Source organism: Acetobacter senegalensis, assembly GCF_001499615.1.
Classification (GTDB): domain Bacteria; phylum Pseudomonadota; class Alphaproteobacteria; order Acetobacterales; family Acetobacteraceae; genus Acetobacter; species Acetobacter senegalensis.
This window is the reverse complement of record NZ_LN606600.1, coordinates 2,782,143-2,839,813: the sequence shown is the minus strand read 5'-3', so window position 1 is coordinate 2,839,813 and position 57,671 is coordinate 2,782,143. Positions and strand designations below refer to the sequence as shown.

The following is a 57,671-nucleotide window of genomic DNA, read 5'->3' as shown; positions in this document are numbered from 1 at the left end:
GTGTTTCAACATCTTTTGCTGCGGCAAGAAACGCATCCAGACTTTCATAAATCGAAACACGAGGATCCGTTCCAAACAAGCCGGTCAAGGATGCACGAAGGAAAAAATCCGGCTCGACCACATAAACAGAAGCTTCCGGAGCGTAATGAAGGTGAAGCAGACATTCCAACCCGGATCGACCACCAACAAACAATCCGACACCATTACGTTTCTGAGAACAGAAACGTGGACCGAACCATGAATGTTCCAAGCGCCCGACATCCTCGTCTCTAATATGCGCAGGAACAGAAAGTGGTATTTGACGAATATGACTATGAAAATTGGAAAAACGGATCATCAGCCTGTTCTCGCTATCAGGAGCCGGAAATGTTGGACATTTTGTTCATCAGATTGCCCAATCGCCTTTTGGCCGCTCCCACCAATCGCTTGGGATGTATGACTGGACGCGCGTCCCCGTTGGCAAGCAGACTGGACTGGGCTTCAGAAGAGGCATCATCTTCTTTTTCGTGCACAGCAAGCGTGTCTTTAACCAGAGCAAGACGGTCATTATTTTTCAGGAAAAGAGACTGCCTGATTTCCCATGGGTTTTCAGAAAAAACTCTATGATACGTTGCAAACCAGTCTTCCGGGATGGTCGCGTATAGTTCACAGGCCTGCGTGAAAAATTCCTGCCTTTGCGGGAGGAGCACATTTTCTCCGCACCAAATAATCATACGTGTCATCAAACTGACAAGTGCGGCACCTGCTTCATTATCGATCGAATATTGCTTCCCATATTGAATAGCAAGCTCAACACTTTTGAAAATATGGAACCTGCGCTGACTGCGTTCCTGTGTGATTTTACCAGGCCTGTTAATTCGATAATGATAGCCAGTTTCATTCAAAAGACCGATGCGCCTGGCGGCTGCCATTTCGTGAGTATGAGGGGGCAGATCTTCAAAAATCAGCCCTTGTTCAAAACAAATTCCCTCTGCAACCATGAATGCACGACTCATAACCCGTGTATTGGCGTTAGGCTCCAACCGAAGCAACATGGGAGAGTCTTTCAGCGATGTTGTTTTTGATGGAGCATTCTGCAACAGATCATTCCACAGCCAGTCATCATAAAAGTCACTCAGATGGCTATTACTGTCATCAAAAACCGCGCTTCGGCAGATCACAAGCTCACACTGCTCCTCTGCGGCATAACGCGCCATGCGGGTGTATAGACCCGGTGTCACCACATCATCACTGTCGAGAAAGGCAATATAATCGCCACGTGCATGTGACAGACCCGACATTCGGGCTTGAGAAAGACCCGCGTTGGCTTGGTCAATAATGGCAACAGGGTTTTCAACAGTCTTTGCCCACTCAATAGCAAGATTTAAACTGTTGTCAGTTCCGCCATCATGTACAACCAGAATTTCGTGGCGGCCCTGTTCTTCGCCCATAAGGCTGTTCAGAGTTTCAATAACATAATTTTCTGTATTATATACTGGAACGATAATACTGACGCTCCCCGCCTGAAGAGGAGAAGAGAATTGTTCGTTCTTGAAAACAATCTCGTTTTTCTTCATTTTATCTATCTCTCTTTTTCAAACGTCTTTGTTCGTATCAAACGTAATCTTGTTGGCGTTTCACGTCAGCTCAGGACATTACATCTGGAAGGATGAAAAGAATTTTCCCACGCTCAAGAATGCATAAACGTGCCACTAAAAGGCTGCACTCGTCATCTCATCGCGTTGAAATCCTCTTTCATCAGAATCATAATTCTTCCTAAAATCATAAAACATTCTGAGGACTCTTCTCTCTTTCTGGACAACACATTTTATAGCACGTTGCACAGCGTAGTGTTCCTGTATGGGAGCATCATGGTGGGAAATATTTTCGTATCCAAATCTCTTACGGATATAGCCCCAGAAGCTCTTTGGACGCAAGAACCGCCCTGCTTTTGCAAGCGAGACATACGACCGAGCTGAAGCTTCTTTTCAAACAGGATGCAGCACACCAAGTCTCGCAGAAACCCTCCCGAGACAGTCCCCTGTGCGCACCTTAGATACGGTTGAAGAGCGGGAGTGCTCAGAAAAACGTCCTGAACGGGGATACTAAAGCGCTGCAATGAACAGAAATATGAACTACTCCCCGCATTTCTGTCCTCCTTGATACGCTCACTCACGCTTCCCCCTCCTCTTACGCAGATAACACTGTTACCAGTGTGGAACTAAGAACACCTTATTTCCAATAAAGCGCTGCCTCTATATGTTTGCTCTTTTCTCTCCAAAAAACGATATCTAAACTAGACTGTTGCTTTTTCTCAATTCTTTCAAATATTAACTTAATGCAATATGATTGTGGAAAAATATTTCGTCACTTTTAACTGATTAGACAATATATTAACCGCGTTTGTTAAAATAATGACACTATCATTTTTTGCAGCGAACCGAAGACCGGTCTTCGGTTCATTATGCTTCTGTTCCGGTTGGCTTTGTTGCAGGAACATAGTCTTGCCTGGATCCATGATTTGAATAGGCAACTTATAATTGCTCACGATAAGCAAGCATCTTGGTCAGCTTAACCTTACCGGGATCACAAACTCACGAGGAAAGGGACACACTGGCACAGTGGCCCCTACAGTCACAAAGGTCACAAAACAAAGCCATAAAAACTCGATTTATGGCATCAGCTTTAACGTTTCGTTAACGGCTTCTGTGGGTGCTTCCCTAAAAGCCTTTACTTGGTCAGGTGTACCCAGCATCCCGACATCCTCAACAGGAATGTCGGAAATCGTTACACGCTGGCGCGCTTCGATCAGACGGTTATACATGGGGGCAATGTAGCGCTCTCCCTTTTCCATACCGTCGGGCCGAGCAAAGTGCTGGTGATAAAGATCACAATACATCTGTGCATTGCGGAACCAGTAAAGGCCCAGCGTAGCAAAATCTGAAATACGCACCTTTTCACGAACTTCAACCACTTTCTGGTCGTCATCCAGCCTGACAAAAGACCACCCATCCCCTGGCGCCCGGAAGCAAGGAATCCAGCCGTCACAGAGGGCCGGATCGGGGGGAGCCATCAAGCCAGGCCTCACAAACGTATCGATATTATATACGGCAAACGGCGCGTCAGACGGCGCTTTCTGCGCTAACAGCAATGCTGTTGTCGCCTGACCATCTGTCACATGATCCAGTTCAATCACGTCATCAATAATAATGCCCAATGCCTTGCATCGCGCAGCGATATACGGTTTTGCCTGCATGTCCTTGCTCGTTGCAAAACAAAAACGCCACCCTGCATCGCGGAAGGCTGTCAGGCTCAGCATGGACCAGTCGAAGAGGGGATGACCTAGAACCTCAATTTCATATTTTGGCTGATGGTATCCGGCTTTTTTAAAGCGTGATCCCATACCCGCCATCGTAATCGCCATTACTCCGCTCATATTCATCCCTTTGCTATACGATCACGAGCTATCAAGGCTTCCACACCTGCCAGATCATTTTCAATAAACTCTCTGGGCCTGACAGACCTATCGTCAATATAAAAACCCTCTTTACCGGGCCACGGTTTTCCAAAATAAATCTCGTCAAAAGGAATCTTGTGACGCTCCAGCCATTCCAGAACCACTGGCCCAACGATTTTATTGATCTGCCCGAGATTACCATCATTTGAACGCATGCCGCGAGAAGAGCTCAGAACAATACGCCAGCCTTCAGCGTGCATTTTCTGTAGCCGCGCCACTATTTGCGGCTCTGGTGCAACATCGATGTAGTTTTCTTCCTGTGCCTTGATATCACACAGCGTTCCGTCAATATCGACAACCAGCACCTTGTCTTTACCAATCATGCCCTACTCTCCAAATCATCAAGTATCGTCGCCGCTGTTAGCGCAAAACCCATTAGCTTGTTGGGTCTATCTGAATGAAGTGGCAACATGGACAGGAAAAGTGACAGCTCGACAGCACGTACAGCCCCCACATCTAACCCGGTTTTTTCAAGACGGTGACGGAAGGCATCCTGAGCCCATGTGGGCGGGCCTCCTTCATCCAGATGACATTCCATTACCAGTTGATCGTTCAAACTACAGTTGAACAAGGCATTATTGATGAAATCATATCCACCCAGCACGGAATGGCTGAACTTGGCGACATCATACAAGGGATGCATCAAACCTGCTTCAAAACTGGTCGCTCCCTTGGGGTCGATCAACCGCATCAAACCAAGACGTTTGTCAAACAGGATATTCGAGAAGCATGGATCTCCATGACCAAAAACCAGATGTGTGCCAGAAAACTGCTCAAGAGCTTTTTCTATAAACGGTCGCGCCGCAGCCTGCATGGCACGCAGGTTACCTCGGGGTCCGGCTGATGTTAGAATGGCGTCCAGCTTCTGCCCTTCTTTCGTGTCCAAGCAGCGTTCAATGCGGGCATCGAACTTTTCAAGAATATGACGCCGCCCTTCAGCAAGTGTATGCGCTGCGTTATCACTTCCTTTTCGACGCGACGCCAGAAACGCAAAAAAAATTGTCCAGTAGAAGGTCAAAATCCGCAGGTTTCAGAGCACCATGAATAAATTGGAGCGCCACATCCGGAACAGGCAAATGCTCCATGGAGTATCCGCCTTTACCGCCCTTTGCCCAAAAATGAAAAGTCGGCATAAGAAACCGCTTCATCTCTTCCGGCGCAACGTGGAAATAACGATACTCCGCCTCCATCTTGGCGACGTCGGATGAACTTTTATGAAATACGCCGTCTTCTGCTAACGTATCATTAAAGTGGCGTGCTTCGGTCGATCCTACCAGGAACTTGAATAGGCTTCGTGGTTTTCGGATATCAACCAGACTGACCCGATCAACCATCTCGGGTGCAGCCTCGGACAGTCTGAGCAAAATATTGCGTCGGTCTTCTGTATCTTCAGCACGCAGAAACGCAATGGCATCCTTTTCTTTCAGAATAACAGCCGCTGCGTCCCCGCTGATCGGCGCAAGAAAAGTGCTTTCCAACGCAAAAGCCGATTTCTTCATGACGAGTGTTAGCTGCTCCATATAGAGCGGAGCAATACAAGACGGCAGAAGAAGATAGAGAAAACCGGGGCCACGCGTTTCTATATGATGTGCCAGCGCACTTGCAGCCTCATCCGTTTCGATGATCTGAAACGCACAATGTGCGCTTTCTGCCGCAGCCTGTATTTCAGTTCCAAAACGCTTACGTCGCCGCACAATTCTGGAGAATGGCACTTTTCCGATGATGGCGACAACCTCAGGGGGAGGTGGAATGCGATCATCGAAGATAACAGTAACATGATGTGGCACGCGAATTCCTACCGACTTCACTATTTAAGACGCTGACTACGCGAACTGGGTGTTATGATGCGCGTAAGATACCCGTAAACCGAAGGCGGCCAGACAATAAATATCGCCAGAATACTGCTTGCCGCGGACGTGGCTAAAGCTGGATCAATGAAGGAGGAAAAGGCGGCATGCCATTCCTGTACAGTCCGGTTGATCAGTAAGACACCCGCATTATGGAACTCTGGAAAGATCGCCACGGGGGTAAACAAAGCTGCGGCCACCAGTTCCAGCCCCCAGATAAGAACCGTAATCATCATGAGCAAAGGCCCCTGTTGGCGGAGCAATCCTTCACCAGACGTTGTGCCTTTGCGCAAAACATCAATCAGGCGCAGGCTTACCAGCACATTGCGCCCTGAATGATGAATCATGACATAACGTTGCAGACTGCTTAATGCACGGGGGCCGATCAGGAAACATACGCCGGCGCTTATGGTTACCGCCAGGATCATCCACTGCACGGTACGTGTGCTTTCATCCATAACACTATCGATATGGTCGTTAATGACCAGCCACGCCAGTAGGAGGGACAGGATGATCGCGTCAAAGAGGCGATCCAGCAGAACGGTTACTATAGTTTCAGACAGTTTCCGGCTGATTGTCCAGAGGGTGTAGAAGCGGACAATTTCCCCCAATTTGAAAGGGGGAATGATCGCAAACGGTGCCGTTGCAAAATGGAGCAGAAAAATGGTCCGCGCTGGCATTTTCAGTAGTGGGCCGGAAATTATACACAGCCGCATTGCCCTGAAACAATGAGCCAAAAAATAGACAAGCATTGTGACAATAATTGTTATGGACAACGACGGACGTAGAAGTTTGGGGCCGATATACCAACCCGCCGCCAACACACATAGGGTTGCCAATGCGGTCAGCAGGAACCGTCCCCGAAAAAGCCCTATACGAACGCCATTCTGAAAAAGAGAAACTTTTCTTATCCAGTTGTCAGAAACAAAGATCATCAAAAGTATTCTTCAGGTAGGGCTGGTGACAGAAGCACCTGCCCCATCACGTTGCCATGATCCTATCACGGTAGAGGGATAGGCATCACGTGCAATAGCCCGATGATCATCCTTTTCAAATGCAGAGAGCGATTTAACCCGATGCATCAGCAAAGCCAGAATTTGGAACCCCATGCGCGACAGCTTTGCATTTGAGACCTGATCCTGTTCCCGCCAAGTCAGCGGGAAAAACCGCAACCGGAAGGACCGTGCGGCAACCACTAGAATCAGATAATAGTTGAACGTCAGGTCGTCAGCAAAACGTTTCTGAAAATCGTCATCAAATGCGGAAAGCCGGAACAGATTCAAACCGGAACCAAGGTCATATAGACGACGGCGGGAAATTGCTGAAAAAATCAGATTGAAGGCTCGGTTGGCATTCGTGCGCAGTAGAGAATATCCCTGCAAGCGAGACCCCTTCATGAAACGGGCCCCCATGAGAAAGTCTTCGCGCAGATAGGTACCGTTTTCCAGATAGGGCAGCAGATCCTCTATGTTCCCTTGATCATCACCATGCAGCACGATCAGAAAATCATAACCATGCTGACGTCCAAACTCTATGGCAACCTTGTGCGATCCGCCCAGTCCGTAATTATCATCATTACGGAGCAAAGTGCGGTGTGAAATCTGATGCAGGGCTTCAAGTCCGGCTGCAGCGGCTGCAGCGGTCTGGTCCGTGGAGCGATTATCAATGCAGACAAGACCGTCAATCAGTTTTGCGACACGCGGGTTGGTTAATTGCTTTATAACGCGCGGAATTTGTAATGCACAATTATACATTGGAACAAATACAAGTATGCGCGGAGAATTTGACACCATCCGGCTTGACCTCCTTTTCACTTACTTATCATTCAAATTCAGTCATGGCTCTTGGGGATAAAGCGCAATCTCTACCTGACGCCATATCTCAGCGATCACGAGAAGGAAAGGTATAATGCGCCACAAGACGCGATACAAAGAAATTACAGATGAGCTGAGGAGGAGTTATAATAATTTTGGCCAGCAAGAGAAGTCTTCCACCGGTTAGATTTAGCCCGCCAAGCTGCACAAGATAGCCCATCAGAACAGGCAACACTGTAGATGCAACGATAATAAGCAGAAGTGTATAGGCAATATAGAAACCAGACCGTTTTAACAGACCATCACCAGACGCCCCATGAATATGGCGACAGGAAACCAGAAAAACGATTGATGCTGCCAGGCAGGAACTGATCATATTAGCCAACATCGGGGGGAGATGGGCTGCATGGTTCAGCACAAGCAGAGTGACGGCATCCAGCGCCCAGCATCCCCCAGAAAGCGCGGCAAACCGAACAAACCGCTGCATATGCAGAAAACCTGAAGCCAGCCATCCTCGCGGCGCGTAATTTTTGAAATATCTTTGTGTAACAAGAATTTCACAAACTGCGAGTGGTACCGAAAAAGAAGCCCATACTGGAATAAATGCGAGATAAGCCCAATTAACGGTAGGGGCCACCAAGACAATAGGAATAACCATGGCGACGAACAACAGACTGAACAAAGGCGTAAGCCAACTCCATCCAGTCGCCAGAGCCACAATGGAAACCACTGCTATAACGACAAGCCCCTTGATATTGACCGCCTGACTGGCCCGCACGTACAATGAAATAATGTCCCTGTTCAGTCCTCGCGTTGCAGGATGATCATTGATAAGACCAAAAACATCTGGGATCGTTGTATTGATATCGACCGGAACACCCGTCGCCCTGGCAATATCCCGCCGTCTATAGCGGCTATCCATTTGCCAGATATCACCGAAGAATAGCTGAAGGCCGGTCTCCCACCGATAGTGAAGAAAAGGCCGCCAGTTATTTTTAATATCCCAAACGACCCGCTGTTGCAGATTTCGCATTGTGGGAACCGCATTGAGACCGGCCTTTCCTGACATCATTCCCCACCAGAATGATTCTGGCCCGACCTCACAGACCTTCTGGGCTGGAGCAAAATATCCGATTATCCCAGCAAGCTCCTGATCCACCTGCCCCTGACAAATATAAGGGTAGCTCATGGAAATATCTGAAACTGTCAAATACTTCCATTTGGCCAGGTCTTTATTATAATCGTACAATATTGGCATGGCATGATCTATAAACATCTTCATAAATATGATGAAACAGACAGAACCCGCCACAACAAGCAGCCGACTACGGCCAGCCGCCACTTTACTGAACACAAAAAAGAGTATGGAAACAGCAAAGACCGCCAAATACTCTGCTCTTAATAGCCATGACAATCCGCAAAGAACCAAAACCGCCACCGCCAATGACCGAGAAAAGGGGCGGTTTTCGGAAAGTGATTTAAAATAACCATAAAACCAGAGACTTATGGCTAAAAACACTACGGTAATGACAACAAAATATCTCTGTTGAGAGAACATTGAGATGATGATTGCCGGATTGCAAACGAACAGCCCTACAGTCGCAGCGGAGAGAAGCCGTTTTTGCCAGATCGGACGACCAGCCATGGCCAGAGACCCACATCTCAACAAAAGCAAAACACTCAGGAGACCAGCAAGCGCCGGGACAAGCTGTATCCACTCAAACCCTATAATTCGGACGCAGGAATTATATATAAAGTATAATCCTGAATACCATTCTGTATAGATTTGAGCATTTGCATTATGAATAATCGTGTCATGACAAAACATCGACGGAAAAACACATATATAAAATAGCAACCACAAGACGCAGACAAACAAAGATGAAAATTTATTCTGTTCATAAAGCTCTCTGAAAAACCTCATGGAGCCAGGAGAGAGTAAAATATAAATGGAAAATACAATTAACGCCGAAGAAACAAAAGAATATATGAGAAATTTGTACGAAAATTCTTCAAAATCACGAAGGTTTATAGAAAAATCGCTACCAGAATTCTGCAACTCCTTTACGGACTTCACTCTCCCATTCAAAGAAACAACAAACAATCTTTGAGATGGACTGCTTTTATTCACCAGATGACGCAAATGAGACAGAGAAGTATCTACCTCCGTGAGAACTGCGTAAGAAGATGAAAAGACAGGACCCTTTTCATTCTGGCCGGATAAAACAATCACCCCTTCCCGTCCTGGAACACAAAACTTCGGTGTGGCGTGACAGAAAGGAGACGTGGAAGGCACACGATAAATGGAGAGGCCGTTCGACTGCACAATGGGGGCGCTATCAGGATGGACCGATACCGCTGAAACGGCTCCGTCACTGAATTTCAGACGCGCTGTATCTGTTGGCGGATAAAATGTTGGAACATAAATATCGCCGACAGATTCGGATCGAAAGATCAGAACATTCGGCACAGTCCAGCATCTGAATGCTGCAAACACGCAAAACAAAGCCAAGAATAAAAAAAGGAAATATCTTATTTTTATCATTATGAAATCCCACGGCATAAAATATACCTAACAAACACATATCATAAAAAATTATCAGTTATGTCTACATCGAAATAGTGACAACACAGGATCTATCGGGTTTGTGCATGCTGCACTTTTGTCCTGTTCCCTCTGCCGAATACCCCTCCTTAAAACATATATTCCGCCTAACGGCAGGCGCTCCGCTCACACTTCCTGCCCTCCTTCCAATTTCCAACCCTTCCTTCGAGCCCCCGTAATGTCACGTTTCCGAGCAGCAAAGAGTTCAGAGAGCTGACGCTAAACGGGTCAGGATCATTATCCTGACCCGCTCCCATCTTCGGCATCCGTGACCCACGGCACTCTACCTCGTGTAATTGCAATTGATACTCAGAAAAATAATCCACACCTGCCATATGACGCACAAAAAAACCCTGCCTTTTTATAAAAAAGCAGGGTTTTTCCTGTTTTCCTCGCGCCAGAACCTACTGGAGGCTGGCCGGGATCATATCGTGGTGGAGAATGATTCCCCATGCCGTTTCCATATCATCCACCACGGCCAGAGGGGAACCGTCGGCGGCATGAATGGCGCATCCTTCCTCGCCATCTTCTGTCAGGGCGGGACGAATGTAAGCAACATTTTCCAGCCCTAGAGACCGGAACTGATTTTCAGAAAGCTGGTGGACATCAACCGGGGTTTCCGACTGATCTGGCACAAGCTCAACACGTCCATTCTGAGTCGTGACTCTCATAGTGCCCTCCTCAATCCTTGCCAAAACCAATACTGCAACCACCTTCCATCCCCTTTTCCTTTCACAAAAAGGGCGAGCAAGGCCTTCAGTTGCCCTCTCTTTCATCCACCGTATGCAGCACACGGGCCGAACGCGGTTTCAGGGCGGCTGCGCCATTAACAGGATGCGCCTTCTGGCCAGCCTGCATGATCTCGATCCGCTTTACACGCACTTCCGGTTGCGGACGGAACAGATCAATATGCAAAAGTCCGTTATCAAGCCATGCACCGCCTATCTCTATGCCTTCAGCCAGCACGAAAGCCTTTTGAAACTGGCGGGATGCAATCCCCCGATGCAGAAAAATACGCTCTTCCGCGTCTTCCACCTGCCGACCACGGATAACAAGCTGGTTGTCTTCCTGCGTGATTTGCAGATCATCCATCCGGAAGCCGGCAACCGCCAGCGTGATCCGCAGCTTGTTGGGGGCCATCTGCTCAATATTGTAGGGCGGATAACCGTCACTTGCCCCTTTGCTGGCGCGCTCAAGCATCTGTTCAAGATGATCAAACCCCAGAAACATGGGCGAGCCAAATACTCTGCCTGACATAGAGCCTCCTCCTTTCTGAGCGAGACAGGACCGGACCCTGATGGCATCCGGTTTCTTCACGATATGGGAGACCGCAGCCGCAACGCAAGACAGGGTGCCGCATCCTGCATGGTCATACGGCCTGCTTTGGCACAGTTTGTGAACATTCCGCGCCACAGTGCGGCATATTTCACACGTTTTCTGCCTTCATTCCGCTGGTTGCCTCTGGCATCCTGAAGCCTGGGGCGCTAAATCGGGCGTATGACAAACGCAGCTCTGACAGACGCAGCCATTGCCGCTGCAGCGGCCGAGGCCGCGCCCATGCCGATCCTCGTTGCCCCGCATGCCGTGCTGCGGCGCAAGACCCGTGAGGTCAAACCCGAAGATGTGGCAGAAATCCGCCGTATTCTCCCCAGCATGTTCTCGGCCATGTATGAAGCACCAGGTATTGGCCTTGCCGCCCCGCAGGTTGGCCTTAGCCTGCGCTTTGCATTGGTGGATCTGGGCGAGAAAGACGCGCGTGAGCCTATTATCATGATCAACCCGGAAGTTGTGGCGGAATCAGAAACGCTGGCCGCCCGGGAAGAAGGCTGCCTTTCCCTGCCCAACCAGTATGCGGAAGTCACCCGGCCAGAGCAGGTGCGTGTCAAATGGCGCAGCCTTGAAGGTGATCTGATTGAGCGGGAAGTGGACGGCCTGCTGGCCACCTGCATGCAGCATGAAATCGACCATCTTGAAGGCGTATTGTTTGTGGACCACCTTTCCACGCTGCGCCGTAACATGATCCTGCGGCGTCTGGCCAAGGAACAGAAGCAGAAACGCTCCTAAGGCCGGAGGCCACGTGTATGCGCATCATTTTCATGGGTACGCCAGATTTTGCCGTGCCTGCCCTGCACGCTCTCCATGCGGCAGGGCATGAGATTGCTGCCGTTTACACGCAGCCACCCCGCCCCGCTGGCCGAGGCAAGGCGCTCCGGGCGTCTCCCGTTCATCAGGCGGCTGAGACGCTCGGCCTGCCAGTAAGGCATCCGGTCTCCCTGCGGAAAAATACTGATGAATGGGCCGCATTTGCAGCCTTTCAGGCAGATGTGGCCGTGGTAGCGGCCTATGGTCTCATTCTGCCGCAGAGCATGCTGGACATACCACGGCTCGGCTGCCTGAACATTCATGCAAGCCTTTTACCACGCTGGCGGGGAGCCTCTCCTATCCAGAGCGCCATTCTGGCTGGTGATACGGAAAGTGGAGTGACCATCATGCAGATGGAAGCGGGTCTGGACACCGGCCCCATGCTGTTGCGCGGCTCCGTTCCCATTAACGGGCAGACAACCGCCTCATCACTGCATGATGCTCTCAGCGCTCTGGGCGGCACCCTGATTGTTCAGGCCCTGGCGGATCAACCTCCGGCTACGCCACAGCCGGAAGATGGCGTCACCTACGCCCAGAAACTCACCCGTGAGGATGGACGTATCAACTGGCAGGAAAGCGCCATCGCCATAGACCGGCGTATTCGGGCTCTTACGCCATGGCCTGGTACCTTTACTCTGCTGGAGGATGGAATGGTGCTTAAAATCGGCGCTGCCGTTCCTCTTCCTCAGCACAAACACTCTGCAAAAGCTGGCACTGTGCTGGATGACAAACTGACTGTGGCGTGTGGCGAAGGTGCTGTGCAGTTGACGCGCCTGCAAAAGCCGGGGCGTGGAATGATGGAGGCAGAAGCTTTTCTGCGTGGGCATCCGCTCCCGCCGGGCACGGTTCTGCTCAGCCCGCAGGATGATTCTGCTTCAGCCCCGCAGCCAGAATGATCTCTCTTTCTTCTGTGACCGTTCCATAATGTCTGATCTGCCAATGGAGCCGCTCCCCCTTCTGCAAGACCTTCCCCCTTGTCAGCGATGGGCCGTCAAGCTGGAATATGATGGAACAGGGCTTGTCGGCTGGCAGCGCCAAGCTTCCGGCTTGTCCGTGCAGGCACTTCTTGAGGAAGCCGCCACACGCATGGCGGGCGGGCGCCGGGTTTCCAGCATTACTGCTGGCCGGACGGATTCCGGTGTGCATGCAACAGGACAAGTGGCGCATCTGGATTTTCCGGCCGACATGCCGCTGCTGCCTTACCGGGTAAGAGACGGACTAAGCTATCACCTCAAGCCGCACGCCGTTGCCGTGCTGGAAGCCGCTCCCGTAGGGCTGGACTGGAGCGCCCGTTTTTCTGCCACATGGCGTTCCTACCGTTACCGTATTCTCAATCGCCCCACCCGGCCCGCTTTGGCGACCAATCACGTATGGCATCTGCGCTCGCCGCTGGATATTGACCTCATGCAGGAGGGAGCCAATCACCTGATCGGCTCGCATGATTTCACCTCCTTCCGGGCCGTGGCCTGTCAGGCAAGAAGCCCTTTCCGCACGCTGGATATCCTGACCGTGGAACGGCACGGCGATGAAGTCTGGATTATTGCCAAAGCGCGCTCATTTCTGCACCATCAGGTGCGCAACATGGTGGGTACGCTTAGCCTGGTAGGCCAGAAACGCTGGAAGCCAGAACGCATTGCGCAGGCGCTTGAGGCAAAATCCCGCTGTGCTGCAGGCCCCACGGCCCCGCCTGAAGGCCTGTATCTTACAGGCGTGGGGTATGAACCTGATCCTTTCTCCTGAGGGCGTCGTGACGGGACGTTTCCCAACAGCTCAGAAATCCTGTGCTACACTGGCTGCATGATTCGTATTTTTATAGATGCCGATGCCTGTCCGGTGCGGGACGAAACCTACCGCGTGGCCGCACGCTATGGGCTGCACACGTATGTGGTGTCCAACAAGATGATCGCCATTCCGGCATCACCTCTCATTGACCGTATTGTTGTTTCAGAAGGTATGGATGTTGCGGATAACTGGATTGCCGACAATGTGTTGGCCCATGATATCGTAATTTCTGCGGATATTCCGCTTGCTGCGCGGTGCGTTGCAAGCCGAGCCTGTGTGCTGGACCCGCGTGGCCGTATTCTTGATGAAAATGCCATAGGTATGGCGCTCGCCATGCGGAACCTGATGGATGATCTGCGCAATACAGGCGTCATCACACAGGGGGGGCGAAGCTTTGCCCGCTCAGACCGCTCCACTTTCCTCTCCGCATTGGATACCGCGGTCGTCAAAGCTAAAAAGCGGAAAGCTCTGGGGCAACCCTGAGGGGAAGCCCTTAGCCAGCCTTCACGTTGATCATCGGCTGAAGCAGATCTTTCAGCACGATGTAATGAGGCGGCAACAGCGCGGCCAGTGCATACAGCACCAATGTGGAAGCCAGTATGGAAACATACAGCAGCAACGCGCGGCCACGGCTAAGCCCCAGCCCAACACGCGCCACATACCATTGCAGCCACATTTCATACACAGCCACGCTCAGCACCAGAGCGCCCATAAACCCAGGCTGTGTGAGAATGGCCGGGAACAGCAACCCTGCCAGAATGGTTGCCCCCAGAGAAATGAGCAGCACCACCCAGTTGCACCACGTGGCGGCCGTTATATAGCGCAACCATAGAACATCCCGCCCCCAGCGATGCGCATAGAACTGTGACACCACCGCAGGCAGCAGAACAACGCAGAGAGAAAGCAGGATTTTGGTCAGGCCCAGCAGTTTGTCCGACACCAGAAAAACCTGCAACAGCCCCACAATCAGCATAGCCAACTGCGGAGCAATGGCCGCCCCAAATGCGTCCGGCGTGCCCTCAAAGCAGGTTATGCCTTCGCGCCGTCCACTGGCCAGAAGCAGCATGCCTTGCAGGATTTTCCGCCCACTTCCCATTTTTCCCGAATTAGAAATCACGCCATGACCCCTTCCAGAAAGGTCTCATATATTTGGGTAAGTGTTTCCAGATCTGCCACCGAGGTGTGCTCATCCACCTTATGAATGCTGGCCCCCACCAACCCGAACTCGGATACCGGGCAGTATTGCGCAATAAAGCGGGCATCAGATGTGCCGCCCCCCGTATCCAGCTTGGGTGTGCGCTTCGTTACATGCTCAATGGCTTTCACCAGAGCATCTGTTGCCGCGCCGGGTGCAGTGAGAAACGACTCTCCACTGATCTTCACCTCAACACGAGCGTTGGGAGCATGCTGGCGACAAAGTGTCCGTAGCCAGCCGGTCAGGCCTGCGCCGGTATGTAGATCATTGAACCGGATATTCAGCCGTGCTTCCGCCCGTGCCGGGATCACGTTGGTAGAAGGATTGCCTACATCCACACTGGTGACCTGCAAGCTGGAAGGCTCAAACCAGTCAGACCCATTATCTAAAGGGTGAGCCTGCAGGGCAGCCAGAATGGTCAGCAGACGATGCACCGGATTATCCGCCCGGTGAGGATAGGCCACGTGCCCCTGCACACCTTCCACAACAATATGAGCGTTCAGACTGCCACGGCGGCCAATTTTGACCATATCGCCCATGGCTATGGGGTTGGTTGGTTCACCCACAATGCAATAATCCGGGATCTGGCCTTCCTGCGCCATCCATTCCAGCACTTTTTTGGTACCGTAGGTGGCAGGACCTTCCTCGTCTCCCGTAATCAGAAAACTGATGGAGCCTGAATGCGGACCTTTACGCATAAACCGGGCAACAGCGGCCACAAACGCGGCAATGCCGCCTTTCATGTCACAGGCACCCCGGCCATACAGAACACCGCCGTCAATCTCGGCAGCATAAGGCGGATGGGTCCACGCAGCTTCATTGCCGGGCGGCACAACATCAGTATGCCCGGCGAAACAGATATGCGGACCCGTTTTACCCCGCCGGGCAAAAAAATTAGGCGTGCGCTCTGCCCCTTCCCCATAAGGAAGATGCCAGACATCAAATCCCAGTTCCGCCAGCATGACGGCCAGCATCTGCTGCGCCGGGCCGGGGTCTGGACAAACTGAGGGATGGCGGATCAACGCCTGCGCAACAGCAACCGGATCGGTGGGCACAGGCAACGCCTGCACACCAGCCGTATCGGCGCTTGCTGCCCCAACGGGCGGGATATGCTCGGGGCTTGATCCGCTCATGCTGCCTCTATCCTGCGGCTTAGTCGCGCAGGAGATCGTTGATAGACGTTTTTGAACGGGTGCGTTCATCAACGCGCTTTACAATCACGGCGCAGGCCAACTGCGGGTTGGGCTTGCCATCTGCGCCAATGGGGTTGGAAGACGGCAGCGTGCCCGGCACCACAACGGAATAGGCGGGAACGCGGCCCATGAAGATTTCACCCGTGGCGCGGTCCACAATTTTGGTGGAAGCCCCGAGGAATACACCCATGGACAGAACGGACCCACGTTCAACAATCACGCCTTCCGCCACTTCTGAACGGGCACCAATGAAGCAGTTATCTTCAATAATGACCGGAGCAGCCTGAAGCGGTTCAAGCACACCGCCAATACCGGCACCGCCACTGATATGACAGTTCTTGCCAATCTGTGCGCAGCTTCCCACTGTAGCCCAGGTATCCACCATGGTGCCGCTGCCAACGTTGGCACCCACATTCACAAAGCTGGGCATCAGCACCGCACCGGGGGCAATGTGGGCGGAATAACGTACCACGGCACCCGGCACCACGCGGAAACCGGCTTTTTCAAAACGGGCCTGGTCCCACCCCTGAAACTTGACGGGCACTTTGTCATAAGCCGGAGCACCTGCCGCAGCACCCGGAATGACAACACTGTCATTCAGCCGGAAGGACAGCAGAACCGCCTTTTTCAGCCATTCATGCACCACCCAGCCATCTTCACTGGGGGCAGCAACACGCAGACGACCGGAATCCAGAGCTTCCAGAGCGTCTTCAATGGCTTTGCGGTCTTCACCGACGGTAGCGGAAGACACACGATCACGTGCTTCCCACAGAGTTTCAATATGAGCGCGGAGAGTAGCTTCAGTCATAAGACACCGTCAGACATGATGGAACCAATCGGGGCAGGCCGACCCGATACGAAAAATACGGATGGACCATGCGGACAGGGCCGATGCCTGTCAACGCATCATGACACACGGACAGCCATCCGGCAGTGCCTCAGGCACTACCGTCAGCCGCCGCGCATGGGGCTTAGTCCGCCCGGATGAGTGTGCCGGAGCCGGAAGCGGTGAACAGTTCCAGCAGGCACGCGTGCGGAATACGGCCATTGATGATCACCGCAGCCCGCGCACCGGCCTGCACGGCCTGAATACAGGTTTCAACCTTGGGAATCATGCCGCCGGTAATCACACCGTCTGCAATGGCCTGACGCGCCTGCTCGGCTGTCAATTCAGGAATCAACTTGCCGTTTGCATCCAGCACGCCGGGAACGTCTGTCAGCATCAGCAGACGGGTAGCATGCACAGCCCCGGCAATAGCGCCAGCCGCCGTATCGGCATTGATATTGTAGGTTGCGCCATCTTCCCCCAGCCCAACAGGAGCAATAACCGGAATCAGGCCCGAACCGGAAAGCGCATAGATGACACGAGGGTCCACCTTCACGGGCTCGCCCACAAAGCCCAGATCAAGCACCCGTTCAATCTGGCTGTCATTATCCCGCACTGTGCGTTGCAACTTGCGGGCCGTAATCAGCTTGCCATCCTTGCCGGAGATACCTACCGCCAGCGCGCCAGCCTGACTGATCAGTTCTGCCACTTCCTTGTTGACGGAACCGGCCAGCACCATTTCGATCACATCCACCATGTTGGCGTCTGTCACCCGCAGGCCATCCACAAAGGTGGATTTGATATCCAGCCGCTTGAGCATGCTGTTGATCTGGGGACCGCCGCCATGCACCACCACGGGGTTGATGCCAACCAGCTTCAGCAAGGCGATATCCCGCCCGAAGGTCTGCGCCAGTTCCGGGTCACCCATGGCATGACCGCCGTATTTCACCACAATGGTGTCACCGGCATAGCGGCGCAGATAGGGCAGCGCACCGGCCAGAATGGCCGCTTCCTGATGCGGCTCCATAATGGGAGGCTTGGCGATGGTCATGGTGTAATTTCCTGCTCTCAAACCTGCCGAAACTAGGAGGACTGCGACGGCAGCGCGAATTCCGCCAGTTCCGCTCTCAACTGTTCAATACCCTGCCCGGTCTCACTGCTGGAGAGGGAGAGAAACGGACATGCCGCGGCATGACGGCGTGCCACAGCCAGTATGGCTTCTTCCTTGCGGGCCAGAGGGGCTGGCTTCACGGCATCGCACTTGGTCAGAACGATCTGAAAGCTGACCGCAGCGCGATCCAGCAGTTTCATGACCTCTTCATCATGCGGCTTGAGTTCAATCCGCGCATCCAGCAGCAACATCACCCGCTTCAGGCCAGGACGGCCCCGCAGGTAATCAAACATCATTTCCTGCCAGTCTTCCTTCACGGATTTCGCAGCCTTGGCGTATCCATACCCCGGCATATCCACCAGCATCAGCCGATCCGCCAGATTGAAGAAGTTCAACTGTTTGGTACGGCCCGGTTCGGAAGAAGCGCGAGCCAGTGTCTTGCGCCCCGTCAACGCATTCACAAGGCTGGACTTACCCACATTGGAACGCCCGGCAAACGCAATTTCCGGCAGAGTCTGCGGAGGAAGCTGCCCCAGCTTCTGTGCCCCGAAAATAAAGTCACAGGAGCCTGCAAAAAGGAGCCGCCCTTCTTCAAGGGCGGCGTCAATCTGCGCCTGACTATCCAGTTCGCGGAAGGAGCGGGTTGTATCCGCCATCAGCTTTTGCTCGGCACGGATTTTTTATCCGCAGCTTTGAACCGCCCCAGAATAAGCACCTGCTGCAATGCCGTCAGCAGGTTGCTCCAGCAATAATAGATCACCAAACCCACGGGCTGATGCGCCATGAAGAAGGTGAACAGCAACGGAATGAACGCCATCACCTTCTGCTGGGCCGGGTCCATGTTGGTGGAACTGGCGCTGATCTTCTGCATCAGGAACATGGTAGCGCCATACAGGATCGGCCACGCGCCCAGCGCCAGCAACGGCAACACATGCGCCGGGTTGAACGGAATCAGACCAAACAGGTTGAAAATATTCGTGGGGTCTGGCGCGGAAAGGTCCTTGATCCAGCCAAAGAACGGCGCGTGACGCATTTCAATGGTGACATACAGATCCTTATACAGACACCAGAACACGGGAGCCTGAATGAACAGGGGCAGGAAGCCACCAAACAGGTTCACGTTCTCTTCCCGATACAGCCCCATAATATGCTGCTGCATGGCCATGGGATCATCTTTGTAACGCGCGCGGATCTGGTCCACCTTCGGCTTCAGGCGGCTGGTTTTCCACGTCATGCGCATCTGCTTGATGGTCAGCGGCAGGAAGGCCAGCTTCACGATAACCGTAAAGGTTAGCAGAGCCAGACCAAAATTGCCCATCATGGAATACAGCCAGTCCAGCACGAAGAAGACCGGACGTGTCAGGAAGGAAAGCCAGCCGAAATCCACAGCCTTCCAGAACATGGGGATATGCAGGTCGTGCTCATACTGGTCGAGCAGACGCACTTCCTTGGCACCGGCAAAAACATGGGCTTCGGTGCTGGCTGTCTGGCCGGCTGCAATCTGAATGGGGGCCGTGCTGGTAAAGCCGACCTGATACATGTTTTTCTGCGGCAGGTACGTATAAGCGCCCACCACCTGCGCGGACTGATCAGGCACAACGGCCATCAGCCAGTATTTGTCCGTAATACCAGCCCAGCCACCGGTGCCCTGATGGCTCCAGGACACGTTATCCGGCGGAACCCCATCCTTGCGCAGGGATTTGTAAGACCCTTCGTTCAGACGACCATCAATGACGGAAATAGGACCTTCATGCACCAGCATGCCGCCGTTTGTTTCAGGCGTGTAGCCCCGGTTCACACGGTAGAAGGGATACAGGGCCACAGCCTGACCACTGGTGTTGTGCACACGCTGGGTCACCGTGAACATGAAGTTCTTGTCAACCGCCATGGCGATCTCAAACGTCAGCCCCTGACCGTTATCCCATGTAAGATTTACGGGATGGGTCGCATCCAGATGTGTGTTGTCTGCTTTCCACAGCGTGTTGGCATCTGGCAGATGAACGGTTGCGTCAGACGCGGCACGCCAGCCAAAATCCACATAGTCAGGCTTGGCCTGCGTTGCGTGGCTGAGCACCCTTACATCCGGGCTGTTGGCATCCGTTGTTTCACGGTACGCCTTGAGCACCAGATCATCCAGTTTGGCACCGCGCAGGCTCAGGCTGCCCTGCACAGCCGGAGCATCAATCACCACACGCGTCTCAGGGCCATCCGGCTGAGCCGCGGGCTCCGCTACGCTCGGCGCTGCGGGCACATTTGCTGACGGAGCACCGCCAGAAGCCGGAGCAGAAACAGTTTGTTGAGTGGATGTGGGAACAGGGGCCTTTGGCCCCTGCGGGAAGAAATAATCAAACCCGATGAGAACCACAGCTGACAGCAGCGTTGCCAGTATCAGACGTCTTGTATCCATTGGCTGGCCCGCTGGCCCCCCTGCACGAAACGGAACATAAAATCAGACCGCAAAACCCGGAGTCTTCACGGCACTCTGGTTCCAGCGCAGGATGAGCAGGAATGCAAGCCGAGAAAGTTACACCCCCAAGCTACCTCGTCATGAAGCAGCATTTATTTTCTGAGGGAGTGAGCCTTTCGGTCGGCCTCGGCAAGGCATATCGCAAGGGCCTTGCGGAAATCCGCCACCAGGTCCGTAAAAAGACGTTTCCCCGTAGCAGCACGACCTATCAGAACAAGATCAAGCCCGTTAAGCGGCGTATCAGCTTCAACTAATCGCACCACTTCCCGCAACCGGCGGCGAGCCCTGTTGCGCACTACGGCGTTCCCGACCTTTTTGGTAACAGTAAACCCAACACGAGCGGCATCCGAATCCTGACGCCGGAAGAGCTGAAGGACAAGGCCCGGCACAGGCGCTTTACGCCCCCGCGCAGCCAGAAAGAGAAACTCTTTCCGATTCTTCAGACGCTGGGACCGGACAAACACCGTTCCCGCTTCTGCCTGACCTTCACTCCGGTCCATTCTGCCGGACTGCCGGTAAAGACTTAAGCGGAAAGACGCTTACGGCCTTTGGAACGACGGTTGGCAATAATGCGGCGACCGCCAACAGTTGCCATACGGGCGCGGAAACCATGGCGGCGCTTGCGGACCAGCCGGGACGGTTGATAAGTGCGCTTCATTGCTGCACTCCCTTCATTAAAATGTCATACAGGCAGCACAGAACCACCTGCCCAGATCAGGGGCGGCTTATACTGTTCAGATGTGTGTCCGTCAATCACAACCACAGAGTCTTCCGGCCGGTTTTACGCCACAAACGCAAAGGTTGATCCGTAGTGAACCAGATTCGTCCTTCAACCAGCCCTCTGATTGCCCTGTTCTGCCTGCCGATCCTGGGGGCTCTTGTTTCAGGCGTACTGGGTCTCTCCTTCCCAGCTGGCCTGCTGCCGGTGATATTGGCCGCTGCCATCGGCGCGTGGCTGGGGTGCCGGTTGCATGCTGCGGCTCTCGGCCATCAGACTTCTTCTGAGAGCACTCTCGCGCGGCCCGAGCAGGCCGCTGCCGCCACACAACCCGCCACGCCGCCTGCCCCTTTTTCTGCAACCGGGTCAGAGCTAACGCCCAAGCTGCGGCATGATATTCGCGGTATTATCTCTCCCGCCATGCTGGCGGCCGATCAGCTTGATGAAAATCCCGACCCGCTTGTTCAGAAAGCCGCCCAGACCATTACCGAGTCTCTTGAGCGGCTGTTACTCCGCCTAAAACAGCAACCTCCTGCCTGATATCCATTTTATTCCAATCATTCAGACATCACTCAGCTTTCAGCGCCTATAAAAAATGCCGCCATGAGAGTGGCGGCATTTCCCCATCAACGGCTCTCCGAAGACTGTGGCTTTATTGTCAGTCAGGCCGCTGGATCAGTTCAATCTTGTAGCCGTCCGGGTCTTCAACAAACGCGATAACACTCGTGCCGAATTTCACGGGTCCGGCCTCACGCGTCACCTTGCCGCCACCAGCCCGCACCTTTTCTACGGCGGCGGCAACATCTGGCACGCCTACGGCAAAATGTCCGAATCCTGTGCCCACGTCGTAGCCGTCATCCTTGCCCCAGTTATAGGTCAGTTCAATTTCGGCTTCTCCCGCAGCGTTATCCGCGTATCCTATAAAAACCAGCGTATACTGGCCTTCCGGCACTTCCCGACGGCGCAGTTCATGCATCCCCAGCAATTTGTAGAAAGCGATGCTGGCATCCAGATTTTTTACGCGAACCATGGTGTGCAAATAACGGGGCATAGGTTGTCCTCTCTTCAGTGCTCTGCGGTCTAAAAGAATTCTACACAGTATGGTTCACACAAAAAACCGTATGAGCTTTTTGAAAACAGAGGCTCCAAAACCCTCATGGACACGCGACGGTCCGGGTTTCAGTCAGCAAATGTCTATGGCGTAATGGCTATCAGGAACAAGCCGGCCTGATCAGCGGCGGCAATGCAGGCTTCACGATCAGTCATCAATGTGTGGCCGGCTTCAAAGGCAATCCCTTTCAAGCCGGCAGCATGAGCATTCCTGACGGTAGCTGGCCCGATCGTCGGCATATCGGCGCGCTTTTCCTGCCCAGGTTTCAACATTTTGACCAGCACACCGCCGTCACCCGGCTGACGGCATTCACCTGCGCGCGCTAACATGCGGTCCGTGCCCTCCATGGCCTCCACAGCCAATACAAGGCCATTCTGCACCACGCAGCCTTGCCCGATGTCCATGCGCCCCAAAGCCTGCACAACTTGTATACCGCGCTGGATATCAGCCTTCGCCTGTTCATCCGGAACGATACGCCCCAGCACCCCGGGCCGCGCCACAGACTGCGCAAGAAATTCATGCGCACCACGAACGGTAAACCCTTCTTCCCCCAACAGACGCACAAGGGCCGCCAACAAGCCGTCATCCCCCGCGAACAAGGCGCGTCCCAACCTTGCGAGAATACGTGCGCCTTCTGCATCAGGGTACAAACTACGGAGAGAAGGACGACGAATTGGGCCTATCAGCACCAGATCCGTGCACCCGTGGGCGCGCAGAAGAGAGAGCATCCGTCCGGCTGCACCCAGCCGAACAGTTTCATGAGGCCAAGGCGCAATGACCTCTGGCTCAGCAAATCCTTCAAAGCCTAGAATAAAAACCGGACGCCCCGCAGCGGCAGCCGCCTCGGCAACACGGGCTGGCAGAGGGCCTCCCCCTGCCAGAATACCGACAGCGCCCGTTTGTGCGCTCACGCGCCCTCGGTTTCTGCCGTGCTGAAGTCACCCCGCGCCACACGCACCAATCCGCGTTTGCTGGGGCCATCTATGAAGTCGAGAATTTCACGCACACGCACATCATCGCCAAATTCACGACGCACCACATCCAGACGCGATGCGAATGTACCGTCCTCGTCCGTCTTTGGATAAAGCGTGAAAAACGCCTTGCGCATCCTATGAATTTCAGCCGACTGCACCCCATTCCGGCGCAACCAGATCCAATGCAGCCCCACCAGACGCGCCCGGTTACCCAGTACGCTGCCATAGGGAATCACATCAGCTTCCACACCGGCCACGCCGCCTACAAGGGCCGCATGGCCAATACGCACAAATTGATGAATAGCAGCAGAGCCCATGACTCTGGCATCATCTTCAATCGTGACATGACCGCCCATGACCACGTTGTTGACAATAATAACGCGGTCACCCAGCCAGCAATCATGCGCAACATGAGCATTGGCCATGATCAGCACATCATTACCCACGTGCGTCAGACCGCTGCCCGTTGCCGTGCCACGATGAATGGTAACGTGCTCACGCACTACAGTCCCGGCACCAACCTCACACCGGGTTGGTTCGCCTTTATATTTCAGATCCTGCGGTGCCATACCAACGGTGCAGAAGGGAAAATAACGTGATCCCTCCCCCAACCGCGTATGGCCATCAATAACAACGTGGGAAATCAGTTCCACATTGTCTTCAATCACCACATTCGGGCCAACCGAACACCAAGGCCCAATCACCACACCACGTCCAAGCCGGGCTTCCGGTGCAACAATGGCAGACGGATGAATAACCGCTACCCTGTCTTTTCCTACAGCGTGCACCACCTCAGCTCCTCTCTTGCTTGCGCCACGCCTGCGCCTGTTTACGCATGAACCGTGAGCAGCCTTGCCTCAGAAAGCGGGCGTTTTCCGGGCAAAAATCGTCTCTTTCAAAAATTAAAGCGTTAAAAGGCCTCATTCAGCCCATGATCATTGCGCTGAACGTGGCTTCTGCCACAATCACATCATCCACTTTGGCCACACCACGGAATTTCCACACATTGGAACGGTTCCGTTCCTTCTTGACGTGGATGCGCAACTGATCGCCTGGCTCTACAGGACGACGGAACTTTGCGCCTTCAATGGTCATGAAATAGACCAGCTTGCCTTCAAAGGCCTTACCCAGCGTCAGAACCACAAGAGTGGCTGCCGTCTGAGCCATAGCTTCCACAATCAAGACACCCGGCATGACAGGCCGCTCGGGGAAATGTCCCTGAAAAAACGGCTCGTTGACGGAAACATTCTTGATACCTGTTGCCTCTTCTCCCAGGACGATTTCCACCATCCGGTCGATCAGAAGAAAAGGATATCTGTGCGGAATCGCCTGCATAATGCGGTTGACGTCAATCTTATCGATTGTCTGAACGTCCTGCTGCGACTCTTGTTTCGTCTCCACGTCCCCTAGACCACCCTGCTCGGCCGGACAGCGCCCGGCATGTGTTCACTGTTTACCCGAACCGCCTTCAGCCGATCCGGACGCTTTCTTGGCCAGTTTGCGCAACACTGCAACATTCCGGAAAAACTCCCGGAAGGGCATGGCCGGACTGCCAATAACATCCGCGCCACTTTCCACATCGGACATCACGCCGCACTGTGCGCCAATACGTGCCTTGGCACCAATACGGATATGCCCGATCAGCCCCGCCTGCGCCGCCACAGTCACAAAATCTTCCAGCACGGTAGAACCGGAAATTCCTGCCTGAGACACCACAATGCAGCACCGTCCAAGACGGGCGTTGTGGCCGATCTGAACAAGATTGTCGAGACGCGAGCCCGCACCAATAACCGTATCATTCACTGATCCGCGGTCTATGGTGGTGTTGGCTCCTATTTCCACATCATGCTCAAGCACCACGCGGCCCAGTTGCGGCACGCTTTCAAACCCGTTCGGGCCGACAGCGAAACCAAACCCGTCCTGCCCGATCCGTGCACCCGGCAGAATAATCACGCGTTCGCCAAGAACCGCATGGGAGACCGTAACATGATTGCCGATCCGGCAGTCCTGCCCAATCTGCACTCCCTGCCCCACAACTGCGTGCGAACCGATAATGCAACCGGCACCGATTTCAGCGCCTGCTTCAACAACCACAAAGGGGCCGATCTCGCAGGTAGCGTCTACCTTTGCCGTAGCATCAATACAGGCTGACGGATGAATACCGGGTTTTACAGGCTTTTTGGGATGAAACAGCCGCGCCACCCGTGACCACGCCAGATAAGGCTTGCTTGACACAAGAGCAGCGCAGTGAGGGGGCACCTTATCAGCAAAAGCAGGTGCAACAATCACCAATCCCGCTTTTGTTTCTTCCAGCAGCGGGGCATAGCGCCGGTTGTCCAGAAAGCTGACCTCCTGCGGTCCAGCCACCTGAAGCGGCGCTATACCGGTATAGCCGGTAGCAGACAGCGCTCCCTCCCGAGGAGGAAGCAAAGAGGCCTCAGCCGCATCTGCCAGAACCTGAGCCTCAAACGGACCAGACCGATTGAAAAACCGGGGATCAGCTGGCCCGGAAGAAGATGTCTGCCGCCCTGTCATGCTTATTTTTTCGGAGCTGCGGCAGGAACAGGAGCAGGCTCAGATGAACCAGCCTGCTGCTGGTCTGCGTCTGCCGTTGTCGGCATCTTGCCAGATTTTGCCAGCTCTTCCGGGTCCACATTAGCTTCCGGAATAAACACGCCCGGCAGAATACCGTTCAGCTGCTTCGCAACTTCGTTGGTAATATCCTGGCCGTCCACATGCAGAGCAACCTGCTCGCTGTGCAGAACCAGATTCATACCGTGAGATGCCGCAACTTTCTGAATGACCTGCACCAGTTCACGCTCAATCTGGCCCAAAGAAACCTGAGCGGCTTCCTGAATGATCCGGTTACGGTTACGGAAATCACGCTGCGCCTTCATGACGCGTGCCTGAAGGCTGCGTTCACGCGTCTGGATCTGATCAGACGTCATGGTTTTTGCCTGCGCCTGAAGCTTCTGCTGCTCATCACGCCAGCCAGCCTGCTCTTTCTGCAGATCCTGTGCCAAAGCATCCCGGCGGCTACCAAGAACACGTTCCACCTGCATGGCGGCAGAGGACTGACGCATTACGCCAGAGACGCTGATAACCCCGATAATGGTGGTTGGCGGTGCAGCACCTTTTGGAAGATCCGGTGCGGAAGGAATGGGTGGAAGGGGCAATACAGGCGGAGCCTGATCTGCTTCTCCACTGTCAGACGGCGGTGCAGGCAACTGAACGGGAGCCGGTGCTGCACGGTGAGGAGCATGAGCCGCTGGAGGAGGAGCAGGCTGCTGCGCGGCCTTCGGCACGAACCAGCCGCCACCACCAGAACTCTGCGCCATGGCCATGGGAGCCAGCGCAACAGAAAATGACAGGAGAGCCGCACCAAAAACGGCTTTTCTGCAGAAATAGGGCATCATTACCTCAGAATTGCTGGCCGAAGCCAAAGCGAAGAAGCTGCGTGCGGTCATTGTGGCTACGCATAACGGGAACACCCAGATCGATGTTCAGCAAACCAAAAGGACTCTTCCAGGAGAACCCGGCACCAGCACTCACACGCGGCCGCAACGTATCACCACTCACACGCGTATAGTAAGGCGCATCTGTGACAGGGTTTGTCAGATTTCGACGGACGCGCAGTCCGGCCACACTACCCGAATCAACAAATGCACGCCCCTTGACCCCCATGTCACTCAAGAACGGGATGGGGAAGTTCAACTGAGCCGAGGCGTTATACATGAACCGGCCGCCCAGCAGATCTTCAGACGAATGTCCGGCATACCCCACACTACGCGGCCCCGCACCACCATCAAGGAAGCCGCGCAGGTTGTTACCACCCAGATAGAAGTTATCAATAATATCGTGGCGACCGCCGCCCCAGTCCGTCATGTACCCCATGCCGGCCCGGAAAGACGCAGTCCATTCATGGCTGTTGGTCAGATCATCAAGCGGGATGTAATAGGCCCCGTTGATCTTGCCACGCACATAGCGTTCATCCCCGCCCAGCCCGGCAAAATCACCACCGACAGACACCATGTAACCGCTATGCGGCGCCATGTGATTATCGCGGGTATCATACACCAGATTGGTGCTGAGCTGAGAAAGGAGCGACTTACCGGACTGATCCAGAATGTACCAGGAGGACTCACTCCACGTATCACCCACGCTACGGCGAATAAGGCTGTAGTTCCAGGACTGAGACAGATAGCGGTTATAGGCATACCCCATACGGAGCGTGATCCCATACCGGCTTTCTGAGTAGTTCTGGTAGGTCTGATACTTGTTCTGGATGCCGAAAATATCCACACCGGCAACCAGGTTACGCCCAAGGAAGGCCGGATTAGTCAGAGAGAAATCCGCCTGCTTTTCCCAAAGCGACATCGTGCCGGACAGACCGGCATCAACCCCGGTCCCCAGCAGGTTATGCTGCTTCAGACCGATGTTACCAATCACGCCCACGTCTGTTGAATACCCACCACCAAGCGAGAATTCACCCGTGGGTTTTTCGACCACGCTAACGGCGACGTTTGTGCGATCCTGCGCTGACCCAGGTGTTTCATCAATGGAAACACTCTTGAAGAAGCCCAGATCCTGCAACGCGGCCTTGGCATACTTCTTGTAGCTGGGTGTGTACGGATCGCTTTCCGCAAACGGAAGCTGGCGACGGATAACATTATCCTGCGTCACCGTGTTTCCGTTCACGTCAATCCGTTCAATATAACGACGCGGCCCTTCGCTGACATCAAACAGAAGATTCACCACCCCTTTTTCAGGGTTTCGGGCAATTTCAGGATGCACCATGGCAAAGGGATGCCCCTGCGCCTGAAGGGTTTCTTCCATATCGGTCGCGTTATCCTGCACCGCCTTGCCATCGTACCACTGGTGCGCAAACAGTTCGATGTATTTACGCAGGGACTTGGCAGGAACGTGGCGCAGGCTGGAGCGAATATCCACTTTACCCAAACGGTACCGTGGCCCCTCATCCATCGTGAACGTCACATAGAACGATTTTCTATCCGGTGAGAGTTCACCAGTGGCGTTCTTGATCTGGAAGTCCACATACCCGTTGCTGAGGTAGAAACGACGCAGCAGTTCCGCGTCATATTTCAGACGGTCAGGGTTGTATTCATCAGAGGACGAGAAAAAGCGGTACCAGGCTGTTTCTTTTGAAGACACAACACCGGACAGCCGCGCTTCCCCAAACGCTTTATTCCCCACAAAAGCGATTTTGCGGATAAGCGTCTGCGGCCCTTCGTTGATCTGGAACACCACATCAACGCGATTATGCGCAAGACGGATAACCTGAGGCGTCACCACAGCGGCATAGCGTGCCTTCTGGGCATAGACCTCAAGAATTTTCTGGCGATCATCAGCCGTATTTTCTGCCGAGAACACAGCACGCGGACGCAGGGAGATAACCTTCCGCAGGTCCTCATCCTTGGCGGCGTGATTGCCCTCAAACACAATGCGATTGACGATGGGATTTTCCACCAGCCGCACGTGCAGGATGTTTCCCTCGCGCCGCAGGGTCACATCCCGGAACAAACCAGTGGCGTAGAGGGTCTTCAGCGAACGGTCCAGATCATCCTGACTGAAAGAATCTCCGGGCCGTACCACCATGTAAGACAGCACGGTATTCGTCTCAATCCGGGTATTGCCCGTGACCTGAATATCCTCAATCACCCCCCCGGAACGCACCGGAGTAGATGTGGAGGCAGTGAACCGACCCTGGCGCTCTGCCGTTACGGCTGCAGGTGGGTCCGCCTGGACAGCCGGTGCCCTACCGGCCGCTGATGCGCTACTGCTTCCCTGAACAAGGAAAGGAAGAAGGCAGACAGAAACAAAAAGGGCTGAACGCTTACCCGTCAAGATATGCCACCCTCCATCCGGGTCGTTCTGTAGTCAGGAGCCGATCTCCCACCGTTGTGCCGCCCGCAGGGGGACGTATCCGATATAACCCTTGTCACGCAAGTTCTTCCGATCCAACCCTGCTGTAATTCAGCCAACAAGAGACGCAATCCATTTGAACAATCCAAAACTGGAAAGATCATTAAACGTCGAAAACAAGAACAGACCCGCAAGAACGGCAAACCCAGCCTGAAAACTGATTTCCTGAATCCGCTTCGAGACCGGACGTCCCCTGAGTGCTTCTATGGCATAAAAAACCAGTCTGCCACCATCAAGAAGCGGCACGGGGAATAAATTTATTAGACCGAGGTTTACAGAAAGCAAAGCCATGAAAGACAGCAGACTGGCAAAACCATACTGCGCCACCTGCCCGGAAAGCTGAGCAATCTTGAGCGGACCGCCCAGATCCTTGGCCGTATGCTGGCCTGTCAGGATCTGCCAAACGCCCTGCAGCGTCTGAACGGAAACTTTCCAGGTTTCCTCCACACCCGCCACAACGGCATGGAGCACGGACATGGGTTTACCAACCTCTGTTGCAAACATCACACCCAACTGACCATGCGGCTTGCTGCTGGCCGAGTCCGTAACACTTCCGATGGTGATGGGAAGGTCCATGTCCTGCCCATTGCGGCGTACGGTCAGCGTTGTCTGTGCGCCTGGCTCCGCCATAACGGTGCCCTGCACATCTTCCACGCCGGTTACCTGATGCGTGCCGATTCTACGAATGACGTCTCCAGGCTGTACCCCGGCTGCCGCCGCTGCACCATTAGAGACAACAGAGGCGATCTCGTTCCGCACTGAGGGCTGCCCTGCCGTAGAAAACAGCAGGGTAAACAGCACAATAGCCAGCAGGAAGTTGAAAACCGGCCCTGCCAGAATGACGATAGCGCGTGACGCAACGGATTTATCATGAAATGTGCGGCCCGGAATCCAGGCTGCTTTCTGTTCCGGCGTAGCGTCCTCTGGGTCCTCAAACCCGTGAGGGCGCACATAGCCGCCCAGCGGAATGGGGCAGATACGCCATTCCGTTCCACTGCGATCATGCCAGCGGAACAGTGCCGGTCCGAAGCCGAGAGAGAACACCTCCACATGCACCCCCCGCCAGCGGGCTGCCAGATAGTGCCCCAGTTCGTGAATAGTCACGAGCACGCCCAGGACAAAGGCGAAGGAAACAAGTGTACGCAGGTATTCGTGTATCATGATAATCCGAGTATCGGCTCAAACGTGCGTGAACTCAACCCGCGTAGGCAGGAGTCAGAGCCAGCGCCTCCCGTCGGGCCTGTTCATCCCAATGCAGAACGGCCTCCAGCGTATCGGCAGGCGGTGCCCCCAGCTTGGTCATCACGCGTTCCACAACACGGGCAATGTCCAGAAAGCCAATCTGTTCGTTCAGGAAAGCCTCTACCGCCACCTCGTTGGCGGCGGACAGAATGGCGGATGCAGCCCCGCCCGCACGCAATGCCTCACGAGCCAGCCGCAGCGCCGGGAAACGCTGCTCATCAGGCGCTGAAAACTCCAATGTGGCATAAGCCGCCAGATCGAGACGAGGAGAGGTGGTGGCCATCCGCTTGGGCCATGCCAGCGTATGCGCGATGGGAATCCGCATGTCGGCTGATCCGATCTGGGCGATCAGACTACCATCCGTATATTGCACCATGCCGTGCACGACGGACTGAGGGTGCACCAGCACATCAATCCGGTCTTCTGTCAGATCGAAAATACGGGCTGCCTCAATCACTTCCAGCCCCTTGTTGAACATGGTGGCGGAATCGATGCTGATTTTTGCCCCCATGCTCCAGGTCGGGTGCTTGAGGGCTTGTGCGGGCGTTGCGGCTTCCATCTCAGCCACAGACGCCTTGCGGAACGGGCCGCCAGATGCGGTGAGGATGATTTTTTCCACCTGATCAAGCTGGCGGTCCGCCATGGCCTGAAACACAGCGTTATGTTCGGAATCCACCGGAAGCAGGGTTGCGCCCGCCTCCTTGACGGCGCGGAGCATGACATCTCCGGCACAGACCAGCGCTTCCTTGTTGGCCAAGGCAACAGCCTTGCCGTGCCGCACAGAAGCAAGGGTAGGCTCAAGCCCGGCTGCGCCGGTAATGGCCGCCATTGTCCAGTCTGCCGGAAGCGCTGCCGCATCAATTACTGCCTGACGCCCGCACGCCACTTTTGTGCTGCTGCCCTTTAGCAGGGCAGAAAGCTGTTCAAATGCGCTTTCATCCGCAACCACAGCCAGTTCCGCATTCAGGCTGCGCGCCTGCTCTGCCAGACGGGTTGCGTTCTTGCCACCCACAAGCGCCCGTACCTGGTACTGCCCCCGCGCCTGCTCAAGCAGATCAACAGTGGAGCAGCCAATACTGCCAGTGCTTCCCAGAACGGTTACGGTTCTCATGGTCTTTATTTCCAACCCAGACAATGGCGGCACCGAGCAGCACGGCTTCAGCCACCTGATCCACCCTTAACCCGGCAGTTTCCCTGCCAGAGCCGCGAATACGGCATGGAGCCCCGCCTGCCAGAACGGCACGCCAGCCCCCACGCACAAGGACGCCACCGCAGCCAGAGGCGCAGCAGCCACCAGACCGTCAAAACGGTCCAACAAACCACCATGCCCCGGCAACAGGGTTCCTGAATCCTTTACACCCAACGCGCGCTTCATGGCGCTTTCAGCCAGATCACCCGTCTGTGCCGCCACACCCAGTAGCGCAGCCCAGACCGCAGCCGTAGCAATACCGCCCTGCCCGGAAATCTGCGTAATCAGGCTGCCAGCCAGAACAGCGCCAACCAGACCACCGACCGCACCCGACCGTGTTTTACCGGGAGAAATACGTGGTGCCAGCTTCGGGCCACCAACAAGCCGCCCGGTCAGGTAAGCGCAGCTATCACTTGCCACCACCACACAGACAACAAACAGAACCGGCATCACGCCGCCCAGCCGCAACCATTGCAACGCAGTGCCAGACAGAACAATGACACACATGACGGCGCACAAAGGCGCGCCGAAAACCAGAGATGTGACGCAGAAAATGGGGAAGGTATCCCACCGCCCGGTTGCCGCTGCCAGCCCGGCACCCAGCGCCCAGAGCACGTAAACGATACCCCGCCAGGACTTTACGGAAACACCCAGCAGCGTAGCGGCTTCCGCCGCCATACCCGCCATGACACCAATAATAAGAATTTGATACAGCAGGCCGCCCGCGCCAATGCCAATACCGGCCACAGCCACCAGCACAATAGCGGACAAAAGCCGAACCCGCAGATCCCGCCAGGCGCTTTTATTGCCTGCGTCACTCATACGGAAGGCCGCGCGCCAAAACGGCGCTCGCGCCGGGCATATGTATCCAGCACGGTTGCAAAATGCCCTTCATTGAAGTCGGGCCAGAACACATCCAGAAAAACCAGCTCCGCATAGGCGCTCTGCCAGAGCAGAAAGTTTGACAACCGGAACTCGCCACTTGTCCGCACCACCACATCCGGGTCCGGCACGCCTGCCGTCCAGAGTTTGTCTGCAAAAAGGGTTTCCGTAATCTGGTCGGGTTTCAGGTCGCCCTGCTGCACGGCCTGCGCCAATCGCCGCGCAGCCTGCACAATATCCCCCCGCCCGCCGTAGGAGAGCGCAAGCAACAGGGTGATCCGGCCATTGTTGCGCGTCAGGGTTTCCGCACGCGCCAGTTCCTCGCGCAGGGAAACATCAAAGCGCGCCAGATCGCCAATAAAGCAGATCCGCACACCTTCACTGTGCAATTCCGCAACCTTGTGCCGGAGATAAAAGCGCAGCAGACTTGTGAGGTCAGCAACTTCCGTCGGCTCACGCTGCCAGTTTTCCGAGGAAAACGCATACAGCGTCAGGTATTTCACGCCACGATGGATGGCTGCCCGCAAACAGCGGGAAACGGCCTCTGCCCCGGCCTTATGGCCAGCAAGGCGCGGCAGCCCTCTTTCAGCCGCCCAACGCCCGTTACCATCCATGATTACGGCAACATGCGCAGGGATAATCGCTTTACTGTCCGTTTTCCCTGCTGACATTGCCGGCACTGATCCACCACGAGGAGGCTGAGAAAAAAAACCTGACGCCACAGACCTCAGACCTGCTTGATCTCGCGGTCTTTTTCAGCCAGCAGATCATCAATTTTTTTCACATACTGGTCAGTCAGTTTCTGAATGGCGTCAGACCATGTCTTCACGTCATCCTGGCTGATTTCGCTTTTCTTTTCAAAACCTTTGGTTTTGTCCATGCCATCACGCCGCACACCGCGCACGGCCACCTTGGCACCTTCAGCGTAGCGGGCTGCGGCACGCGCCAGTTCATGGCGGCGTTCTTCCGTCAACTGCGGAATGGGCACGCGGATGATCTGACCATCAGCTGCGGGGTTAAGCCCCAGGCCCGAATCACGGATGGCACGTTCAACCGCCCCTACCAACCCACGGTCCCACACCTGTACGGTCAGCATACGGGCTTCCGGTACAGCAATGGAACCGACCTGCGTCAGCGGCACTTCCCCACCATAGGCTTCCACACGCACCGGTTCGAGCAGTGCCGGGCTGGCACGGCCAGAACGCAGGCCCGCAAAATCACGGCGGAGACTGTCCAGCGCGCCATCCATACGGCGCGTCAGGTCATCCATCAGAGCATTCAGATCAGACACGGTTTATTTCTCCCGTTTCTCTGGGCGGCATTTATCCCACCCCTTAGACAAGCAAGCAGCATGCACGCCGCCTGAATGATATCAGGCAGCTTCAATAATCTGCGTAAAGGCCCCTTCTCCGCGCATCACGCGCCCGAAAGACCCCGGCTCACCAATGTTGAAGACAATAATAGGCAGCTTGTTTTCACGCGCCAGACTAATGGCGGCAGCATCCATAACATTCAGCTGATTGGCCAGCACATCCATATAGGTCAGTTGCTCATAGCGCACCGCAGCGGCATCCTGCTTGGGATCAGCCGAATAGACACCATCAACCTGCGTGCCTTTCAGCAGCACGTCACATTCCATTTCCGCAGCCCGCAAGGCGGCTGCTGTATCGGTTGTAAAGAACGGGTTTCCGGTACCAGCCGCAAAAATAACTACCCGCCCTTTTTCCATATGCCTGACAGCTCGCCGCCGGATATAGGGCTCAGCGATGGATGACATATGAATGGCGGACATCACACGGGTTGTAATCTGTTCGCGTTCCAACGCATTCTGCAAAAGCAGCGCGTTGATGACAGTCGCCAGCATCCCGGCATAGTCACCCTGGGCGCGGTCCATGCCCTTTGCGGCTGCGGCCAGACCGCGGAAAATATTTCCGCCACCCACCACAAGGCAGACTTCCACGCCACCCCGAACAACATCCGCCACATCGTTGGCAATCCGTTCGACCGTTTTCTGATCAACCCCGAAGGCACCGTCACCCATCAGAGCCTCACCAGACACCTTGAGCAACACCCGTTTGCGGCTTGGCGTTTCGCCTGTGGAAGCAGTCATTGGCCCTCGATCACGCAGTACAAGTCTGAAATTAGGCCCTGCTCAGCTAGGGGGCAGGGCAAGCTGCCTTCTCTTATCCTTCATACGCCGAGGCCACAAGCCGGGAGCACTGCCTTATGGCACATCATCCAGTCCGATCGCGCGCAAACGGGCGCGTTCTTCATCCCATCCGGAGCGTTCTTTCACGTTCAGAAACAGATGGCAGGGCCGTTCCAGCAAAGCCGAAAGCTGCTTGCGGGCGCGCTCACCAATCTGGCGGATTTTCTGCCCGCGTTCACCAATCAGGATTGCCTTGTGCCCTGCACGGGAGACATAGATGGTCGCGTCAATCCGCACTGAACCATCCGGTCGTTCCTTGTAACTTTCCGTCTCGACCGTTGCGCCGTAGGGCACTTCCTCATGCGTCTGCATGAAAATCTGCTCCCGCACCAGTTCCGCCGCCAGCAGGCGGTCCGGCAGGTCTGTCAGATCATCTTCCGGGTAAAGATACGGCCCTTCCGGCAGATTTTCTGCCAGACGATCAAGCAGATCATCCACCCCGCTGCCAGACCGTGCACTGACCATGAACACATGTTCAACAGTCAGTTTTTCGGTAATGGCCGCAGTAAGCGGAAGCAGAACCTCCGGTGTGACCAGATCCGTCTTGTTCAGCACCAGCCAGATCTTGCGTCCGGCCTTGGCCAGCCGATCAATGATTTCTGCCACCGCCTCCGTCAGGCCCGATTTGGCGTCCACCAGCAATAATGTGATGTCTGCATCATCCGAACCAGTCCAGGCTGCCGCCACCATGGCGCGATCCAGCTTGCGGCGCGGACGGAAGATACCGGGGGTATCCACCAGCAGAATCTGCGTATGCTCGCGCATGAGAATACCCAGCACCCGAAAGCGCGTGGTCTGAGCTTTGGGGCTGACAATGGAGAGCTTTGCTCCAGTCATGCGGTTCAGCAAGGTGGATTTGCCCGCATTGGGGGCTCCCACCAACGCTGCAAACCCGCACCGTGTTGTTTCAGCCATGACGTGTGCCTTCCAATTTTTCAAGCAGACTGGCGGCTGCGGCGCTTTCCGCCGCACGCTTGCTTCCAGCACGCCCTTCTCCGCTCTGCCCACCCGCGCGAACTTCCACCACAAACAGGGGGGCATGTGAGGGACCATCTGCCCCTATTGTTTCATAAACCGGCAGAACCTGCCCCCGCGCCAGAACCCATTCCTGCAACGCAGTTTTAGGGTCCTTCGGGGGCGCGCCTGCGCATCAAGCATAGGTTTCCAGGCCTGACGCACAATTTTGCGGGCAGGATCAAGGCCGCCATCCAGAAACACGGCTCCCAGAACGGCCTCTAACGCGTCCGCCACCACGCTGGCTGTTGCCTGCACGCCAACACGCGCTTCATGCGCCGCAACCGTCAGATAACCCGCCAGCTCAAAACGATCGGCAATTTCCGCCAACGTATTTCTGGAGACCAGATGCGCCAATCGGGAACCCAACGCCCCTTCCTGCTCATCAGGGTAACGCTCCAGCAGCCATTCCGCCATCAGGAGCCCCAGAACGCGGTCTCCCATAAACTCCAGCCGCTCGTTGGAGCCTGCACCTTTGGTTTTCTGTGAGCGCCGCCGCCCACCCGCGTTCTGATAAGCAGCAGAACGATGGGTCAGCGCCTCATGCAACAAGGCAGGTTTTACAAAACGATATCCAAGCCGTTGCTGCAGGGCTTCCGCCGCAGGATGCAGATCTACACCGGCACGGTCGCGGCTCACGTCACACTCCGAAGCAGGCGCGCCCACCGGATTTCAACCGGCCAGTACCAGAACTGCCATCCCGGATGGGCGGAATCGATCGAGAAAAACACCCGCTGCGCTTTTCCCACCAGATTTTCCATAGGCACAAAGCCCAGATCCTTCGGTCCGTCTCCCATGAAGCGGCTATCCGCACTGTCATCACGGTTGTCGCCCATGGCAAAGAAATAACCCGGCGGCACGACATAATCCGGCGTATTGTTCTGCGTGCCATCATCCATCAGCTTGAGCACCTGATGCGCGACCACCCCAGCCCCATCGCTGGCAGGAAGCTGCTCCTCACAGGCCTCCCCTTCCATGGAAACCTGAGATTCATCCACGGCTGTATAGGGATGCGGATCAGCACAGGGCACAGGCTTGTCATTCAGATACAAATGCCCCGCCGTTACCCGAATATGATCACCCGGCAGACCAACAATCCGTTTAACGTAATCAACCGATGTATCTTTGGTGAAACGGAACACAGCGACATCGCCCCGATGCGGGGTGCCGGGCCAGATACGCCCCTCAAACAGATTAGGGGAAAACGGCAGGGAATATTTTGAATAGCCGTAGCTGTATTTGGAGACCCAGATGTAATCACCCACCTGAAGAGTGGGAATCATGGAGCCTGAGGGAATCACGAAGGATTCAAACAGGAAAGTCCGTACCACGGTAACAATCAGAACCACCACAATGATGGTTCGTGCATATTCCAGAATAACCTGCCCAGTTGATGCGGGACGATCCACGCCTGCCTCTGAGGGAGGATGTTCCAGTTTGGTCATGTCCTGCATCGCCTGTTTTGCATTCGTTCTAATAAAGAGAAATCGTGAGGGATGAAGCCGTGCCCCCTCCCCGATGTCAAGCCGAAGTCACCGAGATAATGACCTCCGCAAAAGCGTAAGGAGGTTCATCCGTCATGCTCAACACTAGATGAGAGCGACATCCTGCTGGTATCAGCGCGGCAAACCGCATCTGCGCCGCACCTGTCAGCACCAAAGTAGGCTGCCCTGACGGCAGATTGTCCACCCCGATCAGACTATGCGCCACCCCTTGAGCAAATCCTGTCCCCAAGGCCTTGGCGCAGGCCTCCTTGGCGGCCCAGCGCTTGGCGTAGGCACCTATACGCGCCTGCCCGGAACGACGCTCCGCCCGCGCCCTTTCAACAGGTGTAAAAACACGCTCAAGAAAACGGGAGCCAAACCGCTCTATCGCTTTCTCAATCCGGCGCATGTCGCACAGGTCCACCCCGGCGGCAATCACCGTCATACCCTTACACTCCCGCCAAAGGATATCATGGTTTTCATGAGCGCGCCCTGTCGGCCTGCGCAATGCCCGGCGCAGCCCTCAATCCCGCGATAACAGACGAGAGATGCCGAAGATCGCGCACTTCCACATCTACCAGAATCTCCATGAAATCAAGCTGCCGGTGAACAATCTTGAGGTTCACCATGGAGGCGTCGCTCTTGGAGAGGGCGTTGGTAATGGTAGCCAGAACTGAAGGCTCGTTTTCCGCCACGATTGAAATACGCCCCACCCGCATTTCCGCCGCACCCACGCGGGCCATGGCGTCATAATCCCAGTCCACATCCAGAAAGCGTTCTGGCGTGGCGGCAAAGCTTTCCAGCGTCTGGCAGGTACGAGTGTGAATGGTTACGCCCTTGCCGGTTGCAACCACCCCAACAATCCGGTCTCCCGGCAAAGGATGGCAGCAGGCGGCAAAATGGACGGCAACTCCCGGGCCGAGTCCGACCAGAGGGATGCTTCCGCCCGAACGCCGCCCACCACCAGATGCTGGCGCAGGAGCGCGTGGACGGGGGCCAGCCGTGCCCAGCACACCCGGAAGACCCGGCACCATACGCGGTGCGCGTGACGCCCGACGCAACTCCGGATAGGCCGCATACACCACATCCCGCGCGCTCAGATTGTTGTTGCCAACCGCAACATACAGATCCTGCAGGGAGCTTTGTTTCAGGCCTTTCAGGGTTGGTTCAATAACCTTTTCAGACCCATCAACCCCTTCCTGCCGGAAGGCCTTGGCCAGAGCCGCGCGCCCGTTATCCAGATAGGTCTGCCGCTGCTGGGCCGCCACATAACGGCGGATGCGTGCGCGCGCCTTGCCGGTGACCACAAACCGCTCCCACGAAGGGGACGGAGCCCCCCCGCGTGCGGTCATGATTTCAACCTGATCCCCGTTCTGCAATTCATGCCGCAGCGGCATCAGGCGGCCATTGATCTTGGCGCCTACGCAGGAATCCCCAATCTGGCTATGCACGGCATAAGCAAAATCAACGGGCGTCGCCCCGCGCGGCAGCGAGATAAGCTGCCCCTTAGGGGAGAAGCAGAAAACCTGATCCTGATAAAGTTCGAGCTTGGTGTTTTCGAGAAATTCGTCTGGCGCGGAGGAGGCTTCCAGAATTTCGAGCAGATCCTGCACCCAGCGCGGACGCCGGAAGCTGGCGGGACCGCTTTCATCCTCTGCCGTGCCTTCCTTGTAAGCCCAGTGCGCGGCCACCCCGTTTTCTGCCACATCATGCATGGCAGACGTACGAATCTGTACTTCTATCTTCTGGTTACGCGGAGACCGCAGCGTTACCCCCGTGTGAAGGCTCTGATATCCGTTGGCCTTGGGGGTTGAGATATAATCCTTGAAGCGGCCAGCAATAACGGGATAGGCGGCATGCACGGCACCCAACGCCATGTAACAGTCTTCCCGCGTTTCCACGATCACGCGAAAAGCCATGATGTCTGAAAGCTGTTCAAACGCCACATTCCGGCGCTGCATTTTCTCCCAGATGGAATAGGGAGATTTCTCCCGCCCCGAAACATGGACGTTTTTCAGGCCGGCTTCATGGCACAGGCGCAGCAACTCGCGCCGCACTTCCTCAATAACATCAGCACCCTGGCCACGCAGATAGTTCAGACGTGCCCGGATGGTGACATCTGCTTCCGGTTCAAGCTGGGCAAAGGACAGGTTCTGAAGTTCTGTCTTGACCCGATCCATACCGATACGTTCGGCAAGGGGGGCGTAGATATCCAGCGTTTCCCGCGCAATACGCTGGCGGCGGTCCACACGTTCCACAAAATGCAACGTGCGCATGTTGTGGAGACGATCTGCCAGTTTGACCAGCAGAACGCGGATATCCTTGGACATGGCCAGCACAAGCTTGCGGAAATTCTCCGCCTGCTTGGTACGGTCGGACTGAAGTTCCAAGCGTGTAAGCTTGGTCACCCCATCCACCAGATCTGCTACCGTATCCCCAAACTGGGCTCGCAGATCATCCTGCGTTACGCCGGTATCTTCAATTGTATCATGCAGCAGCCCGGTCAGGATGGACGGCACATCCAGACGAAAGCCTGCCAGAATCATGGCAACGGCCAAAGGGTGCGTTATGTAGGGATCGCCATTGTCCCGAAGCTGGCCCTCATGGGCTTTCTTCGCGACAGCAAAGGCTCGGCGGATAAGGTCAACATCGGCCGCAGGTGCGTACTCACGCACCACGTTGACCAACCGCTCGCAGTTCACATCACCGCGCCCGTTTTTTCGGGCACAGCGGCAACAGCGTTGCCATCTTTCACCACGGCAGGCAGTGGCGCATCAGGCCTTCCGGCCTCTACCACAGGAACAATTGTCCCCGTCTGGTTTTCGCGCCCTGCCTGCGTCACACGCTCTTACCGACGAGCGCGGCCGCTCAGAGCTGCTTCAACAGCGCCAGCATCATCAGCGGCTTCTTCTTCAGGGGAGACTTCCTGCAGACCAAAGATATTCTGCTCGGTCGGCACCAGATCCTGCACTTCTTCATCCACAGGTTCGGGTTCGGGCTCACGGGCCTGAGAACGGATCAGATCATTGCGCAGATCAGACAGCTTGACCGTTTCGTCCGCAATTTCACGCAGCGCCACAACCGGATTCTTGTCATTATCACGGTCAATGGTAAGCTCTTCACCACGAGAGATATTACGGGCGCGCTGGGCCGCGTACAGCACCAGTTCAAAACGGTTCGGGACTTTCTCTACGCAGTCTTCGACGGTGACGCGGGCCATTACGAAGAGCCTCCAGACAATTCAGCTACAAGATATAGAAAGAACATATTACCTCATCCCCCGACCACAAGGAAGAGGCTATTCCTGAATTTGCCGGATTTCCTGCCCTGCAACTTGCGCCAGCATGGCCTCCAGCCTCTGCCCGGTAGCCGGATGAACCCAGTCCGGCATCACATCGCGCAGCGGGAGCAGGACAAAAGCACGCTCATGCGCACGGGGGTGCGGCAAGGTAAGATGAGGCAGATTCTGACACAATGCATCAAAAGCTATAATATCGAGATCAAGCGTGCGGGCTGCATTACGCACTGACCGTTCGCGCCCAAAATCCAGCTCCACCTGTTGTAATGCTGCCAGCAAGGCGTCGGGCGTCAGGGTTGTGGTCGCGCGGATCACACCATTTATATAAGGAGGTTGCCCGGATGGTGGCACGGGTGCACTTTCATACCAGCGTGAGACCCCAATAACATGCAACCCAGGCAGGGCACGCAACGTTTCAACCACCTTATGGCATGTTGTTAATGCCTCCTGCCCGCCAAGCGGCAGATTAGCCCCCACTGCAATCAGTACCATTTCCGCACCCTTCCAGAATTTCATGTTTGGTGATATATCTTTTTCCACAATCAGCAGTATAGTTATGTAGTGCCAAGTGTTTTGTGTCCGAACCTGGCCCCAATTTTAACGAAATTTCACAATACCTTTGGGTTATATATTAAAGGACGACCACCAAATGAATCTGAAAAAAGATGAAAGAACCTGTCTTTTTATTGACGGTTCCAGCCTTTATTCTACCTCAAGAAGCCTGGGCTTTGATGTCGATTATAAAAAACTTTTAGATTTCTTTGCCTCAAAGACGCACGTTATCCGCGCGTATTATTACGCTGCCATTCTTGATACCGAGGATTACTCCCCCCTCAAGCCGCTGACTGACTGGCTGTCCTATAACGGCTATTTTCTGGTTACAAAGCCCGCACGCGAATTTACCGATGCAACAGGCAAGCGTCGCGTAAAAGGAAATATGGAAATAGAGATCGCCGTCGATATGATGGAAATGGCGCCTCATATTGATCACGCCATTCTCTTCACGGGTGATTCCGATTTCCGCCGGGTGGTGGAAGCCGTGCAGCGGCAAGGCACTCGCGTTTCTGTGGTTTCTTCCATGCGTTCAAGCCCGCCACTGATTGGGGATGATCTGCGCCGTCAGGCCGATAACTTCCTGGAGCTGGCAACCTTGGGTGCAAACTTCACGCGCCGCCAGACGGAAACCCCGACCCGCACCCGCACGGCTCCGCCCCCTGTGCGGCACCCGGCCGACCAGTTGAGCGAGCCTGAAGAAGAAGATCCGCTCACCTGAGCACGCATCAATCCACACCTTTCTCTCCACCCGACAGAAACAGTTTACCCAACCCAAGACGGTATGGCTGTTTCTGTTAGCCTCCCCAACAAGTCAGACTCTTTAGGTCGTTGATTTAAAACCCCTTTCCGGTTTCTTTAAAAAAAATTTCAGAGTCACGGAAAAATATGGGGTGCTATGCGTTTAAAGCAACTCTAAGATGTCGCCATATCAAATGGTGATAGAGATTTCTCTGACTGCTTTAATTTGGAGCCGCTTATATGCCCACATGTTCTGAAGCCCGATCCAGCCTCCTTTCGCTTCTTCGCGGCGTTGAACATTTCAATACCGAGGTGTTCCCGGCAAAAGAGAAACTGTTCGCCTCTCTGGCGAGCGGCCAATCTCCGGACGCCCTGTTCATTGCCTGCGCGGATAGCCGGATCAACCCCAACCTGATTACCCAGACTGAACCGGGTGATCTCTTTATTCTGCGCAACATTGGCAACATTGTTCCCGCGTATGGCGAAATGCTGGGTGGCGTTTCTTCCGCCATTGAGTACGCAGTCCTAGGGCTTGGTGTCTCTGCCATTATTGTGTGCGGTCATTCTGACTGCGGTGCTATGAAAGCCCTTCTCGCTCCCAAAAAGAGTGGGCTGGACAGCATGCCGACCGTCGCAACATGGCTGCGCAACGCAGAAGCGGCCCGTGCCTCCATGGGAGAGTTAAAGGCAGAAGACGCTGGCCCATCCAACGTCCGCACTCTTTCTGAACGCAATGTGCTTCTCCAGATTGCACACCTGAAAACACACCCCGCTGTTGTGGCAGGGCTGGCGCGCGGGACACTCTTCCTGCAAGGCTGGTTCTATGACATCGGCTCGGGCGAAATCAGCATTCTGGATGAACAGACACGCACTACCGTTTCCATCCCGGAAACAATCAGCCGACTGGAAAGCGAAGCAGCCTGATAACAGGCTAGAGGCGTTCCAACACACCAAGGCGGGGCTCAGGCCCCGCCTGACCTGCTTTTACCCCACTTATGGTTTTCTGGTGTTTTTGGTGTTGGCTATTGTGCTGGCCGCCACACCAACGGCTTATGCCCGCACCCTGAAAATCGCGACCTGGAACATGGACTGGCTGGTGGACGAAAATCAGCCCCCAGCCCAACCGTTACCTTCTGACATTCCCCATCGTAACGCAGCCGATTTCACTGCTTTGGCCGGTTACGCGCGCTCCCTTGATGCGGATATTATTGGGGTTCAGGAAGTGGATGCCATCCCTTCTTTGAGCCGTGTTTTCCCGCCCGGACAGTACCAGCTCTTCCTATCCGGCGATCACGTTACCCAACATACGGGAATAGCCATTCGCCAAGGCCTGACTGTTACACGCAACCCCGACGTAACGGAGCTTGATGTTTCAGCAGGAGCACCCCATCCACTGCGGAGCGGCCTGGATTTGACGGTGCATGAAGGCTCAACCAGCCTGCGGGTTCTGGTTGTGCACCTAAAAACGGGCTGCTGGGATAATCCACCAGAAGAAAGAAAGCACGCCTGCCCCGTTCTGTTCCAGCAGTTTTCCGCTCTCAAAAACTGGATTGCCGCTCGACAGAACGCGAAGGACGCATTCCTGATCATGGGAGATTTTAACCGGCGCCTCACCCCTCATGATCCGCTTTTTCTTAGTCTTCTTCAAAGCGGTCCGCTGCGCCTGACCACGGCAGGCCACGCCAGCCCGTGCGAAGGGGGCACCTATTTTATCGACCATATCCTTCTGGGCGGCCCCGCCATGCACTGGGAAGAAAAAAACTCTCTGCGCGTTCTGGTTTATCAGGGCACCGACCAAGCCATTCTCTCCGACCACTGCCCGGTCTCGCTCCGGTTGACCATACCTTCAAAATAACAGGGGGTACCGCCGTGCCATTTAGGGGATTTTATTAGGCGCGGTCAGTTACCGCATCTCTCCCGTGTATTTGCCTAGAAATTACGAAGCTATCCGCCTGCCCGAGACCCCATTCTGTCAAAAAAAGAAAGGCTGCTCCGGTTTCCCGAAGCAGCCTTTTCTATAACCACAATCTCTATGGTGTGCTTTTTAATGCACTCGGCCCGCAGCGGCTGGTCGGCCACCGCCTGACCGCCCGCCAGCACCACCGCGCGGCGGACCACCACGACCCCGGCCACCAGCACCGCCACGCGGCGGACCACCGCGCCCACGGCCACCGCCACCACCCAGAACAGGGGGGCGCATGGTAGAGTTTTCAGCGTCCATGGAATGCCACGGATGATCGCGCACAACCGGAATGGACTTGCCGATGGTCTTCTCAATGTCGCGCAGCCATGCCCGCTGTTCCGGATCACAGAAGGAAACGGCCCAGCCATCACGCCCCGCACGCGCCGTACGGCCAATACGGTGAACGTAGCTTTCCGGCACATTCGGTAGATCGTAATTGAAGACGTGACTGACATCATCCACGTCAATCCCGCGAGCAGCAATATCGGTCGCCACCAGCACTTTCACGCTGCCAGCCCGGAACCCCTTCATGGCGCGTTCACGTGCACCCTGGGATTTGTTGCCGTGAATGGCTTCCGCCACGATGCTGTTCTTGTTGAGGAATTCCGCAACCTTGTTGGCTTCATGCTTCATCAGCGTGAACACCACAGCGCGAACCACCTTGGGAGATTCCACCAGTGTCAGCAGCGCATCGCGCTTGTTTGACCCATCCACAAACATCACAGCCTGCTGGATACGATCCACCGTGCTGGAGGGCGGCGTTACTTCCACCTTTGCAGGATCATGCAGCAGCGAACTGGCCAGATCTGCAATGCTGCGCGGCATGGTGGCAGAGAACAGCAGCGTCTGCCGTTTTGCCGGCAGGAAGGTCATGATACGGCTGATGTCGCGCACAAACCCCATATCCAGCATACGGTCTGCTTCATCCAGCACCAGAACTTCAAGCGCGGAAAGATCAATATAACCTTGGCCGATCAGGTCCAGCAGACGGCCCGGAGCCGCCACCAGCACATCCACACCGCGGCGCATGGCTTCAACCTGCCGCCCCTGCCCGACACCACCAAAAACCACGGCCTGCGTGAATTTCATGTGGCGCGCATAAGCCTTGAAGCTCTCACTGATCTGGGAAACCAGTTCACGCGTGGGGGCAAGAATAAGAACGCGTGCTTTTTTAGGGCCCGCAGGTTTGGGGTTCTTCAGCAGATGGTCCAGAATCGGCAGAGCAAAAGCCGCCGTCTTCCCGGTGCCGGTCTGGGCGAGACCAAGCAGATCACGCCCGGCCAGCAAATGAGGGATGGACTGAGCCTGAATGGGGGTGGGGTTTTCATACCCCTCCTCAGCAAGCGCCTTCAACAGGGGCTCAGCAAGCTTCAGATCGGAAAACGTAGTCATCAGGGCAAAAACCTCTTCGTGCTGCCTGAAAAACGAGACGAAATCACCCCTTTTCAGTTGCGCACCTTGAACTTCAGCCTACACACCGCCTATTTCTCACTCGAAACAGCCGTGCACGTGCATGCATGAACTTTTTGTAACAAATGGTGGCAGCGTCGTTCATTTTCTGGAAATCTTTTTGAAAACTCTGCCCTCGCCATCCAGTATATAAGAGGACTTTTCTGGTCCCGCAAGCCTTCCGTACCATTTTGGTCCTAAAAGAAAGTCTTTAAGAGCACAGCTTCGTTCTTTTTTATGTTAGTTTTATTTTGACATAAATTACGGCCGCTATGCAAAATCTTTAGATATCTGAAATAAAGTTTCCAAAACAAAGGAAAGAATTAGCGGAGTAAAAGTTCTCTTAATTTGCAAACAATCTAACAAATTTTTAAGAAGAAACTTTGGCAAGGAAAAGCGTTACCCCTCACTATTTTTTGTTACAACGCGTTTTCACTGAGAACTGATAGACTGCCTTGCCTTTCCAAGTACTGCGAACCCTCTGTTACAGGGTTCGGAAGAGCAAACGCGGCGTCGTGCACGCATCCCCTACCCGTTGCCTATTTTGCAAAGTGAACACCAAGGAAAGCCCTTCCACACGGAAGTGATTACACTGCCGCTTAGATCAGCGCCTTGCCTTGGAAGAGCTATTGAGGACGCTATTCAAACTGATGCTACCGTGCCTCTTGCTGCCGGACTTTCATCTTTTACGTGAAAGGGCCTTTTCTGGCTCACAATCCTCTTTACGCCCCAGCAGAAACAGAGCCTGTTCACCAAACAGATTAGCCAGCCGGATGGAGCGTCGCCATGGTGCGCGTTCCCCGTCTTCATCCACGGCCATCCATTTCTGCACGCAGTATCCTTCCTCCTGACACAGGGCAAGAAAATCCCGAATGGTACAGGGATGAATGTTCGGCGTGTCGTACCATGGCGTATGCCAGACAGTCGTCATGGGCATCCGCCCGCTGAACAGCAACATCAGCCGTAATTGCCAGTGCCCGAAATTCGGGAAGGAAACAATGGCGTGTCGGCCTATGCGTAACATCTGGCGCAGCACCTCACGCGGGCGCTCCACAGCCTGCAACGTCCGCTGCAACACCACATAGTCAAACGCACCATCGGGATAATGGGCAAGATCGTGGTCGGCGTCGCCATGCACCACGGGCAATCCATGCGCAACGGAACGCGTCACCTCACGCATGTCAATTTCAATGCCACGCGCATCACAGCCCCGAAGCCGGAACAGATGATCAATCAGCGTACCGTCTCCGCTGCCAATATCCAGCACACGGGTTCCCGGTTCAATCATTTCGGCAATCAGCCGTTGGTCAAGACGCATCAGCGCAGTCCCGCATGTTCGGCAACACCACACAGAAAACCGCGTACCGTGCGGTCAAAATCCGGTTCATCCAGCAGGAAGGAATCGTGCCCCTTGTCTGTGTCGATTTCCACAAAGGAAACGTTGGCGGCAGCCTGATTCAAAGCCCGCACCAGATAGCGGGCGCTTGAGGTCGGGAACAGCCAGTCAGACGTGAAAGACACCACACAGAACCGCACCGGGGTTCCTGCAAAAGCAGCGGGCAGTTCCCCATCATGTTCGGCGGCCAGATCAAACCAGTCCATGGCCCGCGTGATGGTGAGATAGGAATTGGCATCAAACCGCCGCACAAAGGCAGACCCTTGATAACGCAGGTAAGATTCCACCTCAAAGATATCACTGAACATGGAGAGGGAGGCCTCTGGCGCTTCCGCGTTGGAAGGGTCCTTGCGCACCCGCCGACCGAACTTGCGGGTCAACGCTTCCTCTGAAAGATAGGTAATGTGCGCCATCATGCGGGCCACAGCCAAGCCCCGTGCGGGTACCACGCCATGCTCCCAGTAGCGGCCGCCATACCAGTCCGGATCAGCAAAAATGGACTGCCGCCCCACTTCATTGAACGCAATATTCTGTGCGGAATGAAACGGAGACGTCGCAATAGGCATCGCGGCCAGCATCATGTGCGGATAGGTCACGGCCCATTCCAGCACCTGCATGCCGCCCATGGAGCCGCCCACCACAGCAAACAGACGTTCAATACCCAGATGCCGCACCAGCATATATTGCGCGCGCACCATGTCCCGAATGGTGATGGGGGGAAAATCCGTGCCCCAGCGCTCAACGCCGTCCCCTTTTTCATCCGAACGCACTGACCGCGGCCCTGTGCTGCCCATGCAGCCACCCAGCACGTTGGTGCAAATAACAAAAAAGCGGTTGGTATCAATCGGCAGCCCCGGTCCCACCATGCGCGTCCACCAGCCAGGCTTGCCTGTCAGCGGGTGGGTTTCCGCCACATACTGGTCCGCCGTAAAGGCATGACACACCATAATGGCGTTATCGCGCTTTTCTGAAAGGGTGCCGTAGGTACGGTAAGCAACATCGATCGGAGCGAGATGCACCCCACATTCAAGATCCAGCCCTTGCGGGAAGGTGATGTGAGGATGATCGCCAACATCAAGAGGCGCTGTGCTGTTCATGGCTGGGTTAACAACTCCGGCAGAATGCCATCCGACATAAGCTCGGAAACAGGACGGATCAAGTACGCCTTATGCGGAAGAGGCTCTCCCCCTCTGCATAAGGCCTGACGAGAAAGGCCAAAGAGCGCCCTTAGCCATCCATCTTGAGTGCGGCAAGGAAGGCGCTTTGCGGGATTTCGACTTTACCAAACTGCCGCATGCGCTTTTTCCCTTCCTTCTGTTTTTCCAGCAGCTTGCGCTTACGGGAGATATCACCGCCATAACATTTGGCCGTCACATCCTTGGAAAGTGCGCCAATGGTTTCACGCGCAATCACCTTGCTGCCAATGGCAGCCTGAATGGCGATCTTGAACAACTGGCGGGGGATCAGGTCTTTCAGGCGGGCACAGATCGCGCGGCCACGGGTTTCTGCGGCGGACCGATGCGCAATGAAGGAAAGAGCATCAACGGGCTCCTGATTCACCAGAATGGAGATGCGCACCAGATCGCTCTCCTCATACCCATCCATCTGGTAATCAAAGCTGGCATAACCGCGCGTCAGGGACTTCAGGCGGTCATAAAAATCGAACACCACTTCGTTCAGCGGCAGGCGATAAACTGCCATAGCCCGGTTGCCCACATACGTGAGATCCACCTGCACACCACGCCGTTCCGTGCACAATGTCAGCACCGCGCCCAGATATTCATCCGGCACCATGATGGTCGCCTTGATCCACGGTTCATCAATCCGCTCAATCAGGGACAGATCAGGCATATCCGCCGGGTTGTGCAGTTCTTCCTGCTGCCCGTTGGTAAGGGTGATGTGATACACGACGGACGGCGCCGTGGCGATCAGATCCAGATCAAACTCGCGGGACAGGCGTTCCTGAATGATTTCCAGATGCAGCAAGCCAAGGAAGCCGCAGCGGAAGCCAAAACCCAGCGCCGCCGATGTCTCTGCCTCATAATGGAAGGAGGCATCATTGAGGCGCAGTTTGGAGAGGCTGTCCCGCAGCTTTTCAAAATCATCCGCCACAATGGGGAACAGACCGCACCAGACCACCGGAATGGAGGGCTTGAAGCCTGTCAGAGCAGTTGCCGCCGGGCGACGATCATCCGTAATGGTGTCACCCACGTTACAGTCGGCCACGGTCTTGATGGCGGCGTTGATATAACCCATCTCGCCCGGACCGAGGCTTTCCACTGCCATCATGCGCGGGGCGAACACACCCACCTGATCAATCTGATGCACAGCCCCGCTGGACATCATGCGCATCTTCATGCCCTTCTGCAGGCGACCTTCCTTGACACGCACAAGCACGATCACGCCCAGATACGGGTCATACCAGCTATCCACCAGCATGGCCTGAAGCGGTTTTTCAGCATCGCCCGTGGGCGGCGGCAGGCGGGTAACAACGGCTTCCAGCACGCCTTCAATATTCAGGCCGGTCTTGGCTGAAATTTCCACAGCATCATCAGCCGGGATGCCGATCACTTCTTCAATCTGCGCCTTCACCCGTTCCGGTTCTGCCGCAGGTAGATCAACCTTGTTCAGCACCGGCACAATTTCATGATTGGCGTCAATGGCCTGATACACGTTGGCCAGTGTCTGCGCCTCTACGCCCTGTGAGGCATCAACCACCAGCAGGGAGCCTTCACACGCAGCCAGAGACCGGCTGACTTCATACGCGAAGTCCACGTGTCCGGGCGTGTCCATCAGGTTCAGCACGTAGGTTTTCCCATCCTTGGCCGGATAGGTCAGCCTTACGGTCTGCGCCTTGATGGTGATCCCGCGCTCGCGCTCCAGATCCATGTTGTCGAGCACCTGATTGGTCATCTCGCGGGCGGTCAGCGCTCCACAAGCCTGAATCAGGCGGTCAGCCAGAGTCGATTTCCCATGATCAATATGAGCGATGATCGAGAAATTGCGGATGAGCGAAAGAGGTGTGTCGGTCATGATGCCCCCTTTAAGCGATACGGAGACAAAAGTCAGCCAGTTCCACGCGGCCCAGCCCCTGTTTTGCTGTAAATTTTTCAGCACACCTGCGGAGGCTCGTGCTTCCAGCATCCACAAGTGGGACTACGCTATACTGTCACCATGATAATACGCTGCACCCATACTCCCCCCGCATGGTCTGGCACCAGCACACGGTTTGGGTTTTGAGCGTCCCCTGCCCCCACCTCTGAACCGCCCTCCGAACCGAAAGACAAAGGCACATCATCTTCAGATGGCGGTAGGTGTAGCGGGGATTCTGGTCGCACTTGAGCAGGAACGGCCTCATCTGAAGCCATCTTGTTGCTCTCAGACAAACCGGCGTTTACTCCAGCGGCTCCAACTCCCTCCTCGCCTGACCATCTAGAAGCCACCGCCTGAACAGTCCTTGAGGAAGAAAACGGCCCATTCCCACCGAAGGGCGTAATACCGGGAGGGAACAGTCCATCCCATATACCGACCACCGGCTCCGCATCCGACCGAACCATCAGAACGCGATCAGACCATCGGGGTGGTAGGTCAGGCATCACGACAAGAGAACTGCCCTCGCGCAAAATGGGCTCCATGCGGTCTGTATCAATCCGCACCGCATACGCGCCCAAGGGAGCAGCGCCCGGCAGAGTGATATCTTCCCACTCCAGCCCGGCAGGATGACCCGCTTCATTGAAAAGCCCGGCCCCTTTCAAGCGAGACAGGGGCAGACTCCGCATGCGATGAACCGTTTGGCGTTGATCTGCCGATCCTTCGCCCCGTTCAAGCTGCTGCCCGAATGTGCTGAGTGAAACACGCAGCACGGCAAGCGCCCTGAGCAGACTGTTCATCGCGGGCCAGCGCACTGCCCCATTGGCCCCAACCCGACGCGACGGATTAAAGGTTGTGGCATCCAATCCGGCGGCGCGTGCAAGGCCAGAAGGCGTAAGCCCCCGTTCCAGCGCCAGAGAATCCAGCGCCTGCCACACATCTTCAGGGCGAATCATCGTTCTGAAGGCGTGGCTTTGCGGGTACCGTGGTGATGAGGAAGCGCCTGCGCAATTTTCAGCACTTCGCTGGTATGGCGGGCAGCACCTTCATCCGTCACAAAAAAACGGCCTTCTGGAGTCTGGTGCACAAAGCCCATCTCCGTCATGCGCTTCAGGCACGGATCATCCCGCAGCCCTGTCGGGCGCCCCACTGATCCGGCCAGACACAGCCGATGCAGGGCAGAGCGGCAACAGGTTTCAAGATAGGGCTCGTTCCACATTGTGCTGAGGATCACCTTTCCCTGCTACAGAAGCAAGAAAAGATATCACGCTCCCTCAGGCGTGTAGGCCGGGGGCTTCCTGCCCAGTGCGCGCCACATACTCCGTGTAGCCACCACCATACTGGTGAATACCCTCCGGCGTGATTTCCAGAACCCGATTGGAGAGGGCCGCCAGAAAATGCCGGTCATGGGAGACAAACAGCATGGTGCCTTCATAATTGCCGAGCGCCGTAATCAACATTTCCTTGGTTGCCATGTCCAGATGGTTGGTGGGCTCATCCAGCACCAGAAAGTTTGGCGGATCATACAGCATCAGGGCCATGACTAGTCGGGCCTTTTCACCGCCTGACAGCACGCGACAATATTTTTCAATTTCATCACCAGAAAAGCCGAAGCCTCCGGCCAGAGCACGCAACGAGCCCTGATTGGCCAGAGGAAAGGCCCGTTCCAGCGTTTCAAAAATTGTCAGATCTCCATCCAGAAGATCCATGGCGTGCTGGGCAAAATATCCCATTTTCACGTTGCTGCCGATGGTTACCGTGCCTGCATCAGGCTTGGTGGTGCCCGCCACCAGCTTCAGCAGCGTGGATTTACCAGCCCCGTTCACCCCCAGAATACAGCAGCGCTCACCCCGGCGGATAAGCAGATCAAGCCCATTATAAATAACCCGGCTGCCATAGCTTTTATCCACGCCCTGGAAATTGGCCACGATATCCCCTGAGCGCGGCGCAGGCGGAAACTCGAAACTAAGGGTCTGACGCCGTTTTGGCGGCTCCACCCGGTCAATTTTTTCCAGCTTTTTCACGCGGCTCTGCACCTGCGCAGCGTGCGAGGCCCGCGCCTTGAAACGCTCAATAAAGCTGACTTCCTTTGCCAGCATGGCCTGCTGGCGCTCAAACTGCGCCTGCTGCTGCTTCTCGTTCAGGGCGCGCTGCTGTTCATAAAACTCGTAATCGCCTGAGAAGCTGTTCAGGTTTCCGCCGTCAATTTCAATCACCTTGTTGATGATACGGTTCATGAACGCACGGTCATGCGATGTCATGAGCAACGCGCCATCGTAACCCGCCAGAAATTGCTCAAGCCAGATCAGGCTTTCAAGGTCCAGATGGTTGCTTGGTTCGTCCAGCAGCATCACATCGGGGCGCATGAGCAGAATACGGCCCAGTGCTACGCGCATTTTCCACCCGCCGGAAAGAGCGCCCACATCGCCATCCATCATTTCCTGACTGAAACCAAGGCCGTGCAACACTTCACGCGCCTTACCTTCCAGCGCGTAGCCGCCCAGATCTTCAAAACGGGCCTGAACCTCACCAAAGCGTTCAATAATACTATCAAGCTGATCAAACTGCTCCGGGTCCGCCATGGCCGTTTCCAGTTCAGCCAGTTCTGCGGCAACCTCCGCTACGGGGCCTGCACCGGCCATCACTTCCGCAACAGCAGTGCGCCCGGCCATTTCCCCAACATCCTGACTGAAAAAGCCAATACTCACGCCGCGATCAATCAGCACCTGCCCTTCATCGGGCTCATCCTGCTTGGTGATCATGCGGAACAGCGTGGATTTCCCCGCCCCATTTGGCCCGACCAGACCGACTTTCTCACCTTTCTGCAAGGCAGCCGAGGCTTCAATGAAAATCAGGCGCTGGCCGTTATGCTTGCTGATGGTGTCGAGACGGATCATCGGGTCCTCGTGGCTGGATCGTTCCGCGCACTTACCCCTAACCGGCGCGAAAGGTAAACCGCATCAGCCCGTAAATACGCTCCGAAAATAGGCTTCAAGGTCTGTTGGGCCCTTATGGAGCGGTGCAGAGTGGTCATACGGCAGCTCAAGAAACAGCTCCGTCATATGCGCGTATGATCTGGCTGCCTGTTGGGAAAACCCGTTCTGCCGATAGTACGCCAGCCAATCTGCCTTCGGGACGGAAGTAGCCTGTATCGCCCGGCCGAAAACCTGAGTGAAAACTGCGGCAACATCACGCGGCGAATAGTTATGCGGGCCTTCGCACGCATAAAGACCCGTTTCCTCGACAGAAGACATAAGAAGCTGCGCACCCAACACACCCACATCTTCAGGCGCGACCATTGGCACCTTCTGATCAACCGGCAACAGCGTGGAAAACACCCCCGTTTCCTTCGCCTGTTTTGCCAGAGGAACCCAGTTGCTCATGTAATATGCGGCACGCACACAGCATAAAGGTGTGCCTAGGGCGCGGGCCCCTTCCTCAAACTCATGCAGCACCCCAAGGTCTCCGCAGTGCGGACCTGGTTGCGCGCCGTAGGTGGACTGCAAGACAATTTTTTCAAGGGATACGCCCTCAAGCGCAGCAAGAATAGACTGCACAGAACGGCGCTCCTCCGTATCCGTATCAGCCGCAACATTTGCTGGCGGATTCAGCAGAAAAACGCGCGTGACAGTCTTGAAAACAGCCGCCAGAGCGGGCGTATCCAGAACATCCACAACAGCGGCAGAGGCTCCCTTATGCCGCCATGCCTGCGCTTTTTGCAGATTGCGCGTCACAACTGTCACGGGCTGCCCCGCCGCAAGCAGGGTATTGGCAACAGCGCGGCCGACATGCCCTGTTGCACCAAGCACTCCATACATATTCTGCCCCTGTTTCCTGAACACATAATCAGATCCGGTTCTTCATGAGCGCCATGAAGGCTTGCATCCATCTGCAACCCGAAAGACGTCGATCTCTACCTGTGCGCTTTATCCTGCCTTGTGGGGGCTGTCTAAAAACTCGGTCCGGTCAATCTGGTGATGTTGAAGCACGCTGCCCTCTGAATAAAAAAGGGGCGAACAGGTTGCCCTGCTCGCCCCTTTTGCGCCGTTACGTGACGTAATGCGCCTTACTGCTTGGCTGACGCATCCGGCAGTGCGTAGGCCACAATATAGTCGCCCAGCTTGGTGCCAAAGGAACCGTGGCCACCATCAGCCGTGACCACAAACTGGCGGCCATTGGCTTCATACGTCATGGGGGTAGACTGACCACCGGCGGGCAGACGGTCCTGCCAGAGCTGCTTGCCGGTCGTGACATCATACGCGCGGATGTAATAATCCGCCGTGGATGTCAGGAACGCCACGCCACCCCCGGTTGTCAGCGGTCCACCAAGGGAGGGGATACCCACCTTGAAGGGCAGCGGCAGCGGAGAGCTGTCGCGCACGGTGCCGTTCCGGTGCATCCACATGATCTTGTTAGTCTTCAGATCAATCCCTGCCACGTACCCCCAACCCGGCTGTTTGCACGGAATGCCCAGCGGGGAGAGGAATGCGTGCAGGTCCACGCCATAAGGCGTGCCATATTGCGGCTGCACACCCGTTTCTGAACCAGAGGGACCGCCAGAAACCAGCCCCGGTTGTGCCGGGTTACCCGGCCCACGCGGAATAAGCGTAGAAACGAACGGGATGGCAATAGGGTTGGCAAACGCCACCTGCCGCACAGGGTCAACAGCAAGACCGCCCCATTCAAACATGCCCAGATTACCGGGGAACACCAGTGTGCCCTGCAGGGAAGGCGGCGTGAAAGGCCCTTCATAGCGCATCCGCTTGAACATGATGCGGCAGACCATCTGGTCCAGCATCGTGCCGCCCCACATGTCTGCATCGGTCAGGTTCTTCTTGGGCCGGAACGTCAGCTCGGAAAACGGCTGTGTGGCTGCCAGATGGTCTCCCGGTGCGGCTCCCTGCGGCACAGGGGTTTCCGGAGCCGGCACAATCAGGTGTCCGTTACGGCGGTCCAGCACAAAAATGTTGCCGGTTTTGGCCGGCGCATACAGTGCAGGCACAACCGTTCCGTCTTTCTGACGGATATCCACCAGACTGGGCTGAGACGGGATATCCATATCCCACAGATCATGATGCACAGTCTGATAGAACCAGACCTTCTCGCCCGTATCCCCATTCAGGGCCAGAATACCGGATGCATAACGTTCCTGATCTGCCGAGCGATGCCCACCCCAGATATCTGGCGTTGCAACGCCTGTGGGAATGTAGATCAGGTTCAGTTTGGCATCATAGGCAGACGTGATCCAGGAATTGGGGGAGTTCGGCACGTAATGGTGCGTATCCGAGGGCAGTTCGTTCGGGTTGGGGTTACCTGCATCAAAGGCCCACACCAGTCGCCCGCTGTACAGATCATACGCCCGCGTTACGCCTGAGGGCTCATGCGTTGAGTAATTGTCCGTCACCGCGCCGGAAACAATAACTACCTTGCTGGTGACAACCGGCGGAGATGTGGGTTCATAAAAGCCCAGTTCGCGCATCGGCATGCCATCAGTCAGATCAACCGTACCCTCCGTGCCAAAGCCGCGGCAGGCTTCACCCGTTTCCGCATCCAGCGCAATCAGGCGGCCATCATTGGTGGGCAGGAAGACACGGCGGGAACATTCCGTTGGCACCGGAGAACCATCAGCCGTTACATCCCCTTCATGCGCTTCGGCATAGGAAACGCCACGGCAGGTCATGTGCTGGAAGCTGGGGTTGTATTTCAGCTTCGGGTCATATTTCCACTTCTCCTTGCCGGTTGCGGCGTCCAACGCAAACAGGATCTGATGTGGAGAGCACAGATAAAGCGTATCCCTGATCTTGATCGGCGTGACTTCATCCGTAATTTCGCCGGGGTCATTCGGGGTCTTGAGGTCATGCGTGCGGAACACCCACGCCACCTTCAGATCCTTCACGTTGGCCGGCGTAATCTGTGTGAGCGGGGAATAGCGGTTGCCGAACTGGGTGCGGCCATAAGCAGGCCAATCCGCTGCCGGGGCTTCTGCCACATCGCCCGGTGTTACGGCTGGCCCCTGCTGTGCCACTGTTGGCAGAGTGCCTGCCAGATCCTGCGGGTCCTGCGTCAGCGCATAACCATAGACGGCCAGCCCCGCCACAATGCCCACAGCCAGCGGCACGCAGTTTGCCGGGCTGGCTGGCAGCAGCTCACGCGAGACAAACGGCAGTAGAAGCAGCAGGCCCAGCGGCAGAATAACGTCTCCACGCGGTGCCAGAGCCCAGAAATCAAATCCGGCTTCCGCCACAGACCAGATGAGGGTGGCAAACACCAGCGCCGCGTAAACCCACAGCGCCTCGCGCCAGCGCTTGAGCAGCATGATGGCTGTAATCAGCAGCACAATGCCGCTCAACAGATAAAACCAGGAGCCACCCAAAGCCGCGAGCCACGCTCCGCCGCCCGCCAGATACAGACCCAGCAGTACAAAGATCGTAATGGTTAAGTTCAGGAGCAACCCGGACCGGGAAGAGGATGATGGCATGCAAATCAACCATGAATGTTAGGAGGAATGTGGGATAGGAATAGCCCACTTCATAAAAGAACTGAATGATTGTTTCGGAAAAATCCGAAAAGAAGGTCCCTCCAGATGAAGCACATCCTCACAAGCGTGCGTAAAATGTGCCTGTATTTCTTTTAGAATCCAAATAAATGACGGTCGGTCCGCACTCAAAAAACTGACGGTTCACACACGCGTTTCGTCTGAATGCGCAGTGGGATGCCTGTTTTTGTGCTACTGCTGCCCCCCTACTTTCCCCCCATCAAGGCAAAGACTGATGCGCACCATCCTGCTGAAAAACGCCCTGCGTCTGGTAACAATGAACGCCCAGAGAGAAGAACTGGAAGGCGGATGGCTGCTTGTGCGGGGGAAACAGATTGCGGCCATCGGGTCTGCCACGGACCCGCTGCCCCAAGCTGATGAGGTGTTGGACATGACGGGCCACGTCGTCATGCCCGGCATGGTGAACACCCACCACCACATGTACCAAACCCTCACGCGCGTTATTCCTGCGGCGCAGAACGCATCACTGTTCGGGTGGTTGCAAGCGCTCTACCCCCTTTGGGCCGGGCTGACCCCCGAGATGATCCGTGTGTCCACCTGCACCGCCATGACCGAACTGCTGTGGTCCGGCTGCACCACCACCAGCGATCACCTTTACCTGTTCCCCAACGGAAGCCGGCTGGATGATCAGATAGAAGCGGCTACCCAGATGGGTATGCGTTTTCATGCCGCCCGAGGCGCCATGAGCGTGGGGGAAAGCAAGGGCGGCCTGCCACCAGACAGCGTAGTGGAAGACGAGGCGGCTATTCTGGCTGACACCCAGCGCGTGATTGAAGCGTTTCATGACCCGCAGCCTCTGGCCATGCAGCGTGTGGTGGTGGCCCCCTGCTCGCCTTTCTCTGTCAGTCGGGATCTGATGCGTGAAGCCGCCGCGCTGGCACGGGCGACAGGCACCATGCTGCACACGCATCTGGCCGAAAACAGCAGTGACATTGCCTACAGCCGCCAGACATTCAACATGACACCTGCCGAATACGCGGAAGATGTGGGCTGGATTGGGCCGGATGTATGGCACGCCCATTGCGTCAAGCTGGATCAGGCAGGCATCAGCCGTTTTGGGGCAACGCACACAGGCATGGCCCATTGCCCGTGCTCCAACATGCGGCTGGGTTCCGGCATTGCCCCGGTGCGGCAGATGGTGGCCGCTGGCATGCGGGTTGGGCTGGGCGTTGATGGCTCGGCTTCAAACGATGGAAGCCACATGTTGGGGGAAGCGCGGCAGGCCATGCTGCTCGGCCGCCTTCTGGAATCCGAGGATAACCGCCCCATGATGCAGGCGCGCGAGGTGCTGGAGCTTGCCACCCGTGGTGGGGCCGCCGTGCTGGGCAGAAAGGACATTGGCCATCTGGCCCCAAGCATGGCAGCGGATATTGTGGCCTTTG

General features: G+C 55.5%; 57 protein-coding genes and 1 pseudogene (2 of these 58 cut by a window edge). 9 read left to right on the top strand and 49 right to left on the bottom strand.

The window, feature by feature from the left end:
* From ASN_RS13245 to ASN_RS13195, 11 genes are all read right to left on the bottom strand, one after another.
* On the bottom strand, positions 1-337 hold the beginning of the coding sequence (locus tag ASN_RS13245; protein ID WP_082666688.1) for a glycosyltransferase. 1,142 nt of this gene lie to the left of the window's left edge; 337 of the gene's 1,479 nt are visible here — the first part of the coding sequence; the start codon lies at positions 335-337; its stop codon lies beyond the left edge, outside the window.
* 16 nt (positions 338-353) lie between these two features.
* Positions 354-1,556, bottom strand: a complete 1,203-nt coding sequence (locus tag ASN_RS13240; protein ID WP_058988451.1) for a glycosyltransferase — start codon at positions 1,554-1,556, stop codon at positions 354-356.
* A 1,094-nt stretch (positions 1,557-2,650) separates the two neighbouring features.
* Complete coding sequence (locus ASN_RS13235; protein WP_231948231.1) at positions 2,651-3,403, bottom strand: glycosyltransferase family 2 protein; 753 nt, start codon at positions 3,401-3,403, stop codon at positions 2,651-2,653.
* Positions 3,404-3,417: 14 nt separating this feature from the next.
* Positions 3,418-3,819, bottom strand: coding sequence for an HAD family hydrolase (locus ASN_RS13230; protein ID WP_058988449.1), 402 nt, complete (start codon positions 3,817-3,819; stop codon positions 3,418-3,420).
* The gene (locus ASN_RS13225; RefSeq protein WP_157765188.1) at positions 3,816-4,310 is read right to left on the bottom strand and encodes a hypothetical protein; all 495 of its coding nucleotides are present in this window, start codon (positions 4,308-4,310) and stop codon (positions 3,816-3,818) included. The genes ASN_RS13230 and ASN_RS13225 overlap by 4 nt, the downstream gene beginning before the upstream one ends.
* Before the next feature lie 145 nt (positions 4,311-4,455).
* Positions 4,456-5,283, bottom strand: coding sequence for a hypothetical protein (locus tag ASN_RS13220; RefSeq protein WP_058988447.1), 828 nt, complete (start codon positions 5,281-5,283; stop codon positions 4,456-4,458).
* Positions 5,284-5,303: 20 nt separating this feature from the next.
* Positions 5,304-6,023, bottom strand: coding sequence for a hypothetical protein (locus ASN_RS13215; protein ID WP_157765186.1), 720 nt, complete (start codon positions 6,021-6,023; stop codon positions 5,304-5,306).
* A gap of 267 nt (positions 6,024-6,290) precedes the next feature.
* Complete coding sequence (locus tag ASN_RS13210) at positions 6,291-7,136, bottom strand: glycosyltransferase family 2 protein (protein WP_231948229.1); 846 nt, start codon at positions 7,134-7,136, stop codon at positions 6,291-6,293.
* An 88-nt stretch (positions 7,137-7,224) separates the two neighbouring features.
* Positions 7,225-9,702: a GtrA domain-containing protein gene (locus ASN_RS13205; RefSeq protein WP_157765185.1), complete on the bottom strand. Its 2,478-nt coding sequence runs from the start codon at positions 9,700-9,702 to the stop codon at positions 7,225-7,227.
* A gap of 464 nt (positions 9,703-10,166) precedes the next feature.
* Positions 10,167-10,433 (bottom strand): DUF1150 family protein, encoded by a 267-nt coding sequence (locus ASN_RS13200; RefSeq protein WP_006560106.1) that lies wholly within the window; start codon positions 10,431-10,433, stop codon positions 10,167-10,169.
* Between the two features lie 85 nt (positions 10,434-10,518).
* Positions 10,519-11,019 (bottom strand): Hsp20 family protein, encoded by a 501-nt coding sequence (locus ASN_RS13195; RefSeq protein ID WP_035378112.1) that lies wholly within the window; start codon positions 11,017-11,019, stop codon positions 10,519-10,521.
* 240 nt (positions 11,020-11,259) lie between these two features.
* Between ASN_RS13195 and def the strand changes: the two genes are divergently transcribed.
* Genes def through ASN_RS13175 form a run of 4 tightly spaced genes read left to right on the top strand, consistent with a single transcriptional unit; the run spans position 11,260 to position 14,169 of the window.
* Positions 11,260-11,826: a peptide deformylase gene (def, locus tag ASN_RS13190; RefSeq protein WP_006560109.1), complete on the top strand. Its 567-nt coding sequence runs from the start codon at positions 11,260-11,262 to the stop codon at positions 11,824-11,826.
* Positions 11,827-11,843: 17 nt separating this feature from the next.
* Positions 11,844-12,800, top strand: a complete 957-nt coding sequence (gene fmt, locus ASN_RS13185; RefSeq protein ID WP_058988444.1) for a methionyl-tRNA formyltransferase — start codon at positions 11,844-11,846, stop codon at positions 12,798-12,800.
* 28 nt (positions 12,801-12,828) lie between these two features.
* Positions 12,829-13,644: a tRNA pseudouridine(38-40) synthase TruA gene (truA, locus tag ASN_RS13180; protein WP_082666825.1), complete on the top strand. Its 816-nt coding sequence runs from the start codon at positions 12,829-12,831 to the stop codon at positions 13,642-13,644.
* Between the two features lie 57 nt (positions 13,645-13,701).
* Positions 13,702-14,169, top strand: coding sequence for a YaiI/YqxD family protein (locus ASN_RS13175; protein WP_058988443.1), 468 nt, complete (start codon positions 13,702-13,704; stop codon positions 14,167-14,169).
* 10 nt (positions 14,170-14,179) lie between these two features.
* On the opposite strand, the gene ASN_RS13170 is transcribed toward ASN_RS13175, so the two are convergent.
* The 8 genes from ASN_RS13170 to rpmH all read right to left on the bottom strand — a co-directional run bounded on the left by ASN_RS13170 (position 14,180) and on the right by rpmH (position 21,136).
* Positions 14,180-14,803 carry a hypothetical protein gene (locus tag ASN_RS13170; RefSeq protein ID WP_050942417.1) on the bottom strand — a complete coding sequence of 208 codons (624 nt, stop codon included), beginning with the start codon at positions 14,801-14,803 and terminating at the stop codon, positions 14,180-14,182.
* Positions 14,800-16,014, bottom strand: coding sequence for a succinyl-diaminopimelate desuccinylase (gene dapE, locus ASN_RS13165; protein WP_231948227.1), 1,215 nt, complete (start codon positions 16,012-16,014; stop codon positions 14,800-14,802). Before dapE ends, ASN_RS13170 begins: the two co-directional genes overlap by 4 nt.
* A gap of 19 nt (positions 16,015-16,033) precedes the next feature.
* Positions 16,034-16,882 carry a 2,3,4,5-tetrahydropyridine-2,6-dicarboxylate N-succinyltransferase gene (gene dapD / locus ASN_RS13160; protein ID WP_035378104.1) on the bottom strand — a complete coding sequence of 283 codons (849 nt, stop codon included), beginning with the start codon at positions 16,880-16,882 and terminating at the stop codon, positions 16,034-16,036.
* A gap of 163 nt (positions 16,883-17,045) precedes the next feature.
* Entirely contained in the window at positions 17,046-17,951 is a 906-nt protein-coding gene (gene argB / locus ASN_RS13155) for an acetylglutamate kinase (protein ID WP_006559464.1), read from the bottom strand.
* Between the two features lie 32 nt (positions 17,952-17,983).
* Complete coding sequence (gene yihA, locus ASN_RS13150; RefSeq protein WP_058988442.1) at positions 17,984-18,667, bottom strand: ribosome biogenesis GTP-binding protein YihA/YsxC; 684 nt, start codon at positions 18,665-18,667, stop codon at positions 17,984-17,986.
* Positions 18,667-20,418, bottom strand: coding sequence for a membrane protein insertase YidC (gene yidC / locus ASN_RS13145; protein ID WP_058988441.1), 1,752 nt, complete (start codon positions 20,416-20,418; stop codon positions 18,667-18,669). Before yidC ends, yihA begins: the two co-directional genes overlap by 1 nt.
* Positions 20,419-20,570: 152 nt before the next feature.
* Entirely contained in the window at positions 20,571-20,978 is a 408-nt protein-coding gene (gene rnpA / locus ASN_RS13140) for a ribonuclease P protein component (RefSeq protein WP_058988440.1), read from the bottom strand.
* Between the two features lie 23 nt (positions 20,979-21,001).
* Positions 21,002-21,136 (bottom strand): 50S ribosomal protein L34, encoded by a 135-nt coding sequence (rpmH, locus tag ASN_RS13135; protein WP_006559468.1) that lies wholly within the window; start codon positions 21,134-21,136, stop codon positions 21,002-21,004.
* A 153-nt stretch (positions 21,137-21,289) separates the two neighbouring features.
* On the opposite strand from rpmH, the gene ASN_RS13130 reads away from it, so the two are divergent.
* On the top strand, positions 21,290-21,736 hold the full coding sequence (locus ASN_RS13130; protein WP_058988439.1) for a hypothetical protein: 447 nt from the start codon (positions 21,290-21,292) through the stop codon (positions 21,734-21,736).
* Positions 21,737-21,854: 118 nt separating this feature from the next.
* Here ASN_RS13130 and gloA read toward each other — a convergent pair whose 3' ends face one another.
* The 21 genes and pseudogenes from gloA to folK all read right to left on the bottom strand — a co-directional run bounded on the left by gloA (position 21,855) and on the right by folK (position 41,058).
* Positions 21,855-22,247 carry a lactoylglutathione lyase gene (gloA, locus tag ASN_RS13125; protein WP_006559470.1) on the bottom strand — a complete coding sequence of 131 codons (393 nt, stop codon included), beginning with the start codon at positions 22,245-22,247 and terminating at the stop codon, positions 21,855-21,857.
* Positions 22,248-22,390: 143 nt separating this feature from the next.
* The gene (locus ASN_RS13120; RefSeq protein WP_058988438.1) at positions 22,391-23,218 is read right to left on the bottom strand and encodes an LpxI family protein; all 828 of its coding nucleotides are present in this window, start codon (positions 23,216-23,218) and stop codon (positions 22,391-22,393) included.
* Positions 23,215-24,069 (bottom strand): acyl-ACP--UDP-N-acetylglucosamine O-acyltransferase, encoded by an 855-nt coding sequence (lpxA, locus tag ASN_RS13115; RefSeq protein ID WP_006559472.1) that lies wholly within the window; start codon positions 24,067-24,069, stop codon positions 23,215-23,217. The genes ASN_RS13120 and lpxA overlap by 4 nt, the downstream gene beginning before the upstream one ends.
* A 136-nt stretch (positions 24,070-24,205) precedes the next feature.
* Entirely contained in the window at positions 24,206-24,682 is a 477-nt protein-coding gene (gene fabZ / locus ASN_RS13110; RefSeq protein WP_081473609.1) for a 3-hydroxyacyl-ACP dehydratase FabZ, read from the bottom strand.
* Between the two features lie 45 nt (positions 24,683-24,727).
* The gene (gene lpxD / locus ASN_RS13105) at positions 24,728-25,816 is read right to left on the bottom strand and encodes a UDP-3-O-(3-hydroxymyristoyl)glucosamine N-acyltransferase (RefSeq protein WP_058988437.1); all 1,089 of its coding nucleotides are present in this window, start codon (positions 25,814-25,816) and stop codon (positions 24,728-24,730) included.
* Positions 25,817-25,818: 2 nt separating this feature from the next.
* Positions 25,819-26,697, bottom strand: coding sequence for an OmpH/Skp family outer membrane protein (locus ASN_RS13100; protein WP_006559476.1), 879 nt, complete (start codon positions 26,695-26,697; stop codon positions 25,819-25,821).
* A 4-nt stretch (positions 26,698-26,701) separates the two neighbouring features.
* Complete coding sequence (bamA, locus tag ASN_RS13095) at positions 26,702-29,146, bottom strand: outer membrane protein assembly factor BamA (protein ID WP_058988436.1); 2,445 nt, start codon at positions 29,144-29,146, stop codon at positions 26,702-26,704.
* A 129-nt stretch (positions 29,147-29,275) separates the two neighbouring features.
* Complete coding sequence (rseP, locus tag ASN_RS13090) at positions 29,276-30,388, bottom strand: RIP metalloprotease RseP (protein ID WP_197603371.1); 1,113 nt, start codon at positions 30,386-30,388, stop codon at positions 29,276-29,278.
* Positions 30,389-30,419: 31 nt separating this feature from the next.
* Positions 30,420-31,577, bottom strand: a complete 1,158-nt coding sequence (gene dxr / locus ASN_RS13085) for a 1-deoxy-D-xylulose-5-phosphate reductoisomerase (RefSeq protein ID WP_058988435.1) — start codon at positions 31,575-31,577, stop codon at positions 30,420-30,422.
* Between the two features lie 66 nt (positions 31,578-31,643).
* Entirely contained in the window at positions 31,644-32,477 is an 834-nt protein-coding gene (locus ASN_RS13080) for a phosphatidate cytidylyltransferase (protein ID WP_082666687.1), read from the bottom strand.
* Positions 32,474-33,208, bottom strand: coding sequence for a polyprenyl diphosphate synthase (gene uppS / locus ASN_RS13075; RefSeq protein WP_058988434.1), 735 nt, complete (start codon positions 33,206-33,208; stop codon positions 32,474-32,476). Before uppS ends, ASN_RS13080 begins: the two co-directional genes overlap by 4 nt.
* A gap of 56 nt (positions 33,209-33,264) precedes the next feature.
* Positions 33,265-33,807 (bottom strand): ribosome recycling factor, encoded by a 543-nt coding sequence (gene frr, locus ASN_RS13070; RefSeq protein ID WP_039903382.1) that lies wholly within the window; start codon positions 33,805-33,807, stop codon positions 33,265-33,267.
* A gap of 102 nt (positions 33,808-33,909) precedes the next feature.
* Positions 33,910-34,647 carry a UMP kinase gene (gene pyrH / locus ASN_RS13065; RefSeq protein WP_006557446.1) on the bottom strand — a complete coding sequence of 246 codons (738 nt, stop codon included), beginning with the start codon at positions 34,645-34,647 and terminating at the stop codon, positions 33,910-33,912.
* A gap of 114 nt (positions 34,648-34,761) precedes the next feature.
* Positions 34,762-35,661, bottom strand: coding sequence for a GTPase Era (era, locus tag ASN_RS13060; RefSeq protein ID WP_058988433.1), 900 nt, complete (start codon positions 35,659-35,661; stop codon positions 34,762-34,764).
* Positions 35,654-36,399, bottom strand: a pseudogene (rnc, locus tag ASN_RS13055) (ribonuclease III). Before rnc ends, era begins: the two are co-directional and overlap by 8 nt.
* The gene (gene lepB, locus ASN_RS13050) at positions 36,396-37,205 is read right to left on the bottom strand and encodes a signal peptidase I (RefSeq protein WP_058989333.1); all 810 of its coding nucleotides are present in this window, start codon (positions 37,203-37,205) and stop codon (positions 36,396-36,398) included. Before lepB ends, rnc begins: the two are co-directional and overlap by 4 nt.
* Positions 37,206-37,281: 76 nt before the next feature.
* On the bottom strand, positions 37,282-37,689 hold the full coding sequence (gene acpS / locus ASN_RS13045) for a holo-ACP synthase (RefSeq protein ID WP_006557450.1): 408 nt from the start codon (positions 37,687-37,689) through the stop codon (positions 37,282-37,284).
* A gap of 34 nt (positions 37,690-37,723) precedes the next feature.
* Positions 37,724-39,946, bottom strand: coding sequence for a RelA/SpoT family protein (locus tag ASN_RS13040; RefSeq protein ID WP_058988432.1), 2,223 nt, complete (start codon positions 39,944-39,946; stop codon positions 37,724-37,726).
* Positions 39,943-40,086 (bottom strand): hypothetical protein, encoded by a 144-nt coding sequence (locus tag ASN_RS20280; RefSeq protein WP_157765184.1) that lies wholly within the window; start codon positions 40,084-40,086, stop codon positions 39,943-39,945. The genes ASN_RS13040 and ASN_RS20280 overlap by 4 nt, the downstream gene beginning before the upstream one ends.
* Positions 40,087-40,092: 6 nt before the next feature.
* Positions 40,093-40,464: a DNA-directed RNA polymerase subunit omega gene (rpoZ, locus tag ASN_RS13035; RefSeq protein ID WP_006557452.1), complete on the bottom strand. Its 372-nt coding sequence runs from the start codon at positions 40,462-40,464 to the stop codon at positions 40,093-40,095.
* A gap of 78 nt (positions 40,465-40,542) precedes the next feature.
* Positions 40,543-41,058: a 2-amino-4-hydroxy-6-hydroxymethyldihydropteridine diphosphokinase gene (gene folK, locus ASN_RS13030; protein WP_039903366.1), complete on the bottom strand. Its 516-nt coding sequence runs from the start codon at positions 41,056-41,058 to the stop codon at positions 40,543-40,545.
* 133 nt (positions 41,059-41,191) lie between these two features.
* Here folK and ASN_RS13025 point away from each other — a divergent pair, with 133 nt between their 5' ends.
* From ASN_RS13025 to ASN_RS13015, 3 genes are all read left to right on the top strand, one after another.
* Positions 41,192-41,815 carry a LabA-like NYN domain-containing protein gene (locus tag ASN_RS13025; protein ID WP_006557454.1) on the top strand — a complete coding sequence of 208 codons (624 nt, stop codon included), beginning with the start codon at positions 41,192-41,194 and terminating at the stop codon, positions 41,813-41,815.
* 260 nt (positions 41,816-42,075) lie between these two features.
* Positions 42,076-42,759, top strand: a complete 684-nt coding sequence (locus ASN_RS13020) for a carbonic anhydrase (RefSeq protein ID WP_006557455.1) — start codon at positions 42,076-42,078, stop codon at positions 42,757-42,759.
* The gene (locus tag ASN_RS13015) at positions 42,692-43,690 is read left to right on the top strand and encodes an endonuclease/exonuclease/phosphatase family protein (protein WP_231948214.1); all 999 of its coding nucleotides are present in this window, start codon (positions 42,692-42,694) and stop codon (positions 43,688-43,690) included. The genes ASN_RS13020 and ASN_RS13015 overlap by 68 nt, the downstream gene beginning before the upstream one ends.
* 189 nt (positions 43,691-43,879) lie before the next feature.
* On the opposite strand, the gene ASN_RS13010 is transcribed toward ASN_RS13015, so the two are convergent.
* The 9 genes from ASN_RS13010 to ASN_RS12970 form a co-directional block, all read right to left on the bottom strand.
* Complete coding sequence (locus ASN_RS13010; protein WP_058988431.1) at positions 43,880-45,190, bottom strand: DEAD/DEAH box helicase; 1,311 nt, start codon at positions 45,188-45,190, stop codon at positions 43,880-43,882.
* 736 nt (positions 45,191-45,926) lie between these two features.
* Positions 45,927-46,565, bottom strand: a complete 639-nt coding sequence (metW, locus tag ASN_RS13005) for a methionine biosynthesis protein MetW (RefSeq protein ID WP_058988430.1) — start codon at positions 46,563-46,565, stop codon at positions 45,927-45,929.
* On the bottom strand, positions 46,565-47,740 hold the full coding sequence (gene metX, locus ASN_RS13000; protein WP_035378062.1) for a homoserine O-acetyltransferase MetX: 1,176 nt from the start codon (positions 47,738-47,740) through the stop codon (positions 46,565-46,567). Before metX ends, metW begins: the two co-directional genes overlap by 1 nt.
* Before the next feature lie 130 nt (positions 47,741-47,870).
* Positions 47,871-49,676 (bottom strand): translation elongation factor 4, encoded by a 1,806-nt coding sequence (gene lepA / locus ASN_RS12995; protein WP_035378060.1) that lies wholly within the window; start codon positions 49,674-49,676, stop codon positions 47,871-47,873.
* A gap of 128 nt (positions 49,677-49,804) precedes the next feature.
* The gene (locus ASN_RS12990; protein ID WP_058988429.1) at positions 49,805-50,689 is read right to left on the bottom strand and encodes a helix-turn-helix transcriptional regulator; all 885 of its coding nucleotides are present in this window, start codon (positions 50,687-50,689) and stop codon (positions 49,805-49,807) included.
* Positions 50,686-50,952: a hypothetical protein gene (locus tag ASN_RS12985; RefSeq protein WP_006557463.1), complete on the bottom strand. Its 267-nt coding sequence runs from the start codon at positions 50,950-50,952 to the stop codon at positions 50,686-50,688. The genes ASN_RS12990 and ASN_RS12985 overlap by 4 nt, the downstream gene beginning before the upstream one ends.
* A 55-nt stretch (positions 50,953-51,007) precedes the next feature.
* Complete coding sequence (locus tag ASN_RS12980) at positions 51,008-52,630, bottom strand: ABC-F family ATP-binding cassette domain-containing protein (protein WP_058988428.1); 1,623 nt, start codon at positions 52,628-52,630, stop codon at positions 51,008-51,010.
* Positions 52,631-52,693: 63 nt separating this feature from the next.
* Positions 52,694-53,551, bottom strand: a complete 858-nt coding sequence (locus ASN_RS12975) for an NmrA family NAD(P)-binding protein (protein ID WP_058988427.1) — start codon at positions 53,549-53,551, stop codon at positions 52,694-52,696.
* Between the two features lie 248 nt (positions 53,552-53,799).
* Positions 53,800-56,211, bottom strand: a complete 2,412-nt coding sequence (locus ASN_RS12970) for a glucose/quinate/shikimate family membrane-bound PQQ-dependent dehydrogenase (RefSeq protein ID WP_058988426.1) — start codon at positions 56,209-56,211, stop codon at positions 53,800-53,802.
* A gap of 292 nt (positions 56,212-56,503) precedes the next feature.
* Here ASN_RS12970 and ASN_RS12965 point away from each other — a divergent pair, with 292 nt between their 5' ends.
* Positions 56,504-57,671, top strand: partial view of an 8-oxoguanine deaminase gene (locus ASN_RS12965; RefSeq protein WP_082666685.1) — the 5' portion only. Its footprint extends 197 nt past the window's final position; the window shows 1,168 of its 1,365 coding nt (coding positions 1-1,168); it begins with the start codon at positions 56,504-56,506; its stop codon lies beyond the right edge, outside the window.

What these genes read in the sequence shown, in the direction of transcription:
- ASN_RS12980 (WP_058988428.1), bottom strand. Translation starts at nt 52,630, where the DNA reads ATGATCCGTCTCGACACCATCAGCAAGCATAACGGCCAGCGCCTGATT.
- ASN_RS13215 (WP_157765186.1), bottom strand. Translation starts at nt 6,023, where the DNA reads ATGCCAGCGCGGACCATTTTTCTGCTCCATTTTGCAACGGCACCGTTT.
- gloA (WP_006559470.1), bottom strand. Translation starts at nt 22,247, where the DNA reads ATGCCCCGTTATTTGCACACCATGGTTCGCGTAAAAAATCTGGATGCC.
- ASN_RS13100 (WP_006559476.1), bottom strand. Translation starts at nt 26,697, where the DNA reads ATGATGCCCTATTTCTGCAGAAAAGCCGTTTTTGGTGCGGCTCTCCTG.
- ASN_RS12990 (WP_058988429.1), bottom strand. Translation starts at nt 50,689, where the DNA reads ATGATTCGCCCTGAAGATGTGTGGCAGGCGCTGGATTCTCTGGCGCTG.
- yihA (WP_058988442.1), bottom strand. Translation starts at nt 18,667, where the DNA reads ATGGCGGATACAACCCGCTCCTTCCGCGAACTGGATAGTCAGGCGCAG.
- dxr (WP_058988435.1), bottom strand. Translation starts at nt 31,577, where the DNA reads ATGAGAACCGTAACCGTTCTGGGAAGCACTGGCAGTATTGGCTGCTCC.
- metX (WP_035378062.1), bottom strand. Translation starts at nt 47,740, where the DNA reads ATGAACAGCACAGCGCCTCTTGATGTTGGCGATCATCCTCACATCACC.
- argB (WP_006559464.1), bottom strand. Translation starts at nt 17,951, where the DNA reads ATGACCATCGCCAAGCCTCCCATTATGGAGCCGCATCAGGAAGCGGCC.
- dapD (WP_035378104.1), bottom strand. Translation starts at nt 16,882, where the DNA reads ATGACTGAAGCTACTCTCCGCGCTCATATTGAAACTCTGTGGGAAGCA.
- ASN_RS13010 (WP_058988431.1), bottom strand. Translation starts at nt 45,190, where the DNA reads ATGACTACGTTTTCCGATCTGAAGCTTGCTGAGCCCCTGTTGAAGGCG.
- pyrH (WP_006557446.1), bottom strand. Translation starts at nt 34,647, where the DNA reads ATGACTGCTTCCACAGGCGAAACGCCAAGCCGCAAACGGGTGTTGCTC.
- rpoZ (WP_006557452.1), bottom strand. Translation starts at nt 40,464, where the DNA reads ATGGCCCGCGTCACCGTCGAAGACTGCGTAGAGAAAGTCCCGAACCGT.
- ASN_RS13195 (WP_035378112.1), bottom strand. Translation starts at nt 11,019, where the DNA reads ATGTCAGGCAGAGTATTTGGCTCGCCCATGTTTCTGGGGTTTGATCAT.
- ASN_RS13200 (WP_006560106.1), bottom strand. Translation starts at nt 10,433, where the DNA reads ATGAGAGTCACGACTCAGAATGGACGTGTTGAGCTTGTGCCAGATCAG.
- fmt (WP_058988444.1), top strand. Translation starts at nt 11,844, where the DNA reads ATGCGCATCATTTTCATGGGTACGCCAGATTTTGCCGTGCCTGCCCTG.
- ASN_RS13230 (WP_058988449.1), bottom strand. Translation starts at nt 3,819, where the DNA reads ATGATTGGTAAAGACAAGGTGCTGGTTGTCGATATTGACGGAACGCTG.
- ASN_RS13235 (WP_231948231.1), bottom strand. Translation starts at nt 3,403, where the DNA reads ATGGCGATTACGATGGCGGGTATGGGATCACGCTTTAAAAAAGCCGGA.
- acpS (WP_006557450.1), bottom strand. Translation starts at nt 37,689, where the DNA reads ATGACGGTGATTGCCGCCGGGGTGGACCTGTGCGACATGCGCCGGATT.
- def (WP_006560109.1), top strand. Translation starts at nt 11,260, where the DNA reads ATGACAAACGCAGCTCTGACAGACGCAGCCATTGCCGCTGCAGCGGCC.
- ASN_RS13225 (WP_157765188.1), bottom strand. Translation starts at nt 4,310, where the DNA reads ATGCAGGCTGCGGCGCGACCGTTTATAGAAAAAGCTCTTGAGCAGTTT.
- folK (WP_039903366.1), bottom strand. Translation starts at nt 41,058, where the DNA reads ATGAAATTCTGGAAGGGTGCGGAAATGGTACTGATTGCAGTGGGGGCT.
- ASN_RS12970 (WP_058988426.1), bottom strand. Translation starts at nt 56,211, where the DNA reads ATGCCATCATCCTCTTCCCGGTCCGGGTTGCTCCTGAACTTAACCATT.
- ASN_RS13240 (WP_058988451.1), bottom strand. Translation starts at nt 1,556, where the DNA reads ATGAAGAAAAACGAGATTGTTTTCAAGAACGAACAATTCTCTTCTCCT.
- era (WP_058988433.1), bottom strand. Translation starts at nt 35,661, where the DNA reads ATGGCTGAAACAACACGGTGCGGGTTTGCAGCGTTGGTGGGAGCCCCC.
- ASN_RS13025 (WP_006557454.1), top strand. Translation starts at nt 41,192, where the DNA reads ATGAATCTGAAAAAAGATGAAAGAACCTGTCTTTTTATTGACGGTTCC.
- metW (WP_058988430.1), bottom strand. Translation starts at nt 46,565, where the DNA reads ATGCGTCTTGACCAACGGCTGATTGCCGAAATGATTGAACCGGGAACC.
- frr (WP_039903382.1), bottom strand. Translation starts at nt 33,807, where the DNA reads ATGGATGACCTGACGCGCCGTATGGATGGCGCGCTGGACAGTCTCCGC.
- ASN_RS13175 (WP_058988443.1), top strand. Translation starts at nt 13,702, where the DNA reads ATGATTCGTATTTTTATAGATGCCGATGCCTGTCCGGTGCGGGACGAA.
- yidC (WP_058988441.1), bottom strand. Translation starts at nt 20,418, where the DNA reads ATGGATACAAGACGTCTGATACTGGCAACGCTGCTGTCAGCTGTGGTT.
- lepA (WP_035378060.1), bottom strand. Translation starts at nt 49,676, where the DNA reads ATGACCGACACACCTCTTTCGCTCATCCGCAATTTCTCGATCATCGCT.
- ASN_RS12975 (WP_058988427.1), bottom strand. Translation starts at nt 53,551, where the DNA reads ATGTATGGAGTGCTTGGTGCAACAGGGCATGTCGGCCGCGCTGTTGCC.
- rnpA (WP_058988440.1), bottom strand. Translation starts at nt 20,978, where the DNA reads ATGGACCGGAGTGAAGGTCAGGCAGAAGCGGGAACGGTGTTTGTCCGG.
- ASN_RS13080 (WP_082666687.1), bottom strand. Translation starts at nt 32,477, where the DNA reads ATGAGTGACGCAGGCAATAAAAGCGCCTGGCGGGATCTGCGGGTTCGG.
- ASN_RS13205 (WP_157765185.1), bottom strand. Translation starts at nt 9,702, where the DNA reads ATGATAAAAATAAGATATTTCCTTTTTTTATTCTTGGCTTTGTTTTGC.
- ASN_RS13015 (WP_231948214.1), top strand. Translation starts at nt 42,692, where the DNA reads ATGAACAGACACGCACTACCGTTTCCATCCCGGAAACAATCAGCCGAC.
- dapE (WP_231948227.1), bottom strand. Translation starts at nt 16,014, where the DNA reads ATGAGCGGATCAAGCCCCGAGCATATCCCGCCCGTTGGGGCAGCAAGC.
- rpmH (WP_006559468.1), bottom strand. Translation starts at nt 21,136, where the DNA reads ATGAAGCGCACTTATCAACCGTCCCGGCTGGTCCGCAAGCGCCGCCAT.
- lpxD (WP_058988437.1), bottom strand. Translation starts at nt 25,816, where the DNA reads ATGACAGGGCGGCAGACATCTTCTTCCGGGCCAGCTGATCCCCGGTTT.
- ASN_RS13210 (WP_231948229.1), bottom strand. Translation starts at nt 7,136, where the DNA reads ATGGTGTCAAATTCTCCGCGCATACTTGTATTTGTTCCAATGTATAAT.
- ASN_RS12985 (WP_006557463.1), bottom strand. Translation starts at nt 50,952, where the DNA reads ATGTGGAACGAGCCCTATCTTGAAACCTGTTGCCGCTCTGCCCTGCAT.
- uppS (WP_058988434.1), bottom strand. Translation starts at nt 33,208, where the DNA reads ATGTCAGCAGGGAAAACGGACAGTAAAGCGATTATCCCTGCGCATGTT.
- truA (WP_082666825.1), top strand. Translation starts at nt 12,829, where the DNA reads ATGTCTGATCTGCCAATGGAGCCGCTCCCCCTTCTGCAAGACCTTCCC.
- ASN_RS13020 (WP_006557455.1), top strand. Translation starts at nt 42,076, where the DNA reads ATGCCCACATGTTCTGAAGCCCGATCCAGCCTCCTTTCGCTTCTTCGC.
- lepB (WP_058989333.1), bottom strand. Translation starts at nt 37,205, where the DNA reads ATGACCAAACTGGAACATCCTCCCTCAGAGGCAGGCGTGGATCGTCCC.